This is a genomic window from Nocardia sp. 2TAF39, from assembly GCF_052114905.1.
Taxonomy (GTDB): domain Bacteria; phylum Actinomycetota; class Actinomycetes; order Mycobacteriales; family Mycobacteriaceae; genus Nocardia.
Genome location: NZ_JBFRFQ010000006.1, coordinates 1 through 57,671, shown reverse-complemented (window position 1 = coordinate 57,671; position 57,671 = coordinate 1). Strand labels below are relative to the sequence as shown.

Genomic DNA, 57,671 nt, shown 5'->3' with positions numbered 1-57,671 from the left:
TCGAGATCATCGATCCCGACGCGCCGTCCGACCACCGCGGTGTCGCACCGCCGAGCACCCGATTGGCCGCGCGCATCCAGCAGGAGTGCCTGCAGGCCGGGCTGATAGTCGAGACCGGCGGGCGCCACGGCAACGTGGTCCGGTTCTTGCCACCGCTGATCATCGATGCCGCCGAGATCGCAGCTGTGCTGGAGATCTTCGACGACGTCGTGCACCGAGTCTCGCGCGTGCACGATTCGGACCCACTGCTGCCAACGGAGACCACATGATCGACCCCCGCCCCACACCGCCGTTCGCCACTGAATTCCTCACCGCGACAGGCGTCGACCGCTACCTGGACGCCGTGTCCGCAGCCGCCGGGCATATCGCCGACACCTTCCGCGGCTCGCCCGCACCGGGCTTGGTGACCGGCTCCGGTGCGCTGCGGCAACGGATTCGGAGCCTGCCGGTTGCCCCGCCTGATGGTGTCGGGCTGGTGGCCGCGCTCGATGAGATTGCCCAGTACGTGGTGCCACTGTCGACGGCGGTGTCGAATCCCCGGTATGTCGCGCATCTGCACTGCCCACCGGCCATCTCGTCACTGGCCGCCGAGGTGATGCTCAGTGCTCTCAACCAGTCCATGGATTCCTTCGACCAAGGCCCCGCCGCCACCGCCGTCGAGGAGCACATCGTCGAGTGGATGTGCGAGGTGCTCGGCTACGGCGTCGGCGGCGACGGGGTGTTCACCAGCGGTGGCACGCAGTCGAATCTTCAGGGCCTGCTGCTGGCCAGAGACAATTACGCGCGCGAGCGGCTGGGCTGGGACATCGGTCGGAGCGGGCTTCCCGGCGCCGCCAGTACCTGGCGTGTGTTGTGCACGGCGCAAACACATTTCACAGTGACGCAGGCCGCAAGCCTGCTCGGTCTCGGCGCCCGTTCGATCATCCCGGTCGATACCGACAGTGCCGGCAGACTCGAACCGCGTGCACTGACCGCGGCCATCGAGGGCTGCGAGCATGCCGGCCAGCAGGTGATCGCGGTCGTCGCGAACGCGGGCACCACCGATTTCGGTGTGATCGATCCGCTCACGCAGGTGTGCGAGATCGCCCATGACCGCGGTATCTGGGTGCACGTGGACGCGTGTGCCGCAGGCTGCCTCCTGCTCAGCGACCGGCACCGCCATCTCGTCGACGGCATCGGTGGCGCCGACTCGGTGGCGATCGATTTCCACAAGCTGCTGTTTCAGGCGATCAGCTGTGGTGCGCTGTTCGTGCGGAACCGGGAGACGCTGAATGTCATGTCCAGTCACGCCGACTACCTGAACCCGTCCGACGACGACCCGGACGAAACCCTCAATCTCGTCGGGAAATCGCTGCAGACCACCCGCCGTTTCGATGCGCTGAAGATCCTTGTCACACTGCGCGCCTTAGGTGCCACGACCGTGGCGGAGATGATCGACAGCACGGTGGCGGCGACCGCGGCGGCGCACACCACGGCAGCGGCGCAGGACCGCCTCGCGGTGATCGGTGCGGGCGGAACCAACACGGTGGTATTGCGCTGGACGCATCCGAGCCTGACATCCGGTCAGCTCGACCAGGTCAACGATGCGATCCGCCACGAGATGGCCACGTCCGGACAGGCTCTGGTCGGTCGCACACGTATCGACGGTGAGATTGCCGTCAAGCTCACCTTCGTCAACCCGGTGTGCACCGTGGACATCGCCCGCGACCTGGTCATCGACATCGCCGAATGCGGGCAACTGCTCGCCGCCCGGATGTTCGAAGAGGTGGTGGTCCGTGCCTGAACCGCAGTTGCGCATCGAACGGATCCGGTACACCGATTCCGGGTTCGCCGATGCGAAGCGATGGGAGTACGAGGTATTCGGCCGCGAAAATACCTATACGACCGCTGCCGATGACGAGGCGGGGGAGATGCTGCAGTATCGCCGCTGGGAACAATCCTCGGAGTTCTATGTCGGCTTCGGAGCGGAATCCACCGGTGACCCTGTTGCGGTATTGCGCGCCCTGCGCTGGGATTCTCGGCTGGGTTTGGCGAGCTTCAGCACGATCAGTGACACCCGAGCCTTTCCCCGTCCGGCCGGAGGCCATGCGGATCTGCTGTATCCCGAGTGGTCGCGACGTTTGGAGCAGATCCGACCCGACACCGTCGCCGAACTGGCCACCCAATCGGTACGGCGTACCCACCGGCGTGCCGGTGTCATCGACCAGGTGTGGGCCCGGTTCGCCAGCTGCCTCGCCGAGGAGGGCGTCCGCTATGTGACCGTGGCGCTCGTCGTGCCGTTGTTCGAGTGGTACCGGCTGCTGTTCGGCGAGGCGATCAGCCGGATCGGCCAGTTGCTGCCCGACTATGTCGGTGCCGACAGCATTCCCGCCGTGATCGACCTGCACGCCATCGACACCAGCGTCATTTTATCGAAAACGAAAGTGACACAATGAAATTCGCACGGAAAACCCGCCGCATCGACATGGTCAGCACGGTGGACGCGCCGATCGAGCGGGTGTGGGCCGCGGTGACCTCGCCGGAAGGCATCAATGCCGAGTTGCGGCCCTATCTGAAGATGACGGTCCCGCAGCCGTTCCGCGGTCGGACTATCGCTGACATCGAACCGGGGACCAACCTGGGCCGCAGCTTCTTTCTGCTGTTCGGGCTGGTCCCGATCGACTTCGACGACATCACCGTCGCCGAGATCGACGCGGGGACTCGTTTCCGTGAGCAGTCGACCATGATGTCGATGAGCGTGTGGGTGCATGAACGGACCCTGCGCCCTGTCGGCGACCGCACCGAAGTGACCGACGCGGTCTCGTTCGTGCCCCGTGCCCCGATGGGCCTGATTCCGGGCTGGGGCCGCGTTCTGCGGGCCACGCTCGCCTTCCTGTTCCGGCACCGGCACCGCCGGTTGCAAGCACATCTCGGCGCACGGTCGGCCACGCAGCCGACCGCGAGCGGGCAGTCGTGACGACACGGCGTCGCCGGACCCTCGCGATGCTCGCCGGCATGGTGCCGATAGCGGTCGCGGTCTCAGCATGTGGCGCGGTGAACGCCGACGCGGGCAAGCCCGCCACCGAACGGTTCGCGATGCTCGAACGCGGTACGGCGCCGGAGGGCATACCGATCACTGCCGCGACCGGATCCGGGGTCTTCGCAGAAGAGATTTCCGGTTCGGTGGCCTATCTCGACGTGACCACCGACGTCGCAGGCCCGGGCGTGGTGACCGTCGGCCCAGGCGCCATCCCGGGCGAAACCGTACTCAGCCACTTCGGGCACCAGCAGCAGTTCCCCTACGAGGTGATGACGGTATCCGCAACCAGCACCGGCCGATACGTGACCGGGCTCGCGGTGACCAACCCGCTCGACACCCGCATCACACTGCAATGCACCATCCTCGGCGGGCTGAGACTCGATCCCACCGCGGGCCAACAGCCCGTAACGGGCCACTGCTCCGGCGGCACGACTCTCACCGGCACCAGCACCGTGACCGGCAGCCGGGATGGGCAGTGGAACGGAAAGGCGGTGCAACTCCATACGATCCGAACCGACATCGCCTTCGACGGCCCCGTTGCGGGCAGCCTTCGGCAGACCGCCGACACCGTCGACGGGATCGGGATCGCGGCGCGCACGGAACTGGAGACCACACTCGAGGCCAGCGGCGTTCGATTCCAACAGAACATCGTCCGCACGGTCGGCCAGAACCAGGGGGCCCGATGACGGCGATACAAGCGGCACCGACCGCTGTCGGCGCCGCAGCCATCACAACCACCGGATTGACGAAAACCTATCCGGGTGCGGCCGTCAATGCCGTAGACCTGCTCGACCTGTCCATACCGGCGGGCGTCGTCTATTGCCTGCTCGGCCGCAACGGCGCAGGCAAGACCACGACGATCCGCATGCTCACCACCCTGCTGTCGCCGTCGTCGGGCACCGCCGAGGTGCTCGGGATTCCACTGCACGAGGTGCGCAGGCTGCGACCGCTGATCGGGGTCGCCCTGCAGGAGGTGGCACTGGATCCCTGGCTGAACGCACGGGAGCAGCTGGACCTCGGCCTCGCTATGGCCGGCTGGCCACGAGCCGAGCGTCGGCCCCGGGTCGCGGCATTGGTGGAGCAATTCGGTCTCGGCGATTTCCAGAATCGGCGGATCGGGTCGCTGTCGGGAGGTATGCGCCGCCGGGTCGATGTGGCACTCGCGGTCTCGCACGACCCGGTGCTGCTGTTCCTCGATGAACCGTCGAGCGGCCTGGATATCGAAGGCAAGGACGAAGTGTGGCGGGTGATCGCACAGCTACGCAGCGAGGGACGGACCGTAGTGCTCACCACTCATGACATGGAGGAGGCCGTCGCACTTTCGGACCAGGTCGGCATCATCAAGGCCGGAACCTTGGTCGCCTCCGGGCCCGCCGATGATCTCACCCGCGCGCACGGCGCTCGCGCGGTCGTCACGGCGGACAGCGAGATAGCGCCGAACGTCGCCGACGAGCTACGGGCCGCCGGTTTCACCGTCGCCGATTCGGCCGACAGTGCCCGAGTGCTGACGATCGAACTGCCCGCCGCGGATGCCGCCCACCTCGGCCGGTTGACCGAAGCGCTCAGCCGAAACGACCTGAGCACGGCGGAGGTTCGCGTCGAGACCACTTCGCTGCGAGACGCCTTCTTGGAGGCCACCCGATGAGCACGACAACCGCTACTGCTCCGGCGCGGGCCCACCGTCCGCCGGCGCCACCGGTCACGACGCTGATGCTGTTCGCCCGCTACCTCGTCGTCGGCCTGCGCCAGCCGGTGTTCGGGTTCATCTTCCCCATCGTGTTCCCGGTCGTCCTGGTGGTCTTCGTGCGGGCGATGTTCCAACGTGTGGCCGAGCTGCCCGGGTTCCCGCTGACCTCTTACACCGCCTACATCGCGCCCGGCATCATCATGCTCATCCCGATGATCGGCTCCGGGTTCGGCGCGAGCACGCTGATCGAGGAGATCCAGTCCGGGTTCGTCGACAGACTTCGGCTGCAGGGTATTTCGTCCGCGCAGATCGTGCTGGCGAAGATCGGCTTCGAAGCGGCGCGCATCCTGCCGGCCGGCGGAATCGTCATCGGGCTGCTTGCGGCACTCGGCGCGCCATTGCGGGCCGGGATCGTCACGGCGGCCGCGCTGTTGATCCTGATGTGCTTGTGGTCGGCGGCCTACAGCTCACTGTTCTACCTGGCCGCGGTGCGCACGCTGAACCCGCAGGCGCCGATCGCGCTGCTGCCGCTGGCGTTGCCGGTGCTGTTCGTGAGCCAGGCGCTCATGCCCACCGGCTTCTTGCCGCGGTGGCTGGAGGTGGCCATCCTGCTCAACCCGTTCTCCCATGTCGTCGCGGCCGCGGCCACGCTCATGTACGGAGATTTCGAACCGGTTCGGCTCGGAGCCGGGATCGCGGTCGCGGCAGGTGTTTTCGTCGTGCTCCAGCTCCTGCTGCGGCGGCTCGTCCTGCGCCGCATCGGCGCCTGAACGCGCCCGGTATCCCTTGATCGAAAGGAAAAAGACACCATGACCGAATCACTGGAACAGGTGCTGCGCGAGATCCTGATCGAGGATCTGGATGTCACGCCAGAAGAGATGCACCCCGATGCCGACCTGGTCGCCGACCTCGGCTTCGATTCGCTGTCATTCGCGACCGGCGTCGTCGAAATCCGTGACCGGCTGGGGGTTTCGCTGACCAAGGACGACGTTTTCGCCTGCCGCACACTCGGTGATCTGCAGCGGCTCGTCGCCAACAAGCTCACCATCACGGTCGGATGACCCGGGTACTCATGCCACTCGATCACAAAGGGTCGGCACTCTTGTGAACAGGTTCATCACAGCGTTGCTGCGCAGCGCCGACCGAAGCGATCGTGGTCTGCTCTGCGGCGACCCAGCCGACCTCACCAGAACGCAATGGCGCGACATCCATCGGCGTGCCCGGCGCATCGCCGGTGGTCTGCGGGAAGCGGGCGTGCGCCGCGGGGACACGGTCGCCGTGCTCGCCGGTGCCCCAGGCGATATCGCGCCCCTGGTACAGGGCATTTGGCTGGCCGGTGCCGCGGTGACGATGCTGCACCAGCCGACGCCGCGCACCGACTTGGCGGCCTGGGCGGCCGACACGCGGCGTGCTGTCGCGGTGGTCGATGCCGCGGTCCTGGTGGTCGGCGACCCCTTCGGTGCGGCCGTCGCCGAGTTCGGCGGGGAGCGCCCCCGCTGTGTCACGGTCGTCGATCTGCTTGCGGGTCCGGACGTGGAACCGGTGGACACACAAGAGACCGATCTGGCGTTTCTGCAGCTCACGTCGGGCTCGACCGGTAGTCCGAAAGCGGTGGCCATCACCTATGCGAATATGCACGCCAATATTCGCGCCATGGAGTTCGCGTCGCGCATCAACGACCGGGACGTGATGGTCAGCTGGCTGCCGCTGTTCCACGACATGGGCATGATGGGGTTCCTGGTCGCACCGATGTTCCTCGGCGTCGAACTTGTCGCCATCACGCCATCCGATTTTCTTGCCGCTCCGCTGATCTGGGCCGAACTGGTGACCAGGTACCGCGGGTCGATGTCGGCGGCACCGAACTTCGCCTATGGGCTTCTTGCCCGCACCCTGGCCCGCGCCGGTGACGGGGACTTCGACTTGTCGTCGCTACGGTTCGTGCTCAACGGCGCCGAACCCATCGATAGCGCTGTCGTGCAACGGTTTCTGGATGCCGGTGCCCGCTTCGGGCTGCAACGCGGGGCGATCGTGCCCGCCTACGGCATGGCCGAGGCGACGCTCGCGGTGTCGTTCACCCGACCGGGCGACGGATTCAGTGTTGATCACGTCGACCCGGAGGCGATGCAAACAGCCGGCCGGGCCACGGTTTCCACCGCGGACGACACCCGCCGGTACATCGGCCTCGGGCAACCTCTGCCCGGCATCGAGGCGCGGGTGCGCACCCAATCCGGCGCCCTCGCCGACACCAGGCAGATCGGCGAGTTCGAGCTGCGCGGTGCCAGCATCGCCACCCGGTACCGGACCGACGCGGGATTCATCGAGGCCGTCGACGATTCCGGATGGCTTGCCACCGGCGACCTCGGCTATCTGACCGAGGACGGCCAACTTGTGGTGTGCGGACGCAAGAAGGACATGTTGATCATCTCCGGACGCAACATCTACCCGGTCGACATCGAACGCGCCGCTGCCGAGGTCGACGGTGTGCGTGCCGGCAATGCTGTCGCCGTGCCCGCAGAAACCGCCGGGAGGGGCGAGGGATTCGCGGTCATCGTGGAATCCGCGGCCAGCGCCGACACCCGCGGATGTGCACGCATTTCCCGCGATGTCGCGCATCGCGTCGAGGCGGCGCTCGGCGTCAGCCCGCGCCGGGTCGTGGTCGTCCCGGTGGGGCGCATCCCGAAGACGCCGTCGGGGAAGCTTCGCCGGCTCGAAGCCCGCGGTCTTCTCGCCATCGGGTAGCAATTGGTATCGGTAATCGTTATTGATAAGGTTCCGTAGTGCGTGAACGAGGGACGACCGCGGCGGTAGCCCCTTCCGTACGCACCTTCGGTCGCGCTTCGATCCTGGCGTGGTCCGCGCTCGGTTGGCTGGCCGCCGATGTGTTTCGTGGGCGATTCGCCTGGCGGGAAGCGTTGGCGCAGAGCTGGTTCATCGTGAGCGTCACGGCGGTTCCTGCGGTGTTCGTGTCGATTCCGTTCGGGGTGATCGTCTCCGTGCAGGTCGGAAACCTGACCCAGCAGCTCGGCGCCACCTCGCTCGCAGGGGCTGCCGCCGGGGTCGGAGTCGTTCGGCAGGGCGCCCCGTTGGTCGCGGCGCTCCTGCTCGGCGGGGCCGCCGGTGCGGCGATCGCCGCCGACCTCGGTGCGCGAACCATCAGAGAGGAAATGGATGCCATGCGGGTGATGGGCATCGATCCGGTCCGTCGGATCGTCGCGCCGCGCCTGGCCGCGATGACAGTGGTAGCTCCGCTGCTGTGCGTGGTGATCATCTTCATGGGCCTGTCGACCGGCTACCTGATCAATGTCGGTCTGCAACACGGCGCTCCGGGAGGATATCTCTCGTCGTTCGCGTCCTTCGTTACCGTCTCGGACCTGGTTGCCGCGCTGGTGAAGTCGGCGCTGTTCGGCATCGTCGTCGTAGTGCTGGCCTGTCAGCGCGGGCTCGAGGCCACCGCAGGGCCCAAAGGGGTTGCCGACTCGGTGAACGCGGCGGTGGTGCTCGGCGTGGTCGCGACGTTCGGTCTGAACCTGATCATCACGCAACTGCTGTCGATGTTCGGCTCGCGGGTGCTCGGATGACGGCCTCGCCGTTGGACCTTGCCGCCGGCCGCGTCGGATCGGTCGTCGGCACGGCACTCGAGCGGCTCGGACATCAGCTGAGTTTCGGGATGCAGGTTCTCGCGGCCGTGCCGCACACCCTGCGCGCATACCGCAGGCAGACGATGGTTGTGCTCACCGACATCGTGTGGGGCAGTGGCGGACTGGTCGTCGGCGGCGGCACCGCCGCGGTGCTGATCTTCCTCGGCATCGCGGTCGGAGGATCGGTCGGTATGGAAGGGCTGAGCGCGCTGAATATGGTCGGCATGGGCCCGCTGACCGGGTTTGTCTCCGCATATGCGAATACGCGGGAGCTGGCGCCGATGATGGTGGCGATCGGATTCGCCGCGCAAGCCGGCTGCCGGATGACCGCCGAGATCGGCGCGATGCGGATCTCGGAGGAGATCGACGCCTTGGAAGCCCAAGCGGTACGGCCCATCCCGTTTGTGGTGACCACGCGCGTGCTCGCGGGGACCACCACGATCATCCCGCTGTACCTCACGACGCTGATCGTGGTCTACCTGTCCTGCGCCGTCGTGGTGAACGTGCTGCACGGGCAGTCCGCGGGCACCTACTTCCACTACTTCGAGTCCTTCCTTCGGCCGGCGGACGTGCTGTATTCGCTGGTCAAGGCCATCGTTCTGGTGGCAGCTGTCATCGTGGTGCACTGCTATCAGGGTTTTCATGCCACCGGCGGGCCCGAAGGGGTGGGTCGCGCCTGTGGGCAGGCGATCCGGGCCAGCCTCATTCTCATCGTGGTCATGGACATGGTGATGACCGCGGTGTTCTGGGGCACGAGCACGGGAATCAGGATCTCGGGGTAGCCATGTGGCGAGAACGAAGTGGTGGCCGAGTGCCGAGTGTCCTGGCGCTGCGGGTGCGTGGGCTCGCGGTAGTGGCGATCGGGCTGCTGGTGACCGCGCTGACCGGAGCTCACCTGCAGGGCCGGTTCCACGATGACGTATCGCTGACGATCGAGGCCGACTCGCTCGTCGATGGTCTACTGGCCGGTGCGGACGTGAAGTTCCAAGGAGCCGCGGTAGGCACCGTACGCCGGGTGCAGACGGCGGGCGACACCCGCCGCGTCGAGATCAGCATCGATCGGGATCAGGCTTTGGCGCTGACCGATCGCGTCGCCGCCCGCTTCACCGTCGCCAATGTGTTCGGCACCCCCGCGATCGAGTTGGTGAATCTCGGTGACGGTCCACCGATCCGGGACCACGCGGTGGTACCACTCGCCACCGGCGCCGTCGGCGCCACCGCGACCGGGGTGCTGCAACGCACCGGACGGCTCATGGAGGTGCTCGACTCGCCCCGACTGCGGAACCTCCTCGACGTGGCGGCCGAGAACCCGGGGCTGTTCGGTCCGACCATCGAGGCGATCACCGGCATCGCTCGGGCATTGGAGCAGGGGCGTCGCGACAGTACAGCCCACTACCTGCGTATCACGGGTGACCTGTCGGATGGATTGGCGGTCCTGGAACCGGAGATGGTGGACGCGCTGATCGCGTTGCTGGACCAGAGCGAGTACTTCGGCGATGAGACCAACCGCGCACGGACCCGCAAGGCGATCGCCGGACTGAGCCAGGATTTTCTGCCCGGATACGCGCGGCTGTTGGGCGACAACCGCGACCACTTGGCCGAAATCCTGGCTGTGGTACTCGATCTCGGCCTGCCCCTCGGCATGTCCTACGGCTCGATCGCTCCGGCCTATCATCGCCTGCCCGATCTTCTCGACCGCATCGGCGCCGCGTTCCCGGTCGTGGACGGAAAGGCACAACTGCAACTCGAGATCATCGCGGACACGATGCCGCACATCGCCCGCTCGGTCACCGATACCGGTCCGGGAGGCGTTCGATGACGGCGGTGCGAGGTCCCGCGATCAAACTGTCCATCTTCCTGGTTCTGGTGATCGGCTGCCTGAGCCTGATCCTGTCCACTCTGCGCGGGCCCGCAACGAACTCGGCCACCGAATACGACGCGATCTTCACCGACGTGTCCGGATTGGTCACCGGGGACAGTGTCCGGATGGCCGGGGTCCAGGTCGGCAGGGTCACCACGATCGAGCTGACCGCGGACGCGGCGGCTCGGGTGCGGTTCACCGTCGGTGGTGACCGGCCCGTCTTGGACACGACCCACGCCGCAGTGCGGTACCAGACTCTGCTCGGGCAGCGCTATGTGGAACTGTTCGACGCCCGGCCCACTGGCACCCGTCTGTCGCCCGGTGCGACGATCCCGCCTGAGCGCACCGAGCCCAGTTTCGATGTGTCCCGGTTGTTCAATGGGTTCAAACCCTTGTTCACCGCACTCGATACCGCGGAGCTGAACCGCCTGGGGGAGAACCTGATCCGCGTCCTCCAGGGCGACGGCGCCGGAATCGGGCCGGTACTGGCTGATCTCGACGGCCTGCTGCGGTATGCGAAGAACCGGGAGGCGGTCCTGGTGGTACTGATCCGCAACCTCGGTGAGATCGCGGCGGAGATCGGCGGCAAATCCGAACAGGTCGGCGCGCTGATCAAGCAGGTCGCCGGGATCATCGGAGTGTTCAGCCATCGCGCGGACGAATTGGTGAACTCGCTGCGAATCGCCGGCTACGGCCTCGAGCCCGACGTCGGCCTTCTTGCCGAACTGGAATCCCTTTTCGACGACACCCATGCACCACTGCACCAGCTGCTGCGGCGACTGGTGCCGCGCACCGACCAACTTGTGGAGATCCTGTCCCTGATGCCGGAATTGCTCGGGGGCCTGAACGCGAACTACCCCGCGAATGGTCCGTCGCCCGCCTTCACCTGTTCGACGCAGTCCGTCGAACCCCCCGGCATCGGAAGCGCCATTCTCGGCAATCAACATCTGGTGGTGTGCAAATGAGACTCATACCCGACAGAATCCGCACCGATCTTTCCGAGGGACGCCGCGAATTCCGCTGGGGCTCAGCCGGTCTCGCGATCGCCGCGATCATCATCGCTGTCGCCGGGCTGGTCCGGCTGATCCCAGCCAACGAGCAAGGGCACGTCGCCGAATTCCGTGACTCCGGTGGCCTGCAGGCCGGCGACGAGGTGCGGATCGCCGGCGTCCCCGTCGGCCGAGTCCGTACCGTGGAACTGGCCGACGACCATGTCCGGGTCGGGTTCACGGTCCACACCGATCAGCCTGTCGGCGATCACTCTACCGCCGAGGTGCGGCTGCTGACCCCGGTCGGCGGCCACTATCTGGCGCTCACGCCAGCCGGTGCGCAACCGCTCGGCGCCCAGCCGATTCCGCGTGAGCGCACCCGGACCCCGTACGAGCTGACCGATGTATTCGAACAAAGCGCCCCGCGGCTGGACGGTATCGACGGATCGACATTGCGCCAGACGGTCGCCGAACTCGACGCGGCACTGGCGAATCAGCCCGACGCCCCCCGCGGCATCCTCGACAGTCTCACCGGCCTCACCACAACGATCACGGCTCAGTCCGATCGGCTCGATCGCGCGATCCGGGTTTCCGACGAATACGTAGCGACTATCGCGACCGACCGTGCGGTCCTCGCCGGGTTCGTGCGCGAGCTCGGCATCATCTCCGCGAAACTCGGTCAGGCCAAGACCGAGGTCATCCGCGCCTTCCAGCTGCTTCGTCGGCTCACCGAAATCACCCACCGGCCGATCATGGCGTACGCGGATTCGCTCGAGCCCGCCGTCACCGATCTCGAGCAGCTGCTGGCCAAGGTCGCCGACGCACCCGAGCGGCTCGACACGGTCATCGCCTCGATCAACGACTTCATCGTCAAGATCGCGGCGCTGAGCGGAACAGGCGAACCAGCCGGAGCACCCCGACCCGATCTCTGCGTGCCTCGTGCGGGAAAGGACTGCTGATATGAGGGTCGGAAAACGTGTCTGGTATCCGGTGGTCGGGGTCGCCGTACTCACCGTGCTGTTCGGACTCGGATCCTCTGCGGTCACACCGCTGGACCGGACGAGTTTCGGCAAGATCGTGTGCGCGGAGTTCACCGATACCGACGGCCTCTACCGGGGCAACGACGTCACCGTGCTCGGCGTCCGAGCCGGGATCGTCGACCACATCGAACCCCTCGCCGACCGCGTGCGGGTGACGATGCGCCTCGACCGGGACGTGACACTACCGGCCGATACCAGCGCGGTCACCATGTCGGGCTCGATCGTCACCGACCGCAGAGTCGAACTCATCCGATCCCACACCGATGGTCCGGAACTGGCGGCAGACACCTGTATTCCACTGTCGCGCACCAAAACTCCGCTCGGTGTCAGCGAATCCTTCGACGCCCTCGGACGGTTGACCGCCGACATCACCGGCGGCGTACCCGGTGACACCCGGGCCGGCGACACCCTCGCCGGCCTCGACCGCGCGCTGCGCGACACCGGAACGACCACCAACGACCTGCTTGCGCACCTGGCGCGGCTGGTGGGCGACCCGCGGGACCGGGACGCCACCATGCGGCGGCTGATCGACAACCTCGACCTGCTCACCACCATGTTCGGCGCGAACTGGCCGGATATGCAGCTACTGCTGGACCACCTCTACGACGGATTGGAGGTGGTCGAGGGACTTTCGGCGAACTTCGCCCCGATGGTCGACCTGTCCAACCAGCTGCTTCCGGTGCTGGCACGCAACGTCGACAAGTACGGCGATCGGGTATACACGGCGCTGGACTCCGCCGTTCCGGCGGTGCATGCCGCGCTGCAGAACGCCGGCGGCATCCGAGATCTGCTGTCGCATCTGCCGCCCGCCGTAGATGCCCTCTTGGGCATTCTGCTGTCGAACGCGCCCACCACCGCGGTGATGAGTTGCCCTGCGACCGCTGACACCCCGCTGACCAGCACAGTGTGCCGGCACGACGAGGGAACGGAGCCGCGATGAGATGGCGTCCCCTCTGTGCCGTCGGCGCGCTCGCCCTGATCGCGGGATGCGGTGTCGACCCGGCCGACCTGCCGGTTCCGGGAGCCCGTGTCTCGGGCGCGAGTTACGAGATCAGGATCGAGTTCGCCAGCGTGCTGAGTCTGCCCGCGAAGGCGAAGGTCATGGCGGACGGCGCCGAGGTCGGCGTCGTGGACCGGGTCGATCTGGCCGACCGGGTCGCCATCGCAACTGTCGACCTGACATCGGCAGTGCGGCTGCCGAAATCGACCATCGCCGAGATTCGGCAGACCACTCTGCTCGGCGAGTCCTATATAGCGCTGCGGCCACCAGCCGGTGGGGCAGGTCCGAACCTGACATCGGGCGACGTCATACCGCTGGCGCAGACCCACCCCCCGGACAGCGTCGAGAACCTGTTGCGGGGAATGTCGAACGTACTGGCCAACGGCCGCTTCGACGACCTGGCCGCCGCGATCAGCCGAGTCAATGCCGCCTTTCCCGACGACCGCGAGTACCAGCGTCTGGCAGCGGAGATCCATGCGGACGTCCACGACCTGTCCACCGGAACAGCGGATCTCGACCGCATCCTCGACGCGGCCGCCGGTATCACCGACGACCTAGCGGCCAAGAAATCCGCCCTCGACCGGGCACTCGTCCTCGGGCCCGACCGCGCTGCCGGACTCAGCGATGTCCTGTTCGGGATCGTCGACCTCGCGGTGGCACTCGGCCAACTCCTGCAGCCCGCTGGTGATCTGGTGTGGCCGATCTACGGCGACACCCTCGATATCTACCGTGCCATGCGGCCGCTGCTGTTGACCGTCGCCTCCGCCGACACCACCATCCCCATGAACGTCGACAAGTTCACCCGTTTACTGCGCGAGACCCTGATCCCGTATTTCACTGCGCCACCGAATATTCGGATCCACGGCGTCGCGACTACGGTGTCCGCCGAACAGCAGGCCGACGCATTGGTTACCGTGCTCCGATCGATCGGACTCGTGCCATGAGCTCCCGCACAACCGCATCACTCATCGGTCTGCTGGCTACCACTGTCGCCGGTGCCCTCTATCTCGGTGCCGGTGTCCTCGACATCAATCCGACGCGGGACACCACAACCATCACGGTGCGGATGCCGAGCTCGGGCGGACTGATGGAAACATCCTCCGTGGATCTGCGCGGCATGGCGATCGGCCGCGTCCGCCACATCACCACCACCAAGGACGGCGTCGCCGTAGCCATCGAATTCGATGCGAAATACCGGATTCCGACGACCAGCACGGTCCGGGTCGCGAATCTGTCCGCCGCGGGAGAGCAGTACCTCGAATTCCGTCCGCGCAGCGCGGACGGACCCTATCTCGCCGACGGCTCCGTGATACCGGCGGGCCAGGTCGAGATCCCGATCACCGCCGGCGAGATGATGGCACGCCTGGACACCCTGCTCGCCCAGTTGGACCCCGCCGTCGTCGACAGCCTGCTGACCACCCTCGACGATGCCACCGCCGGACGTCAGACCGACATCGCCGACCTCGCGGAGTCCGCCACTCTGTTGGCGAACACACTGCGGGACAAACAGGATCAGGTCCACCGGCTCTGGCTCAACCTGCAGACCCTCGCCGACAACTTCGACGGCAAGGGCAGCACCTTCACCGCCGTCGCCCCGGTGGTCGATCGCGCCGATCCCGAAGTGGTGCACCTGATCCGCGCCTTCGAGGACTATTCCCACGTCGGCGAGCATGTCTGGGACGACACGCTGACGCCGATGATGCACAAGATCGACGACTACGTCGCACAGCTGGCTCCCGAACTGGCGTTGATCGCCGGCATAGTCCGGCCGGCTACCGATCGGCTGCGGCCATTGCGCCTGGACGCCGGCTCGATCGTCGACATTTTGTCCGCCATGTTCCCTGCGGGCGGACCCGCCCGAGTGATTGTCACCCCACCGAAGTAATCGAGGTACCAGTAATGACCGACGAAGCGGCGACGACAACAGACCACGAATCGTCCGCGCCGGCACGGACCGAAGAGATGAAACATCCACTCTCCTCGGTGGTCCCGCGGGCACTGGTCGCTGCGCTGGTCGCCCTTACCTCGCTCGCCGGTTTCCTCGGGTGGCGCTGGTACACCACCGAACAGGATCTCGACGCCCTGCGGCGGGACACCGCCGATCGCGATAGAGCCGCGGCGGTCGCCGCGGACTACGCGAAACGGTCACTGACCTACGACTTCCGCAACCTCGACGCCTTCTTCGACAGCGTGCGGCGCGGAACCACCGACCGCCTGTCCAACCGCTACGACACCGTCCACGACACCCTGAGCAAAATCATGACCGAGGCCCAGGTCGTCGCACACGGCGACGTGGTCGGCACTGCTATCGGCACCGTCGACGGCGACGACTACACCGTCACCGTCTTCGCCACCCAGCAGACGCAGAACGTGCAGCACCCCGAACCGGTCAGCGCCGCCACCCTGCTGACCGTGAACGTGCACCGCGACGGCGGCAACTGGGTTGTCGCCGACTACCGCTCGCAATGAGAACAGGCACTGCCATGAGCCGTGGCCGCAGTGGCGAAGCCATGGCGGTCCGGCCGTGGCTCAGCTCCCGCGCGGGGGCGAGGATCTCGCCGCTTCGACCCAAGGCCAGGTCATCAGTGCCCACACGGCTAGCAAGAGGATGGCCACCGTGCCGAGATACCACGGCCAAGGCCCGAGCGCATCGAGCAGTGACGGAGTTTCGGGTTTCGCGTTGACGAACCCGTAGTTGGTGTCGGCGAGGGTATTGAATGTGAAGGTCACCACTGCCCAGGCTACGGTGGCCACTACGGCAGTCCGATAGCTGCGCCAGTCTGGGCGCAGGCCGATGCCCCACGTGAGGTAAATTGCCGCCCAGACCACGATCAGGTGAATCGCCCAGAAGGCCGAGAACTCGCGGTCTGGAAAGTCCGGGCTCTGCAAGGCCGGTGAAACGAGCGCCTGGGTGCTCAAGGTGAGACACCAGTAGTAGGTCAGTGCATACGCCCAGCTCCGGTGCGACCACAGCGCGTACGCGGCAACGATGCTCGCGAGATCGGTCAAACGCAAGGGTACCGAACGACCGATAGTCGGGGGGATCAGGGCGAAGACGTAGATCGTCGCGTACAGCACCAGGGTCGCCGATCCGAACGATCGGCTGAAACGGCGTGCGGCAGAAGCACTCTGGTGCTTGCGACCGATCCACACGACGAGCATCGCTCCCACCGCGAAGACAGCAAGGACTAGCCAGTGCGATAGCCCGTATGCGGAGAACTTTTGGTGCGCCGAAGGCGCGTCCACATTTACCGCGGCGCGGTTCGGCATAGGGCCGAACCGCGCCGGGCATCGTACATAGAGATCACGGCACCACCTCGCGTGCGACGAGCCGGTAATGCGCGGCACTCGAGGCAGGACACCGGACCACCGATTGCGGAATTCGCCCTCATCCGCGACTTAGGGCAGGGCGGTGCAGTTGGTGGGGGCGGGCTGGTTCGCGAGCCGATCGGTCAACCACTGCTGCGAGGCTGCCAGTGCCGGGAAGAACGCCAGCACGTGAGTCGGCGCCAATCCGGAAATGACGGTGGGAATCTGGGCGTTCGAATCCAGCTGCACAGTCGCGCCACCACCGCACCAACCGGCGGCCATGTCGCGGATGGGCGTAAACGGCGCTCCTTCATCGTTCACGGCCGCGGCGACGAGTACGGGCACCGAGGGGGTGAGGGTGCCGACACGCTGCTGGTCGAACGCTGATCTCAACGCAGGCGACTGATTGATCACGTCGATGATGGACTGTCCGCTGTTGGTCCATTGGGACGTGAACTGATGTTGCTGCGCCAGTCCGAGCGGGACGGCGCATTTGTCCTGAGCTTCGCGCAGGATCGCCTTGCCGGTGTCGTTGAGTTCAGCGTCGAGCACCGGGCGGGTGGCGGGATAGTCGGCGGCGATGCCGTTGAGGATCCACGCGAAGGCGGGTGCGATGGCGGGTCGGCCATCGTTGAATCCGATGAAGTACTCGTCGTCCACCACCGGCCCGCCGACGTAGGCGCCGCGCACGTTCAGGTCGGGGGCGTAACTCGGCTGCAGTTCGGCCGCGCCGGCCGAGGCCATGCCGCCTTGGGAGTACCCGTAGAGAATGACCGGCGCGTTGGCGGCGAGGCTGGTGCCGGGCAACCGCAGGGCGGCACGCGCGGAGTCCAGTACCGCGTGGGCTTGCGATTTACGGTTGAGATAGTCGTGAATCGCGGGCGTGCCCAGGCCCTGGTAGTCGGTCACCACTACCGCCATGCCGCGGGCCAGCAGCGTGTAGAGCGCCAGCACGTCGTATTCGACCATGAGGTCGAGCGGAGGCTGGTATTCGACGAACTGCGAGAGCAACTTCGAGGGCGCGCACTGATCGCCTTGCCCCTTCGTGCCGACCGCGTACGCGATCAGCGGGCGCTCTCCCGGTCCTGTCCACGGCTGGGCCGGTTCCAGATACGTTCCCACCGCCGCGGTCGGCGCGTCGTGAGTGTCGCTGCTGACGTACATCATGCGCGTCGACGTCGCCGGGATCGTTCCGGTCGGTCCGGGGATCGACAGCGCCAGCCGCGCCGGTTCGGTGCGGACGATGGTGCCCCCTCCCTGCGGCAGTGGCGCCGGTGGTACGTAGAAATCATCAGCCGCCGCCTCCGTGGCCGGCTGCGTCCATGCGTGTGGTGCGGAGATCGCGCCGCCTCCGACCACGATGAGGGTTCCCGTCAAAGCTGCGGTCAATCTGAGTATTCGGCTCCCCACGATTCGATCCTTCCTGCGATTTGGGATACCCATGTCGTCTAGATCGGATACTGAGAGTATCTGTACCCGAGCCCAGAGCCAGGCACAGACGCGCGCCGTGTTGATCGCGACCGCCCGGCGGCCGTTTTGGAGGTTGGCTATCCATGGGGGCCATCGACGAGGTCGCCGATGCCGCAGGATTCACCAAGCGGGCTCGGCCCAGCTTCCCGCCGTCGGTGACGGTATTTACTGGGGCTTTTCGCCGTTCATTGTCGCGACATACTGAAACGCACTACCCCTCATCTGCAAGCACCCGCAGCCCTGCCTGAAGCGGCATACGGGTAGCCGCAATCTCACAGCAAACTCAGGTTATCAGCTTGGACCGGGATTAGTATCGAACTGTCGGGCTTTCGCACGTCGAGAGGCGGACATATGAATGGTTACGGAAACGGGCGCCCATCGGGCTGCGAGCGAAATATAACGATATACAGAATGTTTCGTTGAGCCACTGGAGTTGATGAGCAGACGGTGTGCAGCCATGACCTCGAAGGGACGCAGCGCGACCTGAGGTTCGGTATCGCCGCGGAATTGGCTGCGGCGGGATTCGATGATGCACAGGAGATCGGTCGCGGTGGTTTCGGTGTCGTGTATCGGTGCGTCGAGCACTCGCTCGATCGTGCCGTGGCGGTGAAGGTTCTCGATTCCGAGGTAACCGAGGACGAGCGGGCTCGTTTCCTGCGCGAGCAGCGGGTCCTGGGCCGGTTCTCCGCACATCCGCACATCGTGCAGGTGCTGCGAGCTGACGTTACGTCAACCGGCAAGCCCTACCTTGCGATGCCGTTTCATGCACAGGGATCGCTGCAGTCGCGGATCCGAGCGAAGGGACCGCTGCCGTGGCAGGAAGTGCTATCGGTCGGAGTGAAAATCGCCGGTGCGCTGGCGGCCGCGCACACCTGCGGCATCGTGCACCGCGACGTCAATCCCGCCAACATCCTGATGACCGATTATGGCGAGCCGCAGCTGGCCGATTTCGGCATCGCGCGCATCGGTGGTGCATTCGAGACCGCTGCCGGGATGGTGGCGGGGACCCCGGCGTTCACGGCTCCCGAGGTGCTCAGAGGCGGGGAGTCGACGGCGGCAGCCGACAACTACAGCCTGGGTGCGACGCTGTTCTGTTTGCTGACCGGCCACGCGGCCTTCGAACGCAAGCAGGGCGAGTCGCTGGTCGCGCAGTTCGTACGGGTCACCTCCGAGCCAATTCCGGACCTGCGGCGCAGCGGAGTGCCCGCCCTGCTGTGCGTGGCTATCGAATCGGCAATGGCCACCGATCCCGCGGAGCGGCCCGCGACCGCGGTTGAATTCGGTGATCGACTCCGGAATATCGAGTTCTCGAGCGGCTTGGCAGTGGACTCGATGGTTTTTCCGGCAAGCGATGTGACCGGCCGGCCGGAGATCAGTGCCGAACCGCCCCCCGCGCCGCCACCACCGCTGTCTGTGCAGACGGCGCTTGCGACACCGTCGACCCGCTATCGGCCGCCGGAGGCCTCGCGTCAGCCGGTCCAGCGGCGACGGTTGCTCGACATCCTGCGGCGCGGGTGGCCCCGGCGGCTGGTGCTGATCCACGGGCCGGCCGGGTTCGGGAAGAGCACGCTGGCCGCGCAGTGGGCCGATGCTCTCGCCGCCGACGGCGTCCGCGTCGCCTGGCTCAGCGTGGATCTCGACGACAACAACGTCGTGTGGTTCCTGTCTCATGTCATCGAGGCGATTCGCCATGCCCACCCTGAGGTCGCGGCAAACCTGGCGCAAATTCTCGAGGAGCGCTCCACCGATGCGGCACAGCACGTGATGGCCACCCTGATCGACGAGATCCACAACCGTGGCGAGACGGTGGCCCTCGTGGTCGACGACTGGCACCGGGTGACGAGCCCGGTCACCGTCGCGGCGATGGAATTCCTGCTCGATCGCGGCTGCCATCACCTGCAGATGATCGTCACCAGCCGCAGTCGCAAAGGGCTGCCGCTGGGGCGGATGCGGGTTCGCGACGAACTCGTCGAGATCGATGCGGCCGGTCTGCGGTTCGATGACGTCGAGACCGCCGCGTTCGTCGCGGGCGTCAACGACTTGTCGCTGGCGGCCGATGAGATCCAGCACTTGCGGGCATCGACCGACGGCTGGGCGGCCGCTGTGCAACTGGCGTCGCTGTCGCTGCGCGGACGCGACGATCCGGGCGCGTACATCAGCCAGATCTCCGGACGGCATTACGCCATCGGCGAGTATCTGATGGAGAACGTGATCGACACTCTCGAACCGAGCATGCACACGTTCGTGATGCGGACCTCGGTTCCCGAGCGAATCTGCGGTGAGCTCGCCGAAGCCCTGGCGGGCGTAACAGGCGGGCAGGAACTGCTGGAGGAGGTCTGCCAGCGGGATCTGTTCCTGCGCACCATCGATGACGAGTTGCGGTGGTTCCGCTATCACGCGTTGTTCGCCGACTTCCTGCGCCGCCGACTGGTCCAGCAGCATCCCGGTCTGCTCGAGGAATTGCATTCGACGGCGTGCGAGTGGTTCGCCGACCACGGAATGGTCACCGAGGCCGTCGATCACGCGCTGGCGGCCAACGCGCCCGACCGTGCCGTGGAACTTGTGGACGCGCATGCCGAGGAGATGTTGGAAGCCGGGCGGATGGCGACCCTGCTCGGGCTCGTAGCCAAGCTGCCCGACTCGCTGACGGCGCAGAATCCGAGGCTGCAGGTGAAGATCGCCTGGGCGGACACCGCCCTGCAGCGCCTGGACGTCGCGACCACCGTGCTCGACCGCGCGGATGCGTTACTAGCGGAGGCGCCGGCCGACGATGACCAGAGCAACGAGACCCGCGTCGAATCGGCGCTGGCCCGTACCTGCGCGGCTATGGTCGTAGACCAACCCGTGCGGGTGCCGGAGTCGGTGCTGGTGCGAGCCCGCGAGCCGCTCCGGCCGTATATGGCGCAGGCGACCGCGATGATGGCGATGGGGTGCGCGCTGCATAGCTTCGAGTTCGATGAGGTGTACCGCTGGCATCGCTGGTTCGAACCATACCGAAATCGTGGTCGTGGCCCCTTCGCCATCGTGTACTGCGACTGTCTCGCCGGGGTGGCAGCCAGCGAGCAACTCGACATCGCGGCGGCGGAATCCTATTTACGGACCGCGCTGAGCCTGGCACTGCAGACCGGCCGGCAGTCGTACTCCACCCGGCTGGCCAGTGCGCTACTCGGCGAATTGCTGTACGAGAAGGGGCAATTCATCGAGGCCAAGGAATTGCTGGATGTCGGCTTGGCGGTCGAGGGCGGCGGGGTGGAGTTTCTGCTGGCGGCCTATGGGAGCGGGGCGCGTCTGGCCGGGGTGCGAGGCGATCTCGACACCGCACGGCAACGGCTGGACGAAGGCGCCGCGATCGCGGCGATGGTGCCGATTCCGCGGCTCGCCGCCCGGATGGTCAACGAGCGCATCCGTCTGGGTCTGCCGATCGCCGACACCGACCGTCGAGACCTCGAACAGCTTGCCCCATATACCGTGCAGCCGGACGTGATGTCAGCGCTCACCTTCGAGCTCGGCCACGACTCGGCGATCCGGCTGCTGCTTGCCGAGCGCACCGGCGCGGCAGCCGAGCTCGCCGTCTGTCGGGCTGAACAGCTCGTGCGCCAGATCTCCCGGCAGGATCGGCCGCGGGCGCTGTTGCACGCCGAGTTGCTGCGCGGGTGCTGTCTGGCGGCGACAGGGCAGACGCTCCGCGCCGCCGAACTCTTGGCCCCGGTGCTGAGTCGGTGCGCCGAGCTGGGGCTGGTGCGGCTTGTCGTCGATGCCGGCCGCCAGTTGCAAACCGTTATCGAGACTCTGTACGGCACAACGATCTCGGAGATCCCGCTGCGGCAGTTCCTGCGGCAGATATTGGCAGAGTTCGAACAGGTGCCGCCGAGCCGCAGCCGACTGCCCGAGTAGGGGCAGAATCGCTCCAGCGCCAAGGTGACCGCCATGATCGCCAGCAAAAAGGTTGATGCGGATCGTGCGGTAATCGCCGTGGCGGGCATGGGCGGTGAGCGCACCTCTCGGTGGGAGGGGAGCCGGTCTCGACGGCGCAACGCTCTACCCGGCGTTGCCTGCGGCAGGTTGCACCGGTACGTCGATGATGTTCTCCAATTCCGCTGCCGCTCGGGATATTTCATCGGCTTCGGCGAGTGCGATACCCGCGGCGATGAGGCAGGCTCGGGCGGCGTCCCCGGCGGGATCCGCCTCGGTCCAGGTTTCGTCGTTGCACGCCTCGAGCAGGGCCATGACCAGCCCGGAGAGGGCGCGGGAAAGCACTTCGGCGGGAAGGTGATCGGAGTAGACGCCGAGGCGCTGGCCGTGGCGCAGCAGAGTGGCGCCGTGCGCGTGCACCAACGCCAGCCGCTCCTGAATCCGCGGTGCGAAATTCGTCCCCGTCAGCTCGAGTAATAGCCGGTACTTGTCGCCGACCCGCCAGAGCGCGATCGTGAACCGGGCCGAGGCAACCGCCGGCGGCTTGTCGGGGTCGGGGGTGTGGAAGGTGTGTGCGAAATCCTCCGACGTCAGGTCGAGAATGCCGTCGACCAGAGCCTCGCGGGTGGAGAAGTGGCCGTAGTAAGGAATGACGGCGCCGAGCTCGAGCAGGCAGAGGTCGCCGACCAGTCGGTGCCCGTCGCTGCTGAGGTCGATCTTCTCGAGCCGCACCTGCCGTTTGCCGGGTGGTATCGGGCAGAACTGATACCGGTCAAGGGATCTCGGCGAGATGATTGCCTCGCTCCCGGACGGCTGCGGGAAAACCTGAACGTCTCCCGCGGCCGAGCTGGTTCGATACGCTAACTGACGGAACGACTCCCGTTACACGTCGCTGCGATGTCACGGGGGTCTGTCGGGGCGTATTGCTGGAGCAGGTAGTACGGCCGCGAGTATCGATACGCGGGAAGGACATCAATTGACGGCAGTGCGGCGAATGGTGGCGGGTGTCATGGTGTCGGCAGGGATCGGTGCGTTGGTATGCGGAATACAGGCGACGCCGGCGCAGGCGGATCCGCTACCGCAGTGGGCGCCGTTGGGCACCACGCTCTACACCTTCGGCGATGCGAATTTCTGTGCCGGGGCGATCGGTGTGGTGCTGGAGGCCGCGCCGAATCTGCCCGGCCATGTGCTGGCGCACGTGACACCACTGGGTTACCAGCGCGGGCCGTGCGGCAATCACGTGATGCTGGGATGGGTTGGCTCAGCGGGTGGGCGGGCCCAAGACGTCTACGTGCACACCGATGCGTCGCCGGGCGACACAGTGACCGTGGACCTGTGGGTGGGCACGGGTCCGGCCAAGATCATGGCGGACAGCTGGCCGATCCAGGGCCCGTTCGCGGAGTGGTATCTGCTGGTGCCCTAGCCGCGCGCCGAGGTGCGGGCGGATCGAGTCGGCAGCATCCTCTTCTCCTCGGCTCATGTGAGCTGGAGTAGCTGCGGTTACCGGCAGCTCGGGATGTGGATGCGTTTTCAGTTGATGTCGCGGGCCACGGGGCGGTGGGGTGGCTGCAGCTCATGTTGTGTGACGCGAAGTCTGAACTGTCTCATCGTGTTTGACAGGTTCCGCTAGTGGGGAACGCCGGTGGCTGGTCTATGTAAAAATGGATCACTGGCTCGACACGTACGGAGGAGGGCGGCATGTCCGACCGACCGTTTGTCGCCGCGAATGCCGCAGCAATGAAGAGGGGTGCGCAGCGGCTGGAGGAGATCTCGCGCGAACACGGGGCCATTTTCGAGGACCTGGCCGTCGCGGCCGAGGGGAACCGCTGGGGCAACGGTGAGCCCGGTCATCTGTTCGCCCATGGCGGCAAGGGCAATAACGCGTCCTGTGCGGGCATGGAAAACTGCTCGGCCCACTCCAAGTCCACGAACGGGTTCCTGACCGGCGCCCGAGGTTTGGCGGTGGTGTGGGAGAACACCGCGGGGGCTACCAGCTGTCGTCGGCCGGTGTGGTGATGCGGCTGCCGGAGCGGATGCCCGAGGAGGAGGCCAACTTCCGGGTCCGCGGCTATATCGAGGGCAGCGGCCTGGACACTACCGGGTATCCGTTGGACCAGTTGGTGGCCGGCCGGGTGTCCGTGCCGGTGCCGCGTGGCGAGATCGCGATCGACCGGGCCATCTTCTACCTCGCCGACGACGGAGTGTTGAAGCATTCGTCCTTCTCGACCGCGCCGACCACGTTCGTGGAAGGTTTCGCGCAGCGTTACCAGGAACGGCAGGGCACACGGGCGTGCAGCCGGGTTGGCTACGAGGACCGACAGAATAGAGGGCGGCATGGCTGAGGACAGAGTGAAGGTCGAAACCGATAAGCTGCGCGATCTGTCGGGAGATTTGAAGGATATCGCGGGCAAGATTCGCGCGGTGATGGATGACCTGAAGTCGGAAACGGAGCCGCTCATGGCGCAACCCGTCTGCGGGTCGCATGAGCCGGGCGAGAATTTCCGCAAGGATTACGACTCGCAGTGCGACGCCATTCACAGTGTCGGTTCCTCCTACGTGAAGATCTTGGAAGGCGATTTCGCAACCGCTTTCGACAAGAGTGCGAAGCTGCTCGATGAGATGGAAGAGAAGAGCAGGGCGGAAATCAACAAAGCCATGAGGGGGTATAGGGCGTGAGTACCGCTGATGAAGAACTGTTGGCGGAGATGATGGAGACCGTCCAAGCGAATATGAAATCGCTTCGAGACGCGTACCAACAGCGCGCTGAACTCACCGCGATCGGAACAGCCGCGAAAAAACGGGTAACCATTATGGTGAATGCGGACGGTGTCGTCGCCGAGGCGCGGGTGGCCGACGACATCGCCGAACTGTCCCCGGCGGAGATCGCCGAAGCCGTGACCACGGCCGCGCAGCAGGCATTCGCCGAGCTCAAACGCAAAACCGACGAATTGGTCGCGCCGATGCGGGAACGCGGCGCGAGAATGCCGAAACTCTCCGAGTTGCTGCCCGGTATTTCGGACGAACTGGATAGCCTGCCTACGCGCATCACGGCGTCGACCGCGCCGCCGGCTTCGGCCGAGCGTGCGGCAGCCGACGCCGAGCGCAAGGACACCAGCGGCGCCGGACCGAAGGTCACCGAACCCAGCTGGTAGGGGTCGGCTGTGGTTCCGGATGGCCTGAGGCTGTTCATAGACATTTTTGGTGGTGTCGCGCCGAGTAAGGATCCGTGGACATGGGATCTCGACGGTGTCACCGAACTTGGTGACCGGTTCGAGAAGGCCGCTAATTCCCTGACCGAACTTCTCCCCGAGTTCGAACGGGTCATCGAACAGACGGAGGAGTGGTATGAGGGGCACGGTGGCGAGCAGGCAGCCCACTCGCTGAAACAGCTGACGCACGGCAAGTATTCGATCCACCATCTCGTCACTGCGATGGAAGCGGTGCCCGAGTTMACCTCCGACAGCAACGGAGGCATCGTCGGTGACCGCATTACCGAAAGCATCTTCGCCGCGTGGGGTATGGCGGAATTCGAGATGCTCGCGGCCGAACTGTTGGCGTCCGGCGGATTGGCGTCGGGTTTTGTGGCGGCACAGGAGGCACTGATTACCGCCATCGGGCGGTACACCTTCGCGATCGCCCGCAAACGGATGATGGAGCGGATCGGGGTGGCCGCAGCGCGGATGCTGGGCAAACAGCTGCTCCTGCGTGGGCTCGACCGGATGGGTCTGGAGGGTCTCGAGAAAATTGTGGACCTCGCGTTCACCGGGCTCGGCTCCGGGGTGAAGCTGGCGGGCGTCGGCGCGGGGATCACCGCTGGGACCCAACTGGTCTCCGGCCAGGACCTCGATCTGGGCAAGATCGGTGATGCGGCGTTGGCTTGGGGGGTCGGCGCAGTGGCGGGGCACACGGCGGGCCGGGTTTTCGGCTCTGCTGCCAGGCGAATTGGCATGGGGCGCTTGGTGCCTCTGGTGACCGGGTTCCTGGCCGGCGAGGCGACCGCGGTGTCCATGGCGGTGCTGCACGGCCAGTGGGATATGTATTCCCTCGGCTACATGGGCGCTTTGGGTGCGACGAGCGGCGCCCGAGGCGGTTTGGCCGCCAGTCGGCACGCCAGCGTCGGCGCAGTCCCGCTGGACATGGCAGGGAAAACGGAACTGGCCCAGCTCAGCAAGCAGATCCACGCCGACCTCGCTGTTTCCGAGGGCCTGCCGACTCGCGACTTCACCGAGAAGCTCAGCGTCGCGATCGCGCACAACGATCTGGCGACGATGAAAACACTGCGCTACCAGGCATATACCCACTCGGTTCAGTTCCAGGGTGACCGTGTCGTCGACGCGCAGGCCAGGGCCGCAACGGAATCGACAGGCACGAACGCCGAGCACCAGAGCACTACCGAGCCCCAAAGCACTACCCAGTTCCTGAGCGCGACGATTCCGGCGGCCCCACCCGAACCCGTAGCGGCGCCGTCGACTCCGCACGCCACGGGCACCGGGGCCGAGCCGCCCCGCAGTGGACCGGCCACCGGTGCCGCGACAGCTGTGCCGCCGACCGTACGGGCGGGCACGGTGGCCGGCCCGGACCAGGTCACCGGTCGCGCTGCGAGCAACGGGGCGGGCACCGAGTCGAGGGCGGGAGCCGCCGCACCGGAGCGGGGAACCGGCGGCCTGGAGGCCGGGACGAAGGCGGAAGCCGCCACCCCCAAGGCAGGCGCAGCGCGGGGAACTGCCGCGCCGGAGGCGGGTGTGAAGGAGGGGACTGCCGCGCCGGAGGCGGGTGTGAAAGACGGAGCTGCCGCGCCGGAGGCGGCTGTGAAGGACGGGACTGCCGCGCGGGAGGCGGGTGTGAAAGACGGAGCTGCCGCGCCGGAGGCGGGGGTGAAGTCGGAAGCTCATGAGCCGCAGTCGCATTCGGAATCCCAGCCGGGGGAGCACACGCCTTCGCGGGGATTGCGGCGGCGGATACGTGCGTTCACGCGGGCTGTGACTGAGCGTATGCAGTCCGAGGTGGCCTTGCGTGCGCGGATGGACGTGCTGGCGCCCGAGCCAGCGGGCGCGCCTGAGCGTCCGGCGGCGGAGCGGTTCCGGGAGTGGGTGGCGGCGGAACGGGCTCGGTTGGAGTGTGTCGGGACCGAGGCGCAGGCGCGGCAGGCGCGCAAGATGCTGGATGGGATGGTCGCCGAATTCGAGCGCCACGAGGCGGTGGTGGTCGAGTCGGATACCCGGCACAAGACGGCGGAGACGCAGGCTGTCGAGGAGGTGTGCTCGGCGTTCGGGGTCAAGGTGGACGCAGTGGACGCGCGGGGGCGGATCAAGGTTGCCACCGAGGACCTGATGGACCATTACGTCAAGGTCGATCTCGTCGCGCACGTCGGTCCGCGGGGCGGGTTGCGGATCGACGTGCAGCTCAATGACTTCTATGAACTCAACGTCGAGGCGTATCACGCGGCCAGGCAGCCGTTCACCGAGGTCGCCACCGAATACCGGGACGAGGTGCGCGCCCGGGTCGGCGAGCGGTGCGCGGATCTGCGTACCGCGTCGGAGCAGTGGCAGCGAGGGCGGCGGGGCCGAACGCGGGATTTGATCGCGCAGATCCGGGCCGAAACGAGCGTGCGTCTGCGTGGCCTCCATAACGCGGCGCAGCACGACATCGCGCAGGAACGCGCGAAGGCAGCCGCCGCGGATAACCGGCTCGAGGCAGCGCAGCAGCGGCTCGGGGAAGCCGAGCAGCGGCTTCGCGACGCGCATCAGGCGTCGGATCCGGTCGCCGTGACGGAGGCCCGGACGACGGTTCGGGAGACCCGGACGACGGTTGCGCAGGCCACGGCGGAGGTCAGGGTGGCCGTGCGGGAGGCAGGGGCGAAGGTTGAGCAGCTGTGTGCGGAGCTGCGGTCGAAGGTGGCGGCCGAGCGTGCGCGGGCGGAGGCTGCGGTCACCGCGGAACGCGACAAACTGGCCGAGGACATCGGGGCCGAGCGCGCCGAGACGGCGAAAGCGATCGCGGCCGAGCGGATTGCCGCGATCGATGCGGTCGAGCGTGAACGGGTGGCGGCGTTGGAGTCGCGGCAGCGGATGCAGGAGTTGCGGGCGGCGGCGCAGCGGGACGAGGCGGCGTTGCGGGCGCGGACGCGGGAGCGGGTTGCGCGGCTGTGGGCGCAGGTGCGGGAAACGAACTCGCCGGAAGTGCGGACCGCGGCGCGGCGGCGAATCGCGGAGGAATGGGGTTTGCTGGCGGCGAAGCTGAAGTCGCGGCGCGAGGAGTTGGTGAGGGACATCGCGGCGATCCGGCCGGAGTTCGTGGCGGATGTCGCGAGGGAACGCGTGATCGCCTCGGAGCTCACCGCGGCCGAGTTGGTGAAGCAGGCGCGGGTGTCGTCGGCGGATCGTAAGACGGCGGCCGAGGCCGCGGGCCGGGAGCTGGTGAAGCACTTCGAAGCGTTGTCGGATGCGTGTGCGCCGGGCATGTTCGGTATCACGACCGCCTCGCGTGAGGTGTTGACCCATATGCTGCGCCACGGCACCACGATGGAATCGCGGATGGCGGCGGCAGAGATTCTGCGCCGGGCCACTGCATCGGCGGAGACCCCGGACGGGAAGTCGTTGCGGTGGACGCAGTTCGCGGCGGGCGAGGCGATGCCGCACGGTCCGGCCAACCAGGACGCGGGCGAGGGCAAGTCGATGATGTACCACGCGTTCGTGGCCAGGCTCGCCGCGGAGAAGGGCTCGGTGCAGTACCTGACCCGCGACAACCTCGTCGAACGCGAGTTCGAGGAGTTGGTGGCGGCGTGGGCCCCGCACGGGTACAAGGTGATTCGGATCAATCCGGACGAGGTGATGCCGGAGCCGGTGGCAGGCGAGCCCACCATCTACATCGGTTCCGTCGGCGATGTCGTGGTGAGCAGGCTGCGTGGGCATCCGGTGCCGGGCCGCCACGCCGTGATCGACGAGATCGATGAGGCATTCATCTATGCCAACACGACCTACATTATTTCCGAGGGCGTCCGCGAGCCGGCCCCGCCGCATGTCCGGGCGCAGGTCATCGCTGCCCGCGACTTCCTCCAGCAGTGCCTGCGCGATGGGACCTTGACCCACGAAGACTTCGGCCGCACGCGTTTCCAGAAGAACGGTCCAGCGTGGTTGACCGAGAAGGGGCGGGAGAAGGTCGAGGAGGCACTCGGGCGGGATATGACTGCCGAGGAGCATCACCGGCTGAACATGGCGGCCTCCGCCCGCTGGGAGATGGTGCGGGGCAAGCACTACATCGTCGACGGGGACCAGTTCACGCTGGACGGAAACGGCCGCCGAGTGACGCGTGAGGGCGGCATCCTGATCATCGATCAGGTCGCGCACCGGTTGATGATGGACAAGGCGGTCACCAACGAGAGCCGGTGGAACAACGGTCTCGCGCAGGCGCTGGAGGCGCGTCACCGCCTGGAGATCCGTAACGACTCGGACCATTCGGTAAGCCTCAGCTGCGCTGAGACATTCACCCCGAAGAACTACGACCTGGTGACCGGCGCGTCGGGTACCGCCAACGGCGTGGCCGACCGGTTGCAAGAGCACGGCATGGGGCAGACCACCACGATCGACCGCTTCGCCTCATCCAAGCTGGTCCTCGAGGACACGACGTTCTCGGTCAACGACCTCGAGCGACTGCGGGCGATCACCGCCGAAATCCTAGCCGTGCACGAGACCGGGCAGCCGATCGCCGTCCTGGCCCACGATAACAATCTCGTCAGAAGACTGACGCGCATGCTCGATCGTCATCGTCTCGAGTATGTCAAGGTCAACGCGGAACAGATTCTTGCCTGGGAGAAGCAGGGTCCGGGCATCGCCGAGGCGGAGCTGAAGAAGATCTACGCCGAGGCGGGCGAAGAGGGCAAGATCCTCGTCATCAACATGCAGGGCGCGCGTGGTGTCGATATCACGCCCAGCACCGCCGCCCTGACACGGGGCGGCATGCACGTGATCGTCACCGCGCACTCCGAGATCCGCGCCATCGACGTTCAGGCGATGTACCGTGCCGCCCGCAGCGGCCAACCCGGTAGCGCCAGCTTCCACTCCGTGGTTACCGACGATCTCTACAACAACATTCCCGTCGACCACGAGATGGCGGTCGTCGTCGAGCGTGTGAAAACCACCGAAGACCCGCTCGAGATGGCCGTTTTCGAACAACGGATCCGGGCGGCGATCCCGGAACTGCAACGCGTGGCGGAGGCCCGCATGCGGATGCTCGGCGCGGCTGCCGGGAACGCGACCATGGTTGCTCAGGGGACGCCTGCCATAGTCGGTGCGGCGGCTGCGAACTATCTCGGGCCCGTCCCGGCCCCAACGGGCGCAGCTGCGGCGCAGCCCGCCACCCAGCAGCCTGCTGCGACGCAGGCTCCTGTCCTGCCGGAGGCGGACGGCCGCTCTGGCGCGCCGCAGAACGCCTCGGCCACATCGGTTTCGGGTGCGGGCGGGAGTAAGCGGTCCTCGGGCGAGCAGGCCGCGCCCGATGCGGCGCCGCCTGAGGCCCAGCCCACCGCCACGTCCGTCACCCAGCCGCCACCGGATGAAGATTTGACCGGCGTTTGGACGTTGGTCGATCCTAGGGCCGACGCTGCAACGTCGGACGGTCCCTCCGCAGGAACATTGGTCGATCCGTCGGCTGATGCTGCTGCGTCGGTGGTGGATCCGTCGGCTGATGCTGCGCCGGTGGTCGGGTCTGCGCCTGTGCCGGTGGTTGGGCCTGATTCCGAGGGCGAGAACTCGGCCGGGGAGAGTTCCGGCAGCCGGCCCGACGCCGGCGCGCCGGCCAGTACCGGGGCGCAGCCGCAACCCTCGTTCGCTGACCTGTCGGAGGGTTGGGCTGCGGCGCAGCAGCCGGCGACCGCGCTCGATTCGCCGCGGATGCAACGGCTGATGCAGAAGGACACGCAGATGCTGCAGTCGGTGCGACGGCGGTACGCGCTCGAGCTGCAGGCGCTGCGCAAACGCGTCATGCGGGCAGGCTGCGATCCGACCGGGATGGCTGCGGCGCAGCTGGCGGCGGCATACGAAGCCTGGTTGCGGCCCCAGATCGAGGAGTTCCTCGGCGAACTTCAGGGAGATTTGGCCGTCCCGGGCCCGCTCGGCGAAGGCATCGCCGGTTTGCGGGCCGCGATCACCCAGGTCGCGCTCCGATGCGGGTTCTCGCGCGCAGAGGCTATGAACGAGGGACGAGTCGCGTCCGGCGAGATCTTGGCGGCGGAGCTGCGAGCCGGCGAGTTCGCGGCGGATCTGGCGCAGTTCGAGCAGGAGGTGGCGGGCGTCCCGACGGCCGAGCGCCACGCCGAGAAGCTGCTGCGCCGGATGACGCAGGTTGCCTCGGCGGAATTGCTCGCCGCGCTCACCGACGGGCCCGCGATGTCGCTCGGCGACGGCGTGCAGCTGCTCCTCGAAGACAAGGTGGTGCTACTCGCCGGGGCACGTCCGGATCTGATGGTGCAACACCAGCTGCAGCCGTGGATGAAGGCCCGCTACCGGGCCGAAGCCAAGCAGGTCGCCGTCGCACTCGACGGCCGGGTGTGGTTCCGGGATGTCGCGCCCAAACCCGAAACCGACGCCGACGACATCGACGGCAACGTCGGGCAGCCAGGAGGTGTCGAGCGTCAGCGGCTCCTGGCCACGGCGTTTGCGCGGGAGGGGGTGCAGCTCGAGGAACTGATGGTGGATGCGCGCGCCGGGGGGCAGCGGGTCGCCCAGTTGTGGCCGCGGTTGCACGAGCGCGAGCAGGCGGTGTTCCTGGCGGATCATCCGGGCCTGGTGATGATGGCGGAGGGGCTTGCGGAGGATGTTCGCGCGGATGCGTGCGCGGTGTGGTTGGCGTCGGCGCGGGGTGCGCTGGCCGCGGAGCAACAGAAGGATTCCCCCGAGTATCGCGTGACACATCCCGGTGCGCCCGGCGCGGACAGCGAGCGAATCGCTACGCTGCAAGGCCAGATCGAGATCGTGGAGAACGTGGCGGCGGCGTTCGCGGCGCGCGCCGCCGACCCCGATGCGGGTTCGAATGTTTCGGAGTCGACAGGTCTCGCGGGTTCGGTTGAGCGGGTGGATCGGTCGTCGGGCCAAGATCCGGCGCAGGCTCCGGCCAACCGGGAGCGGCAGACGCGGAAGGAGAGGAGTGCGCGGGGCGAGTCGAGTTGGAAACGCGAGCTGGCCTGGGCGATTGCCAGGCGTGGGCGAGACAATCGCGCGCTGCTGGATGCGGCGTTGGCGTGTGTGAATGCGCCGGTCGAGGATCTGGTGGCGGCCGAGGGTGGCGTGGTTGTCGAGTTGTGGGAGCAGTTGGAGGTCGTTGAGCGAGAGGCGTTTGTAGCGGCGTATCCGGGTGTGGTCATGCGGGCGGAGGGTCTCGCAGCCGGTGTGCGCGAACTCGCGTGCTACATCTCGCTGGATCAGAGGCGGGGCGCGCTCGCTGTTTTGGAGGACCCGGAGCAGATCAAGAAGGTGCTGACGCAAATCGAGGATGCGGAGAATCTGGCGGACGAGTTGGCCGAGGCGCCCGCCGCCGAGAAACCGCTGGTAGTTGCGGGCGGGGATGTGCTGCAGCCGTCGGCGTTCCGCCCGCAAACACAACAGGCACCCCCTCCGCCTCCACCGTCGGATTCGGATTCGCCTTGGGCGGTGCCGGATCTGGTTGCGGAGTTGAAGGGTTCCGCCGAATCCGAGGCGGCCGTCGGTGATCGGCCCGTGCAGGATGCGGGCGGGAGACGTGGGCTGGTGCTTGCGGCTTTGCGGCAGGAGCGGCCGGATCTTTTGCAGGCCGAGGGTGAGGTGCTGGATGCGTGTGCTTGGCGCCGGCTGACAGTCGGGTTGTGGCCACGGTTGAGTGCGGACGAGCAGGACGCATTCGTCGTGGTGTTGGCGGAAGTGGTGATGGCGGCGGTCGGTCTCCCTGTTGATGTTCGTCAGCGCGCGGGCCGGATCTGGTTGGACTGGAAGCAGAGTGAGCTCGTACGGGAGCGGGAGAAGGACTGGCCTGCGTATCGGCGGGATCATCCCGGTTCGCCTGGTACGGATCCCACACGGGTCGCGACGCTGCTGGTCGAGATCGACATCGCCGAGCACATTGCGGCGGGGTTGGCCGAGCTGGTCGACGTGGCTGATGGTGCGGCCCAGGCGTCGTTGGTTGGGCAATGCGCTACGCATGCGGGCCATCAGACCCGGCTGGCGTTGTGGGAGGCCAATGGTGGTGTCGGTGATCCGCCGGTGAAGCCGGTGTCGACGGGGAGTCCCTTGAAGGGAGACACACTGGTCGATGTCGTGACGTCGGTGCGCGCGGATCTGCATGTGGACCCGGACGGGTACGAGTCGCTGGTGGCGCTTTTGGACCGGGTGTTCGAGGCCGAGGACGGTTTCACCGTGCATGGGGCGGTGATCTTCAAAGACCGTACGGGCCACGTATTCACGATCACCCGGCATCCGAGGTTGGGTACGGTGGTGGTGCACGACATGGTCGATGGGGGCGAGCGGGTCTTCGAAGGCTATGCCGAGGTCTATGCGTGGGCGCGCGGGTATGAGAAAGACACCCTGCGCGTGGTCGGTAGCGAGTTCCGCGACGGCGAGGCGGAATTCTCGCTCGAACCCGGCGAAGACCCCCGCAACATCCCCGCCGAAATCGCCGATGTCGAACTCTTCGGCAACCCGAAGAGCTGGGCGACGCATACCGGGGAGGGCGCGGGGGCAGGTGCGATTGTCGGGTTCGCCAGTGTCGGCGATCACGAGCAGCATGGTCACGGCCAAGAGGATTCGTGGGCGTTCGTGTCGGTCATGGTCAATGGTCGGCCGGTTACCGCGATCATCGTGTGTGACGGGTCGACGAGCAGGGCGGATGGTCACCTGGCGTCGCAGGCTGCGGTGGTCGCGGCTCGTGATCGCGCGGCGTTGGAGTTGCGGGGTATCGAATCCGGCGACCTACTCGATGCGAAAGCGTTGGTGCGCAGCATAATTGACGCAGGACAGGCCGCGGTTGCCGCGATACCGGGTGAGCCGTATATGGCCACCGGGCGGCGGACGCCGGGCTGCACGATCGCGGTAGCGGTGCTGGAGCAAGGGGAGGACGGGCGCCCGGGGAAGGCCACGGTGGGGGAGGTCGGCGACAGTGAGATCAATGCGGTCGATCGTGCGGGCAACCGCATCAGGCTGGACCCCCGGGATGCCCCGGACAACGGCCACATCTATCTGGCCGCGGACAAGGGTCCGCCGAAAACGGCGCGCTATATCCGGACCTTCGAGCTGCCCGCCGATGTCGTCGCGGTGGTGGCGTCCACCGACGGGCACGACGCCGATGACATCGCGGCCGCTGTCGGTGACCATCCGGATGACCTGCGCGCGGCGTCCGTCGCGGCCGCCGACCGGGCCGCGGCACGAGGGCACGACAACAGCAGCGCTGTCTACGCGCGGGTCCCCCTGATCCCGGTCGCTCTCGACGGCAAACCGATTGTGTCGCAACACCCGTTGCCGCCGGGGAACGCGCCGCTCGCCGTGGTGAACCGGCGTGCGATCGCCGGGATCAGCCATATCGGTCGCGGTAAGGACCGCAACGAGGACTGGATGGCGTCCTCGGAGATCGAGATCGGCAGCCGGACGTTCCGCATCGGCGTGGTAACCGACGGCACGTCCTCGTCGACCAACGGTCACGACGCTGCTCGAGCCGCCGCGGGCGCCGCCCACAAGTACGCGGAAGAAGCAGTGCGGCAAGTGGTGTCGGCGGCGGCACCGGGTACGAAAATCGATCTGGAACAGGTGGTGGCCGATGCGATCGACGCGGCGCAGGCGGCGGTCGAGACATTGGCGGACGGCAAATACGTGGACATGAAGCGGCGGGCAGCCGAGGCGCTGGCGGACAACCCCAATGCGAAGACCGTCGAACCACCGCAGTGCACCATCGCGATGGTGATAGTGGAACCCGGCCGGGGCGAGGACGAGCCCGGACAGTACGCGGCGGGCGGGGTAGGCGCCAGCCGGGTGTACAAGCTCAATACCGCCGACCCCGCCGCCTCGACACTGGTGACCCGCGACCATGTGACGCTCCCGCGCTACGTCGACACCGGCGCTACCGAACGTCGAGTGCTGGAAATCCAAACGGCCCATGTCGTCATCCACAAGCTCGGCGTGATCCACAAGCCCGGGTGGCGGGCCGGGCCACCGAAGGACCGACAAGACAAGGATCCGTACCTGTTCTCCGGCAAGGTGTCGGCCGACGACGTCATGCTGGTGTGCACCGACGGCGACTGGAACTACCAGCCGGAGGCCGCGGGCAAGGCGGCCGCGATCGCCCCGTACCGGAAAAACCTGCCGCAGGCGGTGCGGGTGCTGACGGACATGGCCAACCGCGCGGGCGGGGAAGACAACATCACCGACCTGCTGCTGGACTGCGCGCCGGTCGCGTTCCCGCAGCCGGAGCCCGCGTCGACGCCCACGCAGGACGGCGGGGGTATCCCGGCTGCGTTGCGGCCCGGCTACCGGATGCGGGCCGCGCAGCACAATGCCGCGGTCGAGGAGCTGCAGTTCCTGGCCGATGTGCTGGGGATCGACGTCATGCCGCTGATGTCGGATCGGTACCGACAGGTGTTGGCGGATATGCCGCCGTTGACGATCCGGGATCGGTCCCGCTGGCCGGTGCAATTCGATCCCCAGGACCCCGTGCAACCGCTGGCCACAGCGGTTCGTCGTTATCACTTGGCGCGCAACCGGCTTCGGGCCCTGCAGGATCGGATCGCGGCGCACGGCGGTGGGGTGGACTCGGTGCGAGTTCGGCCGCGCCCGGTGGAACTGCCCGCGGCCATGACGGCCATGACGGAGTTGTTCACCGCCACCGAGCGGTGGGCGGCGCAGGTGCCGGGGCATCCGGAGGTCACAGCTGTCGGCCCGACCGGCTCGCTGATGATGGTCGGCCATCGCGGCGCGGCACACCTGATTGTGCAGGTGGTGCACGAGGAATCGCCCGAGCCGGAGAAAGCCTTGCTGTCGGCGGGGTTGGCGGCGGTCGATAGTGTTGCGGGGGCGGAAGTTCCGGCGGTCGCCATGGTGTGGCGCGGCTGCGATAGCGCCGAGCTGGCGCAAGATGTGGCGCGGTTGCTGGCGGCTCGCGGGCCGCTGCCGCAGACGGTGGAGCTTGTCGGGCACGACGACCGGGCCGATCTGGTGAGCCGCGCCCTGCGCGAAGACCGGGCCGATCTGGTGCGTGCCCTACGTGACGTCGCGCTGTCGCAGCACCGCGGCGCCGATCTGGTGAGCCGCGCGCTGAACGACCCTGCGCTTGCGCAGCACGACGGCCGCATCGGCGTCACTTACCCCGACCAAGGGGTGTCGGCACGGGTGGTGTCGCATCGGGTGGAGTGCGGCGCGAACAACTGCTTCTTTCATGCCGGGCGCAAGGTACTCGAGGTGGTGCGGGTCCTGCGGCAGCGGGCGGGTGGGGATGTCGCCGATGTCGAGGCCCGGCTGCGCCGGCTGCGTCGGGCGAGCGCCTCCGAGGCGGGCACCCCGGGCGAGGTGGCGGCGACCATGTTGGGCGCCGACTGGTATCTGCGGGAGGACCTGACCCTGGCCGATCTGGCCGAGCACGTGCCGGAGGGCGGTGTGGTGCTCCTGGATGTGGAGTTCAAGGGCTTCCAGGTGCGCGGTGTGGTCGGCACGCACAGCGTGGCAGCCACGAAAGTCGGTGGCAACGTGACGGTATTCGACGACGGGCAGGCCGTTCCGTTGGAGAGCTGGCTGGCGGGTCTGTCCGACGTGGTTGCCGTGCACATGGTTCGCTACGACAAGTACGGCATCGCCGAGCATCCGCTCGCTGACGGGGAGCAGCCGCGCAGCGTGGCGGGCAGGCATTTCGCCCTCGCCAACGCCGGTAGGCGGCTGAGCGATGAGCGGGCGCCGCCGTCGAATCGGTTGTTCGGTCGGGAAATCGACGGCACGGCGCACTATTTCACACCCGAGGATGTCCAGACCGCGCTGGTGCTTCGTGCCGATGGCACGCCGGCCACTCTGGTGTTCGATTCGGGGACCAACTATGTGGCCGATGCGACGGCATGGGCAGCCGCTCGGGATTTCACCTTCGACCGGGAGGTGCTTCAGACACAGCAGGCGAAGAGCGAGCCTCAGGCGTATGACGTGCCATGGCGCGGCAAAGGCAGACCGCGGATCCTGCGGGCGCAATCCTATGCTGGCGAAAGCATCGCGCTGTCAATCGATGTCGGCACTTCGGGAAAGAAGGATATTCGGAAGATCTTTGTCGGCCCTCGTACCTTTGCCAGGGCGGTTGTGGGCAACCCGTATCTACCTGAGCTCGGAGCGCCCACCGATCTGATGGTGATGACTGCGTGTGGCACCGCACACGAGGGCAAGACAGCGGCTTACATCTTCTTCCACTATCTGCGCCGCTGGGGTGCGTTGTCCGGATATGGCTACAGCCCGTCCGGGAATGTCACCGCCTGGTCCATACCGCGCAGGTCTGGACTGTACGTCTCGATGACCTACGATTCGGACGGCAACCCGGAGCCCCCGCTGGTGGAATTCGGCCCGGGCGACGACGTGGCAGCGTATTCGACGCCGGATACCGGAGTGGAGCCGGAGCATTGCGTGCCCGTGGCGCTGCGGAAACTCGCGGACGCCGGTGTCCCGGTGGCATCGATACCGCATGACCGGAAGCTGGCATACCCCGAAACCGAAGAGTGCGTGGGGGTTCCGTTCACGGAGTTGCAGGTGGATCCCGAAGATCCGTATGCCGCGGTGACAGCGGCGCTGGAAACCGGCGGGCATGCAGCGGTATTGACCGTCTATGTCGAGCAGGTGCCGGTGCCGGGGTCGGACGGGACGCCGCTGCCGGGCAGGACGATGCCGCACCTGGAAGGACATCTGGTCGCGCTGAACCACGGCGAGCTTCCGCAGGATCCGCGGCAGGTGGAGCGGGTGCTGGCCGTGGTTTGGGACGCCGAACACCGGCCGGTCGTTCTACCCCCCGCCGTGGTCCGCCCGAAATCACCGGGCCTGCTGGGCTTCCGCATCAGCACGCCCGCCACTCAGGTCGTGGTCGGTCCGGCCGACGGGCGCCCGACCCAGCCTCCGGTGGTACTCACCGCACCCCGCGATGCGGCGGTCCGGCCGGCCGGCTCCGAACCCGATCCCGAGGCATTGGTGCGGGAGGCGCTGGACCAGGTGGCGGTGACGCACGTGGAGGGTGACGCCACCACGACCAAGACGAATCCATCGGCCGAAGCTGTCGACGCCCCTGGCTTTGTCGCGCGGCTGGCCGCCGCACGGTCCGAGGCCGACGAAACCTCCGCTGACGTGGCGGCCTACAACCGCAGTGCGGACGCGCAGGAGGATCGCCCAACTACCGGCAACGGCGCCGTCCCAGGGGATTCCACGACGCAGTGGCGGTGCGATGGTCTCGACGCGCACAGTGGGGTGGTGGATCCGCTCCGCGGGTTCGGTAGTCGCACGCCGGAGGCGCTCGTCAAGGGTGCGATAACGCATGCCGCGGCTGGAGACGGTCGGGAGGGCGGTGGTCTGGGAAGCGGGAAGCGGCGGCGCGCAACCCGCACCACAACCGAGCCCGCGGCGGTTGCCGTGCCATCGAATGCCGAGTCGGAGTTGGAGATTCGGGAGTTGGAGGCCGAGCTCGGCCTCGAAACCGACGCGCAGCGGCTGTTGGCGGCATCCCTGTACATGGAGGACCTGTTCCGGGAGGTGGCGGTGGTCGCGGGGCAGCCGCGGCCGGAGCGGCTCTTCGGGGATGCCGATTGGGCGGGTTTCCTGGATGCCGAAAAGTACGCCCGGCATTACGGTCGGGACAATCCCGACGACGAGTTCAGCGTGGCGTTCATGCTGGAAATCCATGCCCGGTTGCTGTGCAGGACCGCACCGGAAGCCGCCGGTCGGCTGCAAGCCCGCGAGGTGGGCAAAGCCGGCAAGCGTTGGGGCACAATACACGAACCGCTTACCGAGCAGGAGCTGGCCGTCATCGGCGAGAACCCGCTGCTGGCCTTCCTGCCGCCGTCCGAAAAGCCCCCGCACGGGGGCATCGAGTATGTGGTCTACGACGAGTCGGAAATCCGGGCCCGCCTGGAGGCGATGGTTGGCTGGTACAAGCGGGAGACCAGTAACCCCGAGGGATACGACCCGTACTACGTGGCCGCTAGCCTGGCGCGAAAGCTGGTTTCGCTGCACCCGTTCCGCCAGGACTGCAACGGCCGGGCCGTCCGGATCATCATGAACTGGGTGTTGGCGCGGGCCGGGGAGCCGCCATCGGCCATACCGTATTTCGACGACGACATGCAGGTCCCGGACGCGGAATGGGTGCGGATCGTGCGGGCCGGCAGCGAACGCTACCGGAGGTGGCAGGGCGAGCTCGAGCGCATGGGCGACACGGCGGATCCGGTGCTGCTGTTCGGCCTGGCGGACGCGCAGCGTCGTTACCGTGAACTGAACGGCGCCCCGGCGCCGTTCCAGCCCGGCGCGACACACGACCGCGTCCGGTACCGGAGACTGCATGCGCTGCTGACCGCCGAGCGATCGGCGGATCGGGACCCGACCCTCACCGCGGTATCGATGTCGGCCGAGGTGGCCCGGACGACTGCCCGGCGGGTGCCCTCGCGGGAATCGATAAACATGCCCGTGCTGGGTCTGTTTCGGACCAAGGAAGACCAGCCGGTCAGGGTTCCCGGTAGTGACGGTGCCATCGTGTTGCGCAGCGACCGAGAATCCGATACCCCGGCCACGGCGGTGCCGGGCCGCACGCGCGAGGACGGGCGCAGGCAGCTCACCGAATCCGATGCCACCGCGCTGATTCGGGTGGCTCGCCGGCTCGATCCCGCCGCAGTGGAATCCGAAGCGGCCGCCATAGGGGTTGCCCCAGACGCGATCGACGCACTGCCGGCGCCGTTGGCCGTGGAATTGGCCGACCGGCTTCCCGTTCTCGATGTGCGTGCGGTCGCGGTTGCGGCCGTTGCCGGCGAAATCGACGAGTCGGCGGTGATTCCGGCGGCGCGACGTGATGCCGCCCTCGCGTTGGCGGTCGCCATCTCTTATCTTCCGGACGGCCGGCCCCACGATTACGCCGCGCGCAGCTTCCTGGCGAGCAAGTCGCGAACCGAGATCGCGCGGGAGTTCGGTTGCGAGGTCACCGAACTGGACGCGATTCATCGGTGGGTAATGCGCCCGCTGGTCGAATTCCTGGCGACGGAATTCCCGGCGGCAGGCAGGCCGCTGGAGGTGTTGGAAGCGGCATTGGACCTCGACCGGGCAAAAGTGGAAGGCCTGATCGGGCAGCTGCGCCTGGCTGGCGCCGACCATCTCCGGAAGCGGTATCTCGATACCCCGCCGATGAGCATCGCGGAAATCGCGGCCGCACGAAACATGCCGTGGAATTCGGTGGCCCACGAGATGCATATCGCCGCATTCCGGGTCGTCCGTGAGCTGTCCGCGGTCGAATCATCGCTCGGCGGAAAGGTGGTGGCCGCGGTTCGCCGGGCCCGAGACGAGAACCCGTGGGAATTGGCGGTCGGTCTGCGAAAACTCGCCGAACGCAGTCGGCTGCAGGCACAGTGTGTCGAGCGCCGGGTCCTGTGGGGGCCGTCCTTGCCCGCAGCCACCGCCGCGGCGATGGCAGGGCTCACCGAACGCGAATTCTCCCGGCAGCTCAACCGGGGCCTTTCCTGGTTGGCCAGGTTCTTGTCCTCGGCACGGCCGCTGCAAGGCAAAAACCTGATGCTGGTCGAGGACGCCCAGGACTATTACCCGGAGCAATTGCGCGGCGTTTTCGCGAAAATGCGAGAGCAGCACCCGGACCAGTGGCGGTGCATCGAACTCCGCTTACTGCGCGATTCCCCGATGACGATCGCCGAGATGGCGGCCGAAGTGGGCATTCCGGTGCCAACGTTCAACACCAGGTTGCGCGCGGCTCTGCGTCGGACGGTCGCCCTGCTGTCCGCGGAACTCGGTGTCGTCGAACACGACTTTACTGTTGCGGCGCAGCGTATTTCCGACGGTGATCCCGCTGCGGCGGCATTCGAATACCGCGACAGCCACCCGGTACGCCGGGTCTGCGCTCCGCTGGTGCAGGGTGTCGCGGTCGCGGCGGCGGGCGCGAACGCCGCCGGGATGCACGCCGAATCACCGGAGGACCCGACGATCGCCCTGGCAGGCCTGTCCGGGCGTCGTTTCGCCGCGGGCCTGAATTCGCACTGGGACCCGGAACCGTTCCCAGCGGGGGCTGCGGGGTTGGCCGCGCTGGTGGAGCAGGTGCGCGACCCGGACAACGACATCGGCTTGATCGCCGCGGCGCTGGAGGTCGGTGCCGACTTTGCACACGCGATCGCGGTGGTGCGGGTGAACGCCGCGTTGGCGGCCGAATATCCGGAGTTGGCTGCGCCCGAATTGCGCGGCACGGTGGTGGTGTTCGACGACGCCTACGACGAGACCGTCAATGGCTGGATCGTCGGTGACCGGGCGGTGAACCGTTGGCGCCGCCGCGCCGGGCGAGGTGTCCGGAGGGTGCATCGTCTCACCTTCGATGACGAGATCCGGCCGAAACCTGGGCCGGGCGGCAAGCCTGCGGCGAACATCGGCCCGCGAATGCCGTTGGGCGCGCGGGATAACCGGCCCGACGATGACGCCGCCGAGCCAGCGGATCGGTGGTCCGCGCTGTACGAAGATCGGGTGCGCCAACGCGTGGTGCGCGTGGTCGATAATCCGCAACGGGTCGATAGTCGGCAACGGGTCAGCAATCGGCGACTGGTCGGCGAATTGGTGGCGGAGGTATTGCGGCGGGTGCGCGCCGAGGCGGACGACCTTCCGGATGGCCCGGGTGCGGTAGCACGGGTGGATGCGATCACCGGGAACGTGTTGGCGGAGTTCGCGGAATTCGCCATGTTTCTGCGGTTTCGTCGGGCAGTCGCGGCAGCGGTCCCAGATGACGCGGGCCGGCGGGCGCTGCGCGGGGCGAGCGACGCCGAGTTCCGGCAGGCGCTGTCCGGGCTCCGCCCTTCGCGGCGGCAGGCGGTCGAGTTGGTGTTCGGGGCGAAGGACACCCGGTGGACGGCGTTCGACAAGAACGACCGGCGGTGGCGGGCTGCGGTCACGTCGTCGGCCAAGGCAATGATGTTGAGCCCGGCATTGGTCGAAGAGGAAGTGCGCGACGGAATTCGGGGCTTGGTGTCTTTCCTGGCCGGTGACGACGTCGAATCCGCCTCGGACTTGCTCGACATCGCTGGGGCGCAGGCGGGCGATACGGCAGCAGTAACCGACTTGCGGGCGGCATACGGCCGGGAATTCACCGAATTGATGCGGGTGGTGGCGCCCGATGCGCGGCGGGTGCGGTGGCTCGTCGACGAGGCGTTCCGACGGATCCTCACGAGTCCGAGGCCCGCCGATGCGCATCCCGGCGAGTGGATTCGGGCGCTGGCGGGCGACGTGCGGGACGAGTACCGCGACAGCGTGGCCCTGCTCGCCGGCGCGGACTCCCGGGCCGAGGCGGCGGAGTTGGTCCGGTGGGCGCAGCACCACGCCGTCGAGGCCCTCGTGGACGGCATTCGCGGACTGCCCGACGCGGTGCTTGGCGATGCCGACCCGCTCCTCGATGCGAACGACGGTGTCGATGCCGACTACCACCGTGCGGTGCTGGAGTGTGCACAACTGCTCCGGGTCCGCCTCGGCGCCAATAGGATTCGCGAGTTCCAGTGGGTCCGGTTGGATTCCGGCCGGCTGCCCTGGATCTCGCAGCAGCACGTCGCCGACGCGGTGCGCGTGCACCAAACCACGGTCTCTGCCGTGTTCCGCGCCTCGAGGTCGGTCCGTGCGAACATCGGAATGCGGGTGCGGGCCGCCGCGGCTCTGCTCGGCTATCTGCCCGAGTTGTGGCAGGCCCGGGTCGAGGTGGATGGGGACGTGCTGGGGGCGTTCGAGCGGATGTATTCGGCGGTGGGTGACTTGCGTTGGGCGCGCTGGCTGACCGATCAGGCGTTCCAGCAGGCGGCGGGAGCTGGGCTGGGCAGGGATGCCGTGGGTTGGGATGCGGCGGTCGACCGGGTGTTGGCGAAGCATCGGGGCGCGGTGGCTGCCGCGACCGATGCGGCGGCGGTGATCCGGTGGGCGCTGCGGGATCACGCGGAGGTGCTGCGGGAGTGCATCGACGGGCTGCCCGCGGCGTTGCTGGCGAAGCTGGCGCACGCCGACGATCCGTATGCGGTCGTCGAATGCGGGCGGCTGGTTCGCGCGCGGCTCGGTGAGCAGCGGACGGCCGCCGTCCCGGCCGACTTCTCGATCACCCAACGGGAAATTGCTCGGGTTATGGGGATCAGCCAAAGCGCGGCAGGGAAGGCGTTGAGCGAGCACCCCGAGGAGATGCGAACGGGATCCAAGGTGAACGTGCGGACGAGGCGGCGTGCTCGGGCGGTGGCCCGGCTGGTCGGTTTCTATTCGCCGTCGCATCCCGCGATTGCGCGTCCCCCCCGGGGACGCTCCGATGCCGGATCGGCACTGCCGTTGGATGCGGACGTTCTGGACTGGCTGGCCGACCTGTCCGAGTGGCTGCGGGCGTTGCGGGCCGACGACGCCGGGCAGCTGGCGACGACGAGTCTGGTTGCGGGCGCGCAGGCGGGCAATGCGACCGCGCTGTCCCTATTGCGGGAGGTGCTCGACCGGATCTGCGGCGAACCGATGTCGGCGGCAGCGCCCGATCCCCGGCGGGCGCGGTGGCTGGTCGACGAGGTGCTCCGGCGGATACTCGTGGACGAGATGCCGGCCGAGACGGATGCCGGCGAGTGGATTCGGGCGCAGGCGGGCGACGTGCGGGACGAATACCGCGACAGCGTGGCCCTGCTCGCCGACCCGGACTCCCGGGCCGAGGCGGCGGAGTTGGTCCGTTGGGCGCAGCGCAACGCGATCGAGGCGCTCGCGGACAGCGTTCGTGGACTACCCGATGCGGTGCTCGCCGATGCCGACCATGACGTGGATGCTGGTCACGACCGTGCGGTCCTGGAGTGCGCGCAGCTGCTCCGGGTCCGACTCGGCGTGCACTGGTCCGAGACGGATTCCGGCTCGGCGGAACCGGTTTCGCAGCGGCATGTCGCCCGAGCCGCGCGGATGAGCCCGGCCACGGTCTCGCCGGCATTACGGGGCAAGGTGGGGGAGGCGAGCGCGCGCAGCATGGCGCGGGCCCGCGCCGCCGCCGACCTGCTCGACTACCGGCTTCCGGGCGACGGTCTCGAGGCGCGGCGGGCAGCGAAGTGGATTGTTTGGGCGCAGCGCAACGACGTCCCGGCGCTCGCCGACAGCATTGCCGAACTTCCCGAGGATGTTCTCACCCGTGCGGACCGGGCCCGGGCCGTCGTGGCCTGTGCGCGGCTGCTCCGAGCTCGACTGGCTGCCCAAGGATTTCACCAGTTCGATGTGCTCCCGAAGGATTCCGGACATGCGGCGCCGATCTCCCAGGAGCAGGTTGCTCGTGCGGCGGGGCGGCACCCGAATACGGTGGCCGCCGCGCTCGCAGCGGCGTCCGGAAATCCCGAGCATCTCCGGGTGCGGGCGGCGGCCGAGTTACTCGGCTATCTGCCGACACCGTGGCAGCCGTGGATCGGCGTGGACCGGGAGGTAATGGATCTTTTCGAGCGGATGCATGCGGAGACGGGGGAGGTGCGTTGGGCTCGCTGGCTGACCGACGAGGCGTTCCGCCAGGGCGCGGCTGCCGGGAACTGGGCTGTGGTGGCAGACCGAGTGCTGGCCGAACACCGGGACACGGTCGCGGCCGCTATCGATGCGACGGCCACGATCGATTGGGCGTGCCACCACCATCTGGAGGTGTTGCGGGAGTGCATCGCCGAACTGCCCGCGGCGTTGTTGGCGGGATTGGCGCGCGCCGATGATCCGCGCGCGACCATCCGGTGCGCGCGGCTCCTGCGGGACCGGCTCGGCGAGCGACCCACCGCCCTCGACCGCACCGAACCCCCGGTCACGGACCGCGGTATCGCCCGCGTCCTGGGCCTCAGTCGCACCACGGTCGGCAAGGCGATGGACGATCACGGCACTGCGAGGAATTGGGACAACAAGGTCGGCGCGGAAACCGTGACCCGGGTGCGAGCCGCCGCTCGGCTGCTCGGCTACCGGCCGCTACCGGTCCGGCCCGGCACACCGATGCGACCGGCCCCCACTACCGGGACCGGCGACGAATCGACCCTGCTATTGGACCCGGACGTGCTCGAATGGCTGCGTGCCCGGTCCGCGCGCCCGCGCGGCGGCGGCAGGCCGGAGCGCGGTCGTGCGGGGCATGATCCCGAGGCGTTCTGGGAGCCGGTGGATGAGCAGGCGGCACTGGGTCTTTCGTCGCGTCGCCGTCGGTCGGGTCGGTGGTATGGGCCGGAGGTGGTGTTCGCCGACACCCCGTGGGAGCCGCCGGATGCGGGTGTGAGCGCGAAGGATTCGGCTCCCGGACCGGCCGGGCCGCCATCCGAGCCGAGACGTGTAGCGGCCAGGGATGACTATCCGGCACCGCACGATACCGAAATCGAGACGGAGAATCCCGATGACCTTGCCCGGGACCTGGCGTTGGTCGCGGCGGTCAAGGCGGGCGACCGCACGGCGTATGACGAGCTGTACCGGCTGTATTACGGGCTGCTGAAAGGGATGGCCATGCGGCTTACTCGCAGCCGGGACGACGCCGAGGATCTGGTGTCCGACACTTTCGCCACCGCGCTCGCCAGGCTGCTGCGTGCCGGCGACGACTTCCCGATCAGGAACTTCGGTGGGTTTCTGCTCACCCGGATGCGTTTCATCTTCTACGATTCCGTGGCCCGCGCCGCTAGAGAGCCAGCTACCGACCTCGACAGCCTCGAGAAAGCCAAAGAAGGCGATCTCGAGTTCCTGAATCTGGGTCGGCCCACGGTAGTGCCGGGGGACGCCGCGCCGATGGACGACGAGGTCTCCGACGAGTCCGCGATCGGCCGCGCGTTCGCGTCGCTGCCCGACGAATTGCGGATCGTGTTGCAGCTCATCCAGATCGAAGGCTATTCGCCCGAGGAGGCCGGGCAGCGGCTCGGGTTGTCGACCGACGTGGTGAATGCTCGTTTCGAGCGAGCCCGTGCGGCGTTGCAGGCGGCGTTCGTGCGGGAGCAGGGGCCGGGTTGGGCGTTGGCCGCGGCGTTGACGGCGCACGGCGCGGAACTCGGCCACGCGCTCGCCGCAGGCGGCGACAGGTACGCGACCTTTGACGGATTGTCCGCCGCCGAGGTGGCGACGGTATCGGCCGCCCGGATCGAGCGTCTCGACGAATTGCGGACTGTGGTCGAGCATGTCCTCGGCGGGCGGCGGGAATATTTTGTCCGATGGTTTATGGGACAGTCGCTCGCCGACGTGGCCGTAGCAATGAACTGTTCCGAGAATGTGGCACAGCAACGGGTTTCCACGGCCGTTCATTGGGTGTCGTGGTGGCTCGCCGGTACCGCCGGGGACGAGTTGATGTGGCGGATCAAGCTGCTGCCCGAGGTCGATCGAAGGGTCGCTGGCATGTTGTTGATGCGGGGGCGCTCGATCGCCGACGTAGCGGTCGAACTGAAGTGGCGGGAATCCGCGGTCCACACTCACCGCGATCGGGTTGTGCAGCAACTGGCGATGGTGTTGTCCGGCGGTGCGGTGTTGTCCGATGCCGAGGCGGTGGAGTTGTTCGCCGCGGCGCGGATACTCGATCCGGGGCTGGTGGACGGTTGCCGCCCGTACCTGTCCACCGAGTATCTCGACAGCATCGACCGGCTGCTTCCGCCGGGGAAGTCTGTGCTCCAATTGGAGCGGGAAACGGGTTTGGGCCGGAATATAATTCGCGGCCGGCAGTGTGCGGCCGCGCGTGCGGTGGTCGAGTTGTTGCCGCCTGAGATTCGGGCCCAGTGCACGGTGCTCAGCGTGCGGCGTCGGACCCTGGTAGCGGATCTGGCTCGGGCGACCAAGGTCGGCGCGAGCACGGTCGAGGGGGTGTTGCGCGGTGATTCCGCGATGCCGCTGAACGCGGTGCTCCGGGTGTTGGCGGCGGTGGACCGGATCGGGATGCGGCATCGCTGTGCGAAAGTCGGCGTCGACGGGTACTGGTTCGAGCCTGCCGCGGTGGTCGCCGCCGCGCCGCCCGACGAGCTCGCGCGGTGCATCGAGCTGCTGTCGGAGCACGATCGGCGGGTCGCTACAGCCGCTCTGGCAGAGTCGGCGCCGAGCGAGGTGGTCCTCGCCTACGATCGTCGGCGCATTGCCGGCCAGCTGGTGATGCTGTTGTCCGGTGGCATGGTGCTGTCCGACGCCGAGGCGGTGGCGTTGTTCGATACGGTGCGACTGCATCGCCCGAACGTGGTGGCGCGCTTCCGGCCACAACTGTCGGAAAGCCAACGCGACAGTCTCGATCGGCTTTTTCCGCCCGGGAAGTCCGTGTTGGCGCTGGCAGCGGAAATGGGCATCGGCCGGGAGATGATCAGATTCCGGCGCTACGCGGTGGCCCATGTGGTGGCCCACATGCTGCCACCCGAACTCCGCGCGAGCCTGGCCCGCCTGAGTGTGCTGCGCCGGGCCACCGTGGACGATCTGGCGCGCGCCGCCAGGGTGAACCCGTTCACAGTCGAGGCGATGTTCCGCGGCGACCCGACAGTGCGGCGCGACAAGGCGGCGCGAGTGTTGAAGGCGGTCGACCGGCTCGGGTTCGCCGACCGCTGCCGAGAGATCGGCGCCGACCGGCACTGGTTCGATCCCCCTCCGGTCGAATCGACGCTGCAAGAGCGGATCTGGCAGTTGGTCACGACGGCCGGTCGCGACGAACTGGAGCGGTGGATTCGGGAACTCTGCGACATCGATCGGAAGATCGCCACCTTGCACCTTCGGCGGAAGGTGTCCGTTGCCGACACCGCGGCCCTGCTCGGCGCCGACGACAAGGCCGTCGCCACACGCCTGCGGCGGATCGTTTCTCAGCTGGCGACGGTGCTGTCCGGCGGCACGGTGTTGACCGATGTCGAGGCAGTTGCGATGTTCGAGACGATCCGTGACGACGATCCGGATCTGATCCGCAGTTGCCTGCCGCGACTGGCGGAGCGTCATCGCGACAGCGTCGACCGGCTGTTCCCACCCGGAAAGTCTGTGGGCCAGACGGCGATCGAGACAGATTTGGCGGAAAGCACGGTCCAATTCCGGCGTTATGCCGCCGCGCACGGGCTGGTCGAGTCGCTGTCGCCGGAACTCCGCGAGCACTACGCGCGTCTGAGTGTGCGCAACCGTGCCGCATCGGCCGACGCCGCCGGCTTCCGGCTCGGCGGTGACCCCGATCGGCCGCGCGGCAAACGGACCGCCGCGTCACCGCGCTCCGGTGGTACGCAGTTGACGGACAAGGACGTGATGGCGATCGTGCGTGCCGCGTGTGATCAGGGCTCGGATGTGGCACCGGGCTATCTTCTGCTCTCCGAAACCCAGCGGAAATACTTCGACCTGTATTTCACCCGCGGGATAGCCCTGGACGATATCGCGTTCGCACGAGATCTCAGCAGGAGCGCGGTCTCCGAACAGATCCGTCGGATTGCCCAATGCCTGGCCGCCCGGCTATCCGAATTCGCCAATCCCGACATAGCGGCGATCGACGCGCAGCTGCGGAATCTCCCGCCCGACTGGTCGGCCGCGGATCTAGCGCAGGTGGTGCGGACGGCGATCGACGACGGCGCACTGCGACCGGGACAGCGGCTGCCATCGAATCGGAGCCTCGCCCGCTACCTCGGTTCGACGGTGATGGTGGTGAAACGGGTGTATGTGCAGCTGGCCGCCGAGGGATATCTCGTTCTCCGGCAAGGTTTCGGAACCACCGTGGCGAGCCCCGAGAGTGGCACCGTGGAATCGGCCGTGCGTACGGCGGTCGTGCGGATAATCCGCGAGGAGTCGGTGTCGGGGGAGCTTCTTCGCCCGCGGGGCGCGGTCCTGGTGGCGGCGTTGCGCGCGGCGATCGAATCCGGTGCGCCGCCGGTCGGCGAGCGGTTGCCGTCGGTTACCGATCTCGCCGAGCAGCTCGGGGTATCGGTGGACACCGCGTATCGAGCGTACGCCCGGCTGGCCGACGAGGGGTACGTCGAGATCCGGCATACCTTCGGAACCGTTGTGGTGTCGAACATCCCGCGCAGGCCGGTCTGATCGGACACTTCGCCGCCGGCGAGGTTGCGGCCGAGATGGGAGAGCAGGGGCGCGATGGGTTGAACGACGTCAGTCCCCGGCCGTGCACCGGACCGCCGAGCTGCTTCGGCGAGTGGACTTCGAGCCGCCCGCAGCGCGCGGCGGCGGGGCGAGGCTCGACCGGTGGTGGCACGATGCCGAGGCGTCCGGCAGATGCGTCAGATCTTTCCGCAGGTCAGGACATGCAATCGTTGGTCATCCTCCGTGTGTGAGTGCACTCGAACACGCGTACAGAAACGTCGCAGGCGCAGCGGACTCCGAGGCGGGGGTCGGAGGTCCAGTCGAGTGCGTCGAGTACCGCGCGGTCGTGGATGCGTGCGGCGGTGCCGACGGCGCACATGCTGTAGACGATGTGGAGGTCGTGGGGAGTCGCGACCTGCGCTCAGGACGATGTGGAGGTCGTGGGGAGTCGCGACCTGCGCTCAGCTGGAACGGGTCGGGGAGGCGAATGCCATGGCAGGATTAGTGCTTTCGGCGATCGAGGATGAAGGTGTGACGCCGTTCGGTGCGGGTACGACCGAGGTGGAGATGGCGGTTGCGCGAGTGGGTGAGTGATTATGAAGACGAGATCGCCGGAGACGGTGAAATGTGGGGGATGTCGGGGCTGGTGGCCACTGAGCGCGCACAATGTCTGCCATTGCTCCCAAATGCCATCAGACGTTCACTGGTGACAAGGCTGCGACTCGGCACCTGGTTGTCGATTATCGCCACAAACCGCACGTCATCTGTCGAACACCGCAGAGCGTCGGCCTTGTTGATGCCGGCCGCGATTACCCCTGCTGGGGCTTGCCGCAGAATTAGAGCCCATTCGGTGGGCAGTCGCAATTGCTCGGCAGGCCCATTCCGCATGTTTCGAGTGCAACGCCTCGCAGTCCGATCCAAAGCAGCCCGACTGCTCGACCACGTCAGCTGCCACCGCGGCCACCTCGACCCGACCACCCGCGACCGGGTTACCGGCCGTGAGCCTGGCCCGGCTGCCAGCTAGTCGGCAGTGAGTTTGGCGGGCATGGAGCGGTAGGCGTGCAGGTTCACCAGGCGACGCGGGATCGGCGGGCCGTCCAAGCGCAGATCCGGATATCGCTCGAAGAGGGTCCGCAGCGCGATGACGCCTTCCATTCGGGCCAGCCGGTATCCCAAGCAGCCGTGCACCCCGCTGCTGAACGCGAGGTGATCCGCGGCGTTGGCCCTGGTCACGTCGAATCGTTCGGGATCGGGGAAGACGCCGGGATCGTAGTTTGCGCCCGCCAATGACAGCAAGACCACGGAACCGCGCTTGACGTGTCGATCGGCGATGTCGACGTCACAGTTGGCGATCCGGCCGGTCATCCGCACGGGGCAGTCGTAGCGCAGGATTTCCTCGATCGCGCCCGGCCACAGCTCCGGCTGCGCCATCAGTAGCTTCAGCTGATCCGGATGGCTGGTCAGCAGGGCGATTCCGTTGCCGAGCAGGTTCACTGTCGTCAAGAATCCGGCGTCCAGCAGCAGGGCCGCGTTGGCCATCTGCTCGCGGCGGGTGAGCTCACCGCTTGTCACCAGCACAGTGAGCAGGTCATCGCCCGGCTCGGCGGTGAGCTTGTCGATGCGCTGCTCGAAGTACTGCTTGACCTCGGCCAGCTCGTCGGTGGCGTGGCGATACGTGGTCCAGGTCAGGGCTCGGTCGACCAGCGGCGCGCTATTGAAACCCCACTTCAGCATGGTCGAATGCATATCGGGGGGAAACCCGAGAATCTCGGCGATGATCGCGACGGGCACCTGTTCGGCGAAGTCCTCGATCAGGTCCGGTCGCGGCTTTGATTCCAGGCGTTCGAGTAGGCCATCGGTCACTTCAACGGCCCGTTGCTCCAATTTGGCGATCGCCTTCGGGCTGAATGCCTGCCCGACCAGGCGGCGGTACCTGGTGTGTTCCGGCGGATCGGTCACCAGCATCGAGGGCGGTTCCCCGAGGTTGGGAAGTTCCTGATCCGTCTTGGTCAGCACCCAGCGGATCGGCTTCGGAATGACTGGATGGGTGGGCGTGACCACGCCGAAGCGGTTGTCTCGCAGGATGCGACGGCACAGGTCGTAGTCCGTGGTGACGTACGCTCCCGACAGCTTGGGCAGACGGCCCCGCTGTCGGATCTCCTCGATGAACGGCGATGCGCCGAGCAAGCGATCCTGGCCGAAGGCGATCTGTGCGAGGGGATCGCCCCGATGTGCCGACCACAGCATGTAGGACCGCGTCAGGCCGTGCACGAGCAGCCACCGAATCCACGCGCGAGTCAGCCTTGTCACCTCCCGCTCCGGCCGCGGAAGTGTTCGGTGAGGATGTGTCCGATGGTGTGGAGTGCGTCGGGTTCGGTCATTCGGGTGTGTTGGGTGGGGATGTGGTGTTCGGTGATGCGGCCGGTGATGTGGTTGTTCCAGGCGAGGGCTGGGGAGGGGTCGTGGTTTGTGTGGTCGGTGGCGGTGAAGTAGATCAGGTCACCGTCGAAGAGTGCGGGTTGGTGGTTGCGGGTGAGGTCGACGAGCCGGGTGTAGTCGCGGTGTACGAGCTCGAGGTGTTCGGGGGTCACGGCGGTGAGGAGTCCGCCTCGTTGGCGCAGCAACGCGGCGGCGGTCTCGGGGGTGAGGTCGGCGGGGCCCGGGGGGAGGGTGAGGCCGCCGTACTCGGCGAGCATCTCTACGAATTCGGTGATGGTGGGGGTGGGTGCGCGGTTGCTGCGGGGGGTGACGACGCGGGTGTCCATCATGGCGAGGGTGGCGATGGTGTCGCCGTCGCCTTGGAGTTGGGCGGCGATCTCGTGGGCGATGGTGCCGCCGAGGGAGTAGCCGAGCAGATGGTAGGGGCCGTGTGGTTGGACGGCCCGGATTTCCTGGACGTAGCGGGCGGCGAGTTCGTCGAGGGTGTCGTATCGGGTGGTGGGGTCGGTGAGGGTGGGGGATTGCAGCCCGTGGACGGGTCGGTCGGGGTCGAGGTGCGCCACGAGTCCGCTGAAACCCCATGCCAGTCCGACGGCGGGGTGGATGCAGAACAGGGGCGGTTCGGTTCCGGTGGCGCGCAGGGGGAGCATGACGCGCAGCGCGTCGTCGGGGTCGTGTTCGTCGAGGCCGTGTAGGCGGGTGTCGATGCGGTGGGCCAGCGATTGTGGTGTCGGGTCGGTGAAGATCCAGTGGACCGGCATGGTGATACCGGTCGATTCCGCCAGCCGCACTACCAGTTGGGTGGCGGCCAGTGAGTTGCCGCCGAGGGTGAAGAAGCCGTCGTCGACGCCGACTCGGTCGATGCCGAGGGTTTGGGTGAAGGCGTCACAGACGGTGGCCTCGAGTGGGGTGGACGGTGCCCGGAACGGGGTGGGGCGCCGGTGGGGTGGGGGGAGGGCTTTGTAGTCGAGTTTGCCGGTGGCGGTGCGGGGGATTCGGTCGAGCACGATGATCGAGGACGGGATCATGTGGGTGGGTAGTCGGGTGGCGAGGTGGGTGATCAGTGCGGTGGTGTCGGGTGTGGTGTGCGGGGTGGGTACGACGTAGCCGGTGAGGTGGTCGGTGCCCTCGGGTTGGGTGTGGATGGTGACGGCTGCGTGGGTGATGTCGGGGTGGCTGCGTAGCGCGGCTTCGATCTCGCCGGGTTCGACGCGGTTGCCTTGGATCTCGAGTTGTCGGTCGCTGCGGCCTTCGTATCGCAAGGTTCGCTCGGCGATCCAGGTGACCAGGTCGCCGGTGCGATACATGCGGGTCCCGCCGCGCCCGTAGGGGTCGGGGATGAATCGGGCTGCGGTCGTGGTGGGTTGGTTGTGGTAGCCGCGGGCGAGGCCGGGTCCGGCCAGATAGAGTTCGCCGACCACTCCGGGTGGGACGGGCCGCAGTCGGCGGTCGAGTACGACGGCGGTGAATCCGCGGATCGGGCCGCCGATTGCCATGGGGCTGTCTGTGCTCGTGGTCCGGGGAGTGTCGGCGCAGCTGGTGATCGTGGTTTCGGTGGCTCCGTAGGAGTTGATCACTGTGCGGCCGGGTGTCCATTGTGCTGCCAGGTCTGGTGGGCATGTCTCGCCGCCGAGGATCACAGTGTCGAGGGCGCCGAGGAGTTCGTCGGGGTGCATCGATGCCAGCACCGTCGGGGTCATCGCGGCGTGGGTGACGTGTTCGGTGTTGATCACCTCGGTGAGTTCGGTGCCGGCGACCACGGGTGCGGGGGCGAGGATCAGGGTGGCCGCGGAGGTGGCGGCGGCGAGCCATTCGAGGATCGAGACGTCGAAGCTCGGTGCGGCGGCGGCCAGCATGCGGGAGGTCGGGGTGAGGCCGAACCGTTCGCGGGTGTCGGCGGCCAGGTTCGCTATCCCGGTGTGGGTGACCACGACCCCTTTGGGGGTCCCGGTGGAGCCTGAGGTGTAGATCAGGTAGGCCGGGTGCTGTGGTCGTAGCGTGGTTGTTCGTTCCGGGTCGGTGACCGCGGCGGGAGACGCCGACGCTGCCGCCGCGGCGAAGCAGGGGTCGTCGAGGACGAGCCATCCGATGGTGTCCGGTAGCCGGTCTCGGTGGGTTCGCAGGCTCAGCCCGAGGGCGGCGCCGGAATCGGTGAGAATGCTGGTGATCCGGTCGTGGGGTTGGGTGGGGTCGATCTGAACGAACGCGCCACCGGTCTTGGTGACCGCCCATACCGCGATGATGGCCTCGATGCAGCGCGGCAACGCCACGGCCACGAACGATTCCGGCCCTACCCCTGCGTTGATCAGTATCCGTGCCCACCGGTTCGAGGTTTCCTCGAGTTCGCGGTAGGACAACCGCACACCACCGCAGACCACCGCTTCGGTGTCGGGTGTCATCGCGGCCGTCAACACCTGCGGCAACACCGCCATCGCCGCGCTCGGCCGGCCGCGAACGGGTACCAGCACGGCTCGTTCGACCGGTGTCAGCAGCTGTAGTCGGGTCAGGGGCAGGTCGATGTGTTCGGCGATGGTGTCGAGCACGCGCAGCACTCGGTCGGCGATGGCGTCGATCTGGTGTCGGGTGAACAGGTCGGGCAGGTATTTGAAGGTCAGGTGCAGTTGGGTGTCGTGCGCGACGACCAGACCGAGCGGATAGTGCGCGGCGTCGCGTCCGTGCACGCCCAGGACATGCATTCCCGCGATGTCGGTGTCTTCCGACAGCCCCGTCGAGTCGATCGGATAGGACTCGAAGACGGTCGCGGTGTCGAATATCGCGGCGGGGCCGGCGATCTGTTGGATGCGGGCCAGTCCGAGGTGGTGATGGTCGAGCAGTGTGGTTTGTTCGGTGTGGATTCGCCGCAGCAGTTGGGCGAGGCTTTCGCGGTGGTCGAGCCGGACCCGCACGGGCACGGTGTTGACGAACAGCCCGATCATCGATTCGATACCGCGGATCTGTGGGGGGCGCCCGGAGACGGTGGTGCCGAAAACCACGTCCTCGCGGGCGGTGACGGCCGCGAGCACGATCGCCCAGGCAGCGTGCACGATCGTGTTGAGGGTGGTCTCTTGCTGGTGGGCCGCCGTGGCAAGGGCCGTGGTGCGGTATTCGCTCAACCGCACCGCGACCTCACSCGCGGCGGTGGTGTATCGGCGGCCGCGCTCGGCGGGCGCCAGCAGAGTCGGCTCGGCCACCCCTTCGAGTGCCCGCGCCCACGCCGCCTGCGCCGCATCCTGGTCCTGGGCCTGCAGCCACGTCAGGTAGTCGCGGTAGGGACGTAGCGGTGCCAGGGTCTCGGGGTCGCTGTCAGTGGCGTAGAGGATCAGCAGTTCCCGGATCAGCAGGGGAGTGGACCAGCCGTCGATCAGGATGTGATGCATGCTCAGCACCAGCCGGTAGCGTCGGGGTGCGGTGTCGATCAGTGTCAGTCGCAGCAGCGGCGGCGCGGTCACGTCGAAGCGGGTGCGGCGGTCGGTGTCCATGAGGTGTTCCAGCGCGGCCGCGGTGTCGTCGCAGTCGGCCAAGTCGATCCGGGTGAACGGCACCTCGACACGCGCAACCACCACCTGAACCGGGTCGCTGACGCCGTCGCGCACGAACGCGGTCCGCAGGTTCGGGTGCCGTCCGACGAGTGTCCCCACGGCGCGGCGTAACCGGTCGGCGTCCACGTCTCCGCCGAGCTCCACACACAGTTGCACGATGTAGGCATCGAGGCTGCCCTCGGCGAGCTGGGCGTGGAACAGCAACCCGGTCTGCAGCGGTGTGAGCGGCCAAATATCGTCCASCCCCGGGTGTCGGGTCTCGAGCCGGTCGATCGTGTCCTGGTCGAGGTCGACGAGGTCGACATCCGACGGTGTCAGCCCGCCGGCGCCGGGCCGGGACGCGTGCGCGGCCAGAGCCGTCACCGCCTCGCGCCACTCTTGCGCGAGGTCGGTGACCTCGCCGCAGGTGAGCAGACCGGTCGGGTAGTCCCAGGAGGCGGTCAGGACCGGCCCGTCGGGTGTGTCGGTGGTGACCGCGTTGACGCCCAGCACGGCCGCTACGGACGCGTCGGGGTTCTGCACACCGCCACCGGCGTGCTCGCCGGCGGGCATCCACCCGCTGTCGCGCAACGCCGCGGGTATGGTGTCGAACCGGCCGAGATAGTTGAAGCTCACCTGCGGGTCGGGCAACGCACCCAGAACGCGGGCGGTATCGGTGTTGAGGTAGCGCAGCAACCCATAGCCGATCCCGTGGTCGGGGACCCGGCGCAGTTGTTCCTTGACCGATTTGACGACCGCCCCGGCGGCCGTCCCGGCGGCGAACGCGTCATCGATGTCGATATCGGACAGGTCGAGTCGCACCGGGTAGATGGTGGTGAACCATCCCACGGTGCGAGTCAGGTCCGCACCGGGCAGCATCACGTCGTGGCGGCCATGGCTTTCCAGGGTCAGCAGCGCCTCGCCGATAGTGTGGCCGCGCTGGCGCCGCCACCGAGTCAGCGCCAGCGCGAGCCCGGCGAKGAGGGCGTCGTCCACGCTGCCGCGGAACACCCGCGGCAGGGTCGTCAGGACGGCGCGGGTCACCGCGGTAGGTAACCTCACCTCGACAGTGGCGACGGTAGCGTGGACATCCACGACCGGGTCGAKGGGGCGGGCCCCGATCGCCGGGTCGGCGGTGTCGAGCGTGGACCGCCACCAGTCGAGTTCCTCGAGGCTGCCCGCGGCGGTGTCCACAGCGTGCGCCCAGCGTCGCATCGAGGTACCGACCGGCGCGAGCCGCGGCTGTTGCCCGGCACTCACCTGGGCGGCTGCCGCCGCGAGGTCGGGAACAAGGATCCGCCACGACACGCCATCGATCACCAGATGATGTAYGACGACCAGTAGCCGCCCCGACTGTCCGGGCCAGTCGAACCACACCAGCTGCAGCATCACTCCCGCGGCGGGGTCCAGGCGCTCGGCGGCCGCGTTCGCCTCCGCGTCGGCGATCGCGGCGAAAGCGCTGCCCTCGGGTGCCGCATCCACCGGCACGCGCCGGATCAGCCCGGCGGCCGACATTCCGGCCGGGCGCACCTGCAACGCCCAACCCGACCGATGCCCGGGGTCGGGGTGTAATCGGGCCCGCAGCATGTCGTGGTGATCGATCACCGCCTGCACGGTCGCCGCGATCGCGGCGGTGTCGATACCGGCCGGCACGGTGAGCATCACCCACTGGCAGAAACGGTCGAATCCGCCGCGCTCGAACATCCAACACATGATCGGTGTCACCGGGATCGGACCCACACCCCCACCGGGCAGTTCCGCCGGAACAGCGGCCGCTGCGGCACCGTCGTCGCGCACGGCGATCCCGGCCAGCCCGGCGACGGTTYTACGTTCGAACACCTCACGCACCGACAACACCACACCCGCCGCCCTGGCCCGGGTCACCAACTGGATCGACATGATGCTGTCACCGCCCAAGGCGAAGAACGAATCGTCCACACCGACCGAGTCGACACCCAGTACCTCCGCGAACAGCCCAGCCAGCGTCGTCTCCACCTCGGTCACCGGTGCCCGGAACTCGGTGCGGCCCGCGGCGAAGTCCGGCTCGGGTAGTCCGGCGCGGTCGAGTTTGCCGTTCTTCGTCACCGGCAGCGCGTCCAGCACCACCACGGTCGCGGGCACCATATGCGGGGCCAACCGCTGCCCGGCGAACGCGAGGACCGTAGCCGTGTCGAGGTCGGCGCCCGGCTCGGCCACCACATACCCGATCAACCGATCGCCGGTAGGGCCCTGGTGCACCGTGGCTACCGCGCGGGCCACACCCGGGCAGGCCAGCAGACCCGATTCGACCTCGCCGAGCTCGATACGGAAACCACGAACCTTGACCTGGAAATCCGCCCGCCCCACATAATCCAGGGTCAGGCTCCCCTCCGGTAGCCGCCGCCACCGCACCAGATCCCCGCTCCGATACATGCGCTGCCCCCCGCCGGCGAACGGATCGGCGACAAACCGCGACGCCGTCAAACCCCTCCGGTTGCGGTAACCACGAGCCACACCCGGACCCGCCAGATACAACTCCCCCACAACCCCGACCGGCACCGGCCGCAACCACACATCCAGCACAACCTGCCCGACCCCACGAATCGGCCCACCGACCGTCACCGCCTCACCCGCGACCATCGGCGCACTGATATT

At 67.5% G+C, this 57,671-nt stretch carries 30 protein-coding genes (1 of these 30 running past the window's edge); 25 read left to right on the top strand and 5 right to left on the bottom strand.

The genetic code is table 11. From position 1 onward, the window contains the following. The 18 genes from AB4Z47_RS05560 to AB4Z47_RS05475 form a co-directional block, all read left to right on the top strand. Positions 1–269: the end of a diaminobutyrate--2-oxoglutarate transaminase family protein gene (locus AB4Z47_RS05560; protein WP_441948366.1), read on the top strand. 1,096 nt of this gene lie to the left of the window's left edge; 269 of the gene's 1,365 nt are visible here — the last part of the coding sequence; its start codon lies off the left edge, out of view; the stop codon is at positions 267–269. After that, positions 266–1,783, top strand: a complete 1,518-nt coding sequence (locus AB4Z47_RS05555; protein ID WP_441948364.1) for a pyridoxal phosphate-dependent decarboxylase family protein — start codon at positions 266–268, stop codon at positions 1,781–1,783. Before AB4Z47_RS05560 ends, AB4Z47_RS05555 begins: the two co-directional genes overlap by 4 nt. Next, positions 1,776–2,435 carry a hypothetical protein gene (locus AB4Z47_RS05550; RefSeq protein WP_441948362.1) on the top strand — a complete coding sequence of 220 codons (660 nt, stop codon included), beginning with the start codon at positions 1,776–1,778 and terminating at the stop codon, positions 2,433–2,435. The genes AB4Z47_RS05555 and AB4Z47_RS05550 overlap by 8 nt, the downstream gene beginning before the upstream one ends. After that, positions 2,432–2,956 carry a hypothetical protein gene (locus AB4Z47_RS05545; protein ID WP_441948361.1) on the top strand — a complete coding sequence of 175 codons (525 nt, stop codon included), beginning with the start codon at positions 2,432–2,434 and terminating at the stop codon, positions 2,954–2,956. The genes AB4Z47_RS05550 and AB4Z47_RS05545 overlap by 4 nt, the downstream gene beginning before the upstream one ends. Further along, positions 2,953–3,705 (top strand): hypothetical protein, encoded by a 753-nt coding sequence (locus AB4Z47_RS05540; protein WP_441948359.1) that lies wholly within the window; start codon positions 2,953–2,955, stop codon positions 3,703–3,705. Before AB4Z47_RS05545 ends, AB4Z47_RS05540 begins: the two co-directional genes overlap by 4 nt. Next, positions 3,702–4,664 carry an ABC transporter ATP-binding protein gene (locus AB4Z47_RS05535; RefSeq protein WP_441948357.1) on the top strand — a complete coding sequence of 321 codons (963 nt, stop codon included), beginning with the start codon at positions 3,702–3,704 and terminating at the stop codon, positions 4,662–4,664. Before AB4Z47_RS05540 ends, AB4Z47_RS05535 begins: the two co-directional genes overlap by 4 nt. A 65-nt stretch (positions 4,665–4,729) precedes the next feature. Further along, complete coding sequence (locus AB4Z47_RS05530; protein ID WP_441948544.1) at positions 4,730–5,476, top strand: ABC transporter permease; 747 nt, start codon at positions 4,730–4,732, stop codon at positions 5,474–5,476. 39 nt (positions 5,477–5,515) lie between these two features. After that, on the top strand, positions 5,516–5,767 hold the full coding sequence (locus AB4Z47_RS05525) for a phosphopantetheine-binding protein (RefSeq protein ID WP_441948355.1): 252 nt from the start codon (positions 5,516–5,518) through the stop codon (positions 5,765–5,767). 43 nt (positions 5,768–5,810) lie between these two features. After that, positions 5,811–7,445, top strand: coding sequence for a fatty acyl-AMP ligase (locus AB4Z47_RS05520; RefSeq protein WP_441948354.1), 1,635 nt, complete (start codon positions 5,811–5,813; stop codon positions 7,443–7,445). 38 nt (positions 7,446–7,483) lie between these two features. Then, on the top strand, positions 7,484–8,284 hold the full coding sequence (locus AB4Z47_RS05515) for an MlaE family ABC transporter permease (RefSeq protein WP_441948352.1): 801 nt from the start codon (positions 7,484–7,486) through the stop codon (positions 8,282–8,284). Beyond that, positions 8,281–9,126 carry an ABC transporter permease gene (locus AB4Z47_RS05510; protein ID WP_441948350.1) on the top strand — a complete coding sequence of 282 codons (846 nt, stop codon included), beginning with the start codon at positions 8,281–8,283 and terminating at the stop codon, positions 9,124–9,126. The genes AB4Z47_RS05515 and AB4Z47_RS05510 overlap by 4 nt, the downstream gene beginning before the upstream one ends. Positions 9,127–9,155: 29 nt before the next feature. Next, complete coding sequence (locus AB4Z47_RS05505) at positions 9,156–10,163, top strand: MlaD family protein (RefSeq protein ID WP_441948348.1); 1,008 nt, start codon at positions 9,156–9,158, stop codon at positions 10,161–10,163. Beyond that, positions 10,160–11,170: an MCE family protein gene (locus tag AB4Z47_RS05500; protein WP_441948346.1), complete on the top strand. Its 1,011-nt coding sequence runs from the start codon at positions 10,160–10,162 to the stop codon at positions 11,168–11,170. The genes AB4Z47_RS05505 and AB4Z47_RS05500 overlap by 4 nt, the downstream gene beginning before the upstream one ends. Continuing rightward, complete coding sequence (locus AB4Z47_RS05495) at positions 11,167–12,153, top strand: MCE family protein (protein ID WP_441948344.1); 987 nt, start codon at positions 11,167–11,169, stop codon at positions 12,151–12,153. The genes AB4Z47_RS05500 and AB4Z47_RS05495 overlap by 4 nt, the downstream gene beginning before the upstream one ends. Before the next feature lies 1 nt (position 12,154). Then, the gene (locus AB4Z47_RS05490; RefSeq protein WP_441948342.1) at positions 12,155–13,174 is read left to right on the top strand and encodes an MlaD family protein; all 1,020 of its coding nucleotides are present in this window, start codon (positions 12,155–12,157) and stop codon (positions 13,172–13,174) included. Then, entirely contained in the window at positions 13,171–14,178 is a 1,008-nt protein-coding gene (locus AB4Z47_RS05485) for an MlaD family protein (protein ID WP_441948340.1), read from the top strand. The genes AB4Z47_RS05490 and AB4Z47_RS05485 overlap by 4 nt, the downstream gene beginning before the upstream one ends. Then, positions 14,175–15,119 (top strand): MlaD family protein, encoded by a 945-nt coding sequence (locus AB4Z47_RS05480; RefSeq protein ID WP_441948338.1) that lies wholly within the window; start codon positions 14,175–14,177, stop codon positions 15,117–15,119. The genes AB4Z47_RS05485 and AB4Z47_RS05480 overlap by 4 nt, the downstream gene beginning before the upstream one ends. Before the next feature lie 14 nt (positions 15,120–15,133). Then, positions 15,134–15,703 carry a hypothetical protein gene (locus tag AB4Z47_RS05475; protein ID WP_441948336.1) on the top strand — a complete coding sequence of 190 codons (570 nt, stop codon included), beginning with the start codon at positions 15,134–15,136 and terminating at the stop codon, positions 15,701–15,703. A gap of 60 nt (positions 15,704–15,763) precedes the next feature. Here the strand turns inward: AB4Z47_RS05475 and AB4Z47_RS05470 are convergent, their stop codons facing one another. Both AB4Z47_RS05470 and AB4Z47_RS05465 read right to left on the bottom strand, forming a co-directional pair. After that, complete coding sequence (locus AB4Z47_RS05470) at positions 15,764–16,504, bottom strand: YwaF family protein (protein ID WP_441948335.1); 741 nt, start codon at positions 16,502–16,504, stop codon at positions 15,764–15,766. Between the two features lie 129 nt (positions 16,505–16,633). Continuing rightward, positions 16,634–17,953 carry a lipase family protein gene (locus tag AB4Z47_RS05465; RefSeq protein ID WP_441948333.1) on the bottom strand — a complete coding sequence of 440 codons (1,320 nt, stop codon included), beginning with the start codon at positions 17,951–17,953 and terminating at the stop codon, positions 16,634–16,636. A 507-nt stretch (positions 17,954–18,460) separates the two neighbouring features. On the opposite strand from AB4Z47_RS05465, the gene AB4Z47_RS05460 reads away from it, so the two are divergent. Next, positions 18,461–21,907 (top strand): protein kinase domain-containing protein, encoded by a 3,447-nt coding sequence (locus tag AB4Z47_RS05460; RefSeq protein WP_441948332.1) that lies wholly within the window; start codon positions 18,461–18,463, stop codon positions 21,905–21,907. 144 nt (positions 21,908–22,051) lie between these two features. Here AB4Z47_RS05460 and AB4Z47_RS05455 read toward each other — a convergent pair whose 3' ends face one another. Continuing rightward, complete coding sequence (locus AB4Z47_RS05455; protein ID WP_441948330.1) at positions 22,052–22,657, bottom strand: hypothetical protein; 606 nt, start codon at positions 22,655–22,657, stop codon at positions 22,052–22,054. A 244-nt stretch (positions 22,658–22,901) separates the two neighbouring features. On the opposite strand from AB4Z47_RS05455, the gene AB4Z47_RS05450 reads away from it, so the two are divergent. From AB4Z47_RS05450 to AB4Z47_RS05425, 6 genes are all read left to right on the top strand, one after another. Continuing rightward, entirely contained in the window at positions 22,902–23,348 is a 447-nt protein-coding gene (locus AB4Z47_RS05450) for a hypothetical protein (RefSeq protein ID WP_441948329.1), read from the top strand. 275 nt (positions 23,349–23,623) lie between these two features. Beyond that, positions 23,624–23,941 carry a hypothetical protein gene (locus AB4Z47_RS05445; protein WP_441948328.1) on the top strand — a complete coding sequence of 106 codons (318 nt, stop codon included), beginning with the start codon at positions 23,624–23,626 and terminating at the stop codon, positions 23,939–23,941. After that, on the top strand, positions 23,893–24,267 hold the full coding sequence (locus tag AB4Z47_RS05440) for a hypothetical protein (protein ID WP_441948326.1): 375 nt from the start codon (positions 23,893–23,895) through the stop codon (positions 24,265–24,267). Before AB4Z47_RS05445 ends, AB4Z47_RS05440 begins: the two co-directional genes overlap by 49 nt. Beyond that, complete coding sequence (locus AB4Z47_RS05435) at positions 24,260–24,601, top strand: hypothetical protein (RefSeq protein WP_441948325.1); 342 nt, start codon at positions 24,260–24,262, stop codon at positions 24,599–24,601. Before AB4Z47_RS05440 ends, AB4Z47_RS05435 begins: the two co-directional genes overlap by 8 nt. Further along, positions 24,598–25,077: a YbaB/EbfC family DNA-binding protein gene (locus AB4Z47_RS05430; RefSeq protein ID WP_441948324.1), complete on the top strand. Its 480-nt coding sequence runs from the start codon at positions 24,598–24,600 to the stop codon at positions 25,075–25,077. The genes AB4Z47_RS05435 and AB4Z47_RS05430 overlap by 4 nt, the downstream gene beginning before the upstream one ends. Before the next feature lie 9 nt (positions 25,078–25,086). Beyond that, complete coding sequence (locus AB4Z47_RS05425; protein ID WP_441948322.1) at positions 25,087–49,080, top strand: sigma-70 family RNA polymerase sigma factor; 23,994 nt, start codon at positions 25,087–25,089, stop codon at positions 49,078–49,080. A 1,020-nt stretch (positions 49,081–50,100) separates the two neighbouring features. On the opposite strand, the gene AB4Z47_RS05420 is transcribed toward AB4Z47_RS05425, so the two are convergent. Together AB4Z47_RS05420 and AB4Z47_RS05415 are read right to left on the bottom strand one after the other, a co-directional pair. Next, positions 50,101–51,327 carry a cytochrome P450 gene (locus AB4Z47_RS05420; RefSeq protein ID WP_441948543.1) on the bottom strand — a complete coding sequence of 409 codons (1,227 nt, stop codon included), beginning with the start codon at positions 51,325–51,327 and terminating at the stop codon, positions 50,101–50,103. 59 nt (positions 51,328–51,386) lie between these two features. Continuing rightward, on the bottom strand, positions 51,387–57,656 hold the full coding sequence (locus AB4Z47_RS05415) for an amino acid adenylation domain-containing protein (protein ID WP_441948320.1): 6,270 nt from the start codon (positions 57,654–57,656) through the stop codon (positions 51,387–51,389). Between the last annotated feature and the right edge of the window lie 15 nt (positions 57,657–57,671).

Bases quoted from the DNA above. Each gene is read 5' to 3' on its own strand.
- AB4Z47_RS05490 (WP_441948342.1), top strand. From the start codon at position 12,155: ATGAGGGTCGGAAAACGTGTCTGGTATCCGGTGGTCGGGGTCGCCGTA.
- AB4Z47_RS05525 (WP_441948355.1), top strand. From the start codon at position 5,516: ATGACCGAATCACTGGAACAGGTGCTGCGCGAGATCCTGATCGAGGAT.
- AB4Z47_RS05480 (WP_441948338.1), top strand. From the start codon at position 14,175: ATGAGCTCCCGCACAACCGCATCACTCATCGGTCTGCTGGCTACCACT.
- AB4Z47_RS05510 (WP_441948350.1), top strand. From the start codon at position 8,281: ATGACGGCCTCGCCGTTGGACCTTGCCGCCGGCCGCGTCGGATCGGTC.
- AB4Z47_RS05530 (WP_441948544.1), top strand. From the start codon at position 4,730: ATGCTGTTCGCCCGCTACCTCGTCGTCGGCCTGCGCCAGCCGGTGTTC.
- AB4Z47_RS05445 (WP_441948328.1), top strand. From the start codon at position 23,624: ATGTCCGACCGACCGTTTGTCGCCGCGAATGCCGCAGCAATGAAGAGG.
- AB4Z47_RS05555 (WP_441948364.1), top strand. From the start codon at position 266: ATGATCGACCCCCGCCCCACACCGCCGTTCGCCACTGAATTCCTCACC.
- AB4Z47_RS05475 (WP_441948336.1), top strand. From the start codon at position 15,134: ATGACCGACGAAGCGGCGACGACAACAGACCACGAATCGTCCGCGCCG.
- AB4Z47_RS05500 (WP_441948346.1), top strand. From the start codon at position 10,160: ATGACGGCGGTGCGAGGTCCCGCGATCAAACTGTCCATCTTCCTGGTT.
- AB4Z47_RS05485 (WP_441948340.1), top strand. From the start codon at position 13,171: ATGAGATGGCGTCCCCTCTGTGCCGTCGGCGCGCTCGCCCTGATCGCG.
- AB4Z47_RS05545 (WP_441948361.1), top strand. From the start codon at position 2,432: ATGAAATTCGCACGGAAAACCCGCCGCATCGACATGGTCAGCACGGTG.
- AB4Z47_RS05470 (WP_441948335.1), bottom strand. From the start codon at position 16,504: ATGCCGAACCGCGCCGCGGTAAATGTGGACGCGCCTTCGGCGCACCAA.
- AB4Z47_RS05435 (WP_441948325.1), top strand. From the start codon at position 24,260: ATGGCTGAGGACAGAGTGAAGGTCGAAACCGATAAGCTGCGCGATCTG.
- AB4Z47_RS05495 (WP_441948344.1), top strand. From the start codon at position 11,167: ATGAGACTCATACCCGACAGAATCCGCACCGATCTTTCCGAGGGACGC.
- AB4Z47_RS05420 (WP_441948543.1), bottom strand. From the start codon at position 51,327: ATGCTGTGGTCGGCACATCGGGGCGATCCCCTCGCACAGATCGCCTTC.
- AB4Z47_RS05535 (WP_441948357.1), top strand. From the start codon at position 3,702: ATGACGGCGATACAAGCGGCACCGACCGCTGTCGGCGCCGCAGCCATC.